Annotated in this window: 56 protein-coding genes (1 of these 56 cut by a window edge); 10 read left to right on the forward strand and 46 right to left on the reverse strand. The window is 67.0% G+C overall.

Annotation, left to right across the window (positions count from 1 at the left end; genetic code table 11):
- Positions 1-165: 165 nt before the first annotated feature.
- The 8 genes from K4G53_RS01625 to K4G53_RS01660 all read right to left on the reverse strand — a co-directional run bounded on the left by K4G53_RS01625 (position 166) and on the right by K4G53_RS01660 (position 6,500).
- Positions 166-1,455: an MFS transporter gene (locus tag K4G53_RS01625; protein WP_221383761.1), complete on the reverse strand. Its 1,290-nt coding sequence runs from the start codon at positions 1,453-1,455 to the stop codon at positions 166-168.
- A gap of 55 nt (positions 1,456-1,510) precedes the next feature.
- Positions 1,511-2,431, reverse strand: coding sequence for an SseB family protein (locus tag K4G53_RS01630; protein WP_221383762.1), 921 nt, complete (start codon positions 2,429-2,431; stop codon positions 1,511-1,513).
- Between the two features lie 22 nt (positions 2,432-2,453).
- Complete coding sequence (gene priA / locus K4G53_RS01635) at positions 2,454-3,200, reverse strand: bifunctional 1-(5-phosphoribosyl)-5-((5-phosphoribosylamino)methylideneamino)imidazole-4-carboxamide isomerase/phosphoribosylanthranilate isomerase PriA (RefSeq protein ID WP_221383763.1); 747 nt, start codon at positions 3,198-3,200, stop codon at positions 2,454-2,456.
- Positions 3,201-3,251: 51 nt separating this feature from the next.
- Positions 3,252-3,410 (reverse strand): hypothetical protein, encoded by a 159-nt coding sequence (locus tag K4G53_RS01640; RefSeq protein ID WP_221383764.1) that lies wholly within the window; start codon positions 3,408-3,410, stop codon positions 3,252-3,254.
- On the reverse strand, positions 3,411-4,175 hold the full coding sequence (gene hisH, locus K4G53_RS01645; RefSeq protein WP_221383765.1) for an imidazole glycerol phosphate synthase subunit HisH: 765 nt from the start codon (positions 4,173-4,175) through the stop codon (positions 3,411-3,413).
- Positions 4,172-4,798: an imidazoleglycerol-phosphate dehydratase HisB gene (gene hisB, locus K4G53_RS01650; RefSeq protein ID WP_221383766.1), complete on the reverse strand. Its 627-nt coding sequence runs from the start codon at positions 4,796-4,798 to the stop codon at positions 4,172-4,174. The genes hisH and hisB overlap by 4 nt, the downstream gene beginning before the upstream one ends.
- A gap of 75 nt (positions 4,799-4,873) precedes the next feature.
- Positions 4,874-5,992, reverse strand: coding sequence for a histidinol-phosphate transaminase (locus K4G53_RS01655; protein ID WP_221383767.1), 1,119 nt, complete (start codon positions 5,990-5,992; stop codon positions 4,874-4,876).
- Between the two features lie 91 nt (positions 5,993-6,083).
- Positions 6,084-6,500, reverse strand: coding sequence for a LysM peptidoglycan-binding domain-containing protein (locus K4G53_RS01660; RefSeq protein ID WP_221383768.1), 417 nt, complete (start codon positions 6,498-6,500; stop codon positions 6,084-6,086).
- Positions 6,501-6,891: 391 nt separating this feature from the next.
- On the opposite strand from K4G53_RS01660, the gene lexA reads away from it, so the two are divergent.
- The gene (gene lexA / locus K4G53_RS01665) at positions 6,892-7,626 is read left to right on the forward strand and encodes a transcriptional repressor LexA (RefSeq protein ID WP_221383769.1); all 735 of its coding nucleotides are present in this window, start codon (positions 6,892-6,894) and stop codon (positions 7,624-7,626) included.
- A 66-nt stretch (positions 7,627-7,692) separates the two neighbouring features.
- Here lexA and K4G53_RS01670 read toward each other — a convergent pair whose 3' ends face one another.
- Together K4G53_RS01670 and hflX are read right to left on the reverse strand one after the other, a co-directional pair.
- Positions 7,693-9,753, reverse strand: coding sequence for an ATP-dependent DNA helicase (locus K4G53_RS01670; RefSeq protein WP_221383770.1), 2,061 nt, complete (start codon positions 9,751-9,753; stop codon positions 7,693-7,695).
- Positions 9,746-11,326, reverse strand: a complete 1,581-nt coding sequence (gene hflX / locus K4G53_RS01675; RefSeq protein WP_221383771.1) for a GTPase HflX — start codon at positions 11,324-11,326, stop codon at positions 9,746-9,748. Before hflX ends, K4G53_RS01670 begins: the two co-directional genes overlap by 8 nt.
- A 420-nt stretch (positions 11,327-11,746) precedes the next feature.
- On the opposite strand from hflX, the gene K4G53_RS01680 reads away from it, so the two are divergent.
- Positions 11,747-12,370 carry a class I SAM-dependent methyltransferase gene (locus tag K4G53_RS01680; protein WP_221383772.1) on the forward strand — a complete coding sequence of 208 codons (624 nt, stop codon included), beginning with the start codon at positions 11,747-11,749 and terminating at the stop codon, positions 12,368-12,370.
- Here K4G53_RS01680 and dapF read toward each other — a convergent pair.
- The 6 genes from dapF to K4G53_RS01710 all read right to left on the reverse strand — a co-directional run bounded on the left by dapF (position 12,342) and on the right by K4G53_RS01710 (position 18,001).
- On the reverse strand, positions 12,342-13,286 hold the full coding sequence (dapF, locus tag K4G53_RS01685; RefSeq protein ID WP_221383773.1) for a diaminopimelate epimerase: 945 nt from the start codon (positions 13,284-13,286) through the stop codon (positions 12,342-12,344). The two genes, K4G53_RS01680 and dapF, sit on opposite strands and share 29 nt — an antisense overlap.
- 43 nt (positions 13,287-13,329) lie before the next feature.
- Complete coding sequence (gene miaA, locus K4G53_RS01690) at positions 13,330-14,226, reverse strand: tRNA (adenosine(37)-N6)-dimethylallyltransferase MiaA (RefSeq protein ID WP_221383774.1); 897 nt, start codon at positions 14,224-14,226, stop codon at positions 13,330-13,332.
- Between the two features lie 3 nt (positions 14,227-14,229).
- A complete protein-coding gene (gene miaB / locus K4G53_RS01695; RefSeq protein WP_221383775.1) occupies positions 14,230-15,786 on the reverse strand; it encodes a tRNA (N6-isopentenyl adenosine(37)-C2)-methylthiotransferase MiaB in 1,557 nt (518 codons plus the stop codon).
- 3 nt (positions 15,787-15,789) lie between these two features.
- Entirely contained in the window at positions 15,790-16,314 is a 525-nt protein-coding gene (locus K4G53_RS01700; RefSeq protein ID WP_221383776.1) for a regulatory protein RecX, read from the reverse strand.
- 162 nt (positions 16,315-16,476) lie between these two features.
- A complete protein-coding gene (recA, locus tag K4G53_RS01705) occupies positions 16,477-17,532 on the reverse strand; it encodes a recombinase RecA (protein ID WP_221384047.1) in 1,056 nt (351 codons plus the stop codon).
- A gap of 241 nt (positions 17,533-17,773) precedes the next feature.
- Positions 17,774-18,001, reverse strand: coding sequence for a DUF3046 domain-containing protein (locus K4G53_RS01710; protein ID WP_221383777.1), 228 nt, complete (start codon positions 17,999-18,001; stop codon positions 17,774-17,776).
- A gap of 41 nt (positions 18,002-18,042) precedes the next feature.
- Here K4G53_RS01710 and K4G53_RS01715 point away from each other — a divergent pair, with 41 nt between their 5' ends.
- On the forward strand, positions 18,043-18,588 hold the full coding sequence (locus K4G53_RS01715) for a MarR family winged helix-turn-helix transcriptional regulator (protein ID WP_221383778.1): 546 nt from the start codon (positions 18,043-18,045) through the stop codon (positions 18,586-18,588).
- Positions 18,589-18,681: 93 nt separating this feature from the next.
- Here the strand turns inward: K4G53_RS01715 and K4G53_RS01720 are convergent, their stop codons facing one another.
- The 7 genes from K4G53_RS01720 to K4G53_RS01750 form a co-directional block, all read right to left on the reverse strand.
- Positions 18,682-19,134, reverse strand: a complete 453-nt coding sequence (locus K4G53_RS01720) for a helix-turn-helix domain-containing protein (RefSeq protein WP_260323035.1) — start codon at positions 19,132-19,134, stop codon at positions 18,682-18,684.
- A 166-nt stretch (positions 19,135-19,300) separates the two neighbouring features.
- A complete protein-coding gene (locus K4G53_RS01725) occupies positions 19,301-19,780 on the reverse strand; it encodes a CinA family protein (protein ID WP_221383779.1) in 480 nt (159 codons plus the stop codon).
- Positions 19,777-20,436, reverse strand: a complete 660-nt coding sequence (pgsA, locus tag K4G53_RS01730; RefSeq protein ID WP_221383780.1) for a CDP-diacylglycerol--glycerol-3-phosphate 3-phosphatidyltransferase — start codon at positions 20,434-20,436, stop codon at positions 19,777-19,779. The genes K4G53_RS01725 and pgsA overlap by 4 nt, the downstream gene beginning before the upstream one ends.
- Positions 20,437-20,453: 17 nt before the next feature.
- Positions 20,454-23,345, reverse strand: coding sequence for a DNA translocase FtsK (locus K4G53_RS01735; protein WP_221383781.1), 2,892 nt, complete (start codon positions 23,343-23,345; stop codon positions 20,454-20,456).
- A gap of 140 nt (positions 23,346-23,485) precedes the next feature.
- Positions 23,486-25,177, reverse strand: a complete 1,692-nt coding sequence (locus K4G53_RS01740; RefSeq protein ID WP_221383782.1) for a ribonuclease J — start codon at positions 25,175-25,177, stop codon at positions 23,486-23,488.
- A 40-nt stretch (positions 25,178-25,217) separates the two neighbouring features.
- The gene (dapA, locus tag K4G53_RS01745; RefSeq protein WP_221383783.1) at positions 25,218-26,126 is read right to left on the reverse strand and encodes a 4-hydroxy-tetrahydrodipicolinate synthase; all 909 of its coding nucleotides are present in this window, start codon (positions 26,124-26,126) and stop codon (positions 25,218-25,220) included.
- Positions 26,127-26,360: 234 nt separating this feature from the next.
- Complete coding sequence (locus K4G53_RS01750; protein WP_221383784.1) at positions 26,361-26,645, reverse strand: hypothetical protein; 285 nt, start codon at positions 26,643-26,645, stop codon at positions 26,361-26,363.
- Positions 26,646-27,235: 590 nt separating this feature from the next.
- Between K4G53_RS01750 and K4G53_RS01755 the strand changes: the two genes are divergently transcribed.
- A complete protein-coding gene (locus K4G53_RS01755) occupies positions 27,236-28,471 on the forward strand; it encodes a heparan-alpha-glucosaminide N-acetyltransferase domain-containing protein (protein WP_221383785.1) in 1,236 nt (411 codons plus the stop codon).
- Positions 28,472-28,528: 57 nt separating this feature from the next.
- Here K4G53_RS01755 and K4G53_RS01760 read toward each other — a convergent pair whose 3' ends face one another.
- The 8 genes from K4G53_RS01760 to K4G53_RS01795 all read right to left on the reverse strand — a co-directional run bounded on the left by K4G53_RS01760 (position 28,529) and on the right by K4G53_RS01795 (position 35,541).
- Entirely contained in the window at positions 28,529-29,548 is a 1,020-nt protein-coding gene (locus tag K4G53_RS01760) for a TM2 domain-containing protein (protein ID WP_260323036.1), read from the reverse strand.
- Positions 29,549-29,879: 331 nt separating this feature from the next.
- Positions 29,880-30,359, reverse strand: a complete 480-nt coding sequence (locus K4G53_RS01765) for a hypothetical protein (protein ID WP_221383786.1) — start codon at positions 30,357-30,359, stop codon at positions 29,880-29,882.
- Positions 30,360-30,362: 3 nt separating this feature from the next.
- Positions 30,363-31,133 (reverse strand): 4-hydroxy-tetrahydrodipicolinate reductase, encoded by a 771-nt coding sequence (dapB, locus tag K4G53_RS01770; protein ID WP_221383787.1) that lies wholly within the window; start codon positions 31,131-31,133, stop codon positions 30,363-30,365.
- A 111-nt stretch (positions 31,134-31,244) separates the two neighbouring features.
- Entirely contained in the window at positions 31,245-31,721 is a 477-nt protein-coding gene (locus tag K4G53_RS01775) for a molybdenum cofactor biosynthesis protein MoaE (RefSeq protein WP_221383788.1), read from the reverse strand.
- A complete protein-coding gene (locus tag K4G53_RS01780; RefSeq protein ID WP_308287797.1) occupies positions 31,711-32,241 on the reverse strand; it encodes a MogA/MoaB family molybdenum cofactor biosynthesis protein in 531 nt (176 codons plus the stop codon). The genes K4G53_RS01775 and K4G53_RS01780 overlap by 11 nt, the downstream gene beginning before the upstream one ends.
- On the reverse strand, positions 32,238-32,732 hold the full coding sequence (gene moaC, locus K4G53_RS01785) for a cyclic pyranopterin monophosphate synthase MoaC (protein WP_221383789.1): 495 nt from the start codon (positions 32,730-32,732) through the stop codon (positions 32,238-32,240). The genes K4G53_RS01780 and moaC overlap by 4 nt, the downstream gene beginning before the upstream one ends.
- Positions 32,720-33,970: a gephyrin-like molybdotransferase Glp gene (gene glp / locus K4G53_RS01790; RefSeq protein WP_221383790.1), complete on the reverse strand. Its 1,251-nt coding sequence runs from the start codon at positions 33,968-33,970 to the stop codon at positions 32,720-32,722. Before glp ends, moaC begins: the two co-directional genes overlap by 13 nt.
- A 23-nt stretch (positions 33,971-33,993) precedes the next feature.
- Positions 33,994-35,541, reverse strand: a complete 1,548-nt coding sequence (locus K4G53_RS01795) for a molybdopterin-dependent oxidoreductase (RefSeq protein WP_221383791.1) — start codon at positions 35,539-35,541, stop codon at positions 33,994-33,996.
- Between the two features lie 180 nt (positions 35,542-35,721).
- Here K4G53_RS01795 and moaA point away from each other — a divergent pair, with 180 nt between their 5' ends.
- The 3 genes from moaA (at position 35,722) to K4G53_RS01810 (ending at position 38,755) form a co-directional block, all read left to right on the forward strand.
- A complete protein-coding gene (gene moaA, locus K4G53_RS01800) occupies positions 35,722-36,849 on the forward strand; it encodes a GTP 3',8-cyclase MoaA (RefSeq protein ID WP_221383792.1) in 1,128 nt (375 codons plus the stop codon).
- 7 nt (positions 36,850-36,856) lie between these two features.
- Positions 36,857-37,123 (forward strand): MoaD/ThiS family protein, encoded by a 267-nt coding sequence (locus K4G53_RS01805; RefSeq protein ID WP_221383793.1) that lies wholly within the window; start codon positions 36,857-36,859, stop codon positions 37,121-37,123.
- Between the two features lie 63 nt (positions 37,124-37,186).
- The gene (locus K4G53_RS01810; RefSeq protein WP_260323038.1) at positions 37,187-38,755 is read left to right on the forward strand and encodes an HNH endonuclease signature motif containing protein; all 1,569 of its coding nucleotides are present in this window, start codon (positions 37,187-37,189) and stop codon (positions 38,753-38,755) included.
- A gap of 111 nt (positions 38,756-38,866) precedes the next feature.
- On the opposite strand, the gene K4G53_RS01815 is transcribed toward K4G53_RS01810, so the two are convergent.
- Complete coding sequence (locus K4G53_RS01815; protein WP_221383794.1) at positions 38,867-39,991, reverse strand: helix-turn-helix transcriptional regulator; 1,125 nt, start codon at positions 39,989-39,991, stop codon at positions 38,867-38,869.
- Between the two features lie 166 nt (positions 39,992-40,157).
- Between K4G53_RS01815 and K4G53_RS01820 the strand changes: the two genes are divergently transcribed.
- Positions 40,158-40,436 (forward strand): hypothetical protein, encoded by a 279-nt coding sequence (locus K4G53_RS01820; RefSeq protein ID WP_221383795.1) that lies wholly within the window; start codon positions 40,158-40,160, stop codon positions 40,434-40,436.
- Between the two features lie 10 nt (positions 40,437-40,446).
- On the opposite strand, the gene K4G53_RS01825 is transcribed toward K4G53_RS01820, so the two are convergent.
- The 10 genes from K4G53_RS01825 to truB form a co-directional block, all read right to left on the reverse strand.
- Positions 40,447-40,992 (reverse strand): DUF1579 family protein, encoded by a 546-nt coding sequence (locus K4G53_RS01825; RefSeq protein WP_221383796.1) that lies wholly within the window; start codon positions 40,990-40,992, stop codon positions 40,447-40,449.
- A 96-nt stretch (positions 40,993-41,088) separates the two neighbouring features.
- Positions 41,089-42,450: a pitrilysin family protein gene (locus tag K4G53_RS01830; protein WP_221383797.1), complete on the reverse strand. Its 1,362-nt coding sequence runs from the start codon at positions 42,448-42,450 to the stop codon at positions 41,089-41,091.
- Positions 42,451-42,564: 114 nt separating this feature from the next.
- Positions 42,565-44,823 carry a polyribonucleotide nucleotidyltransferase gene (locus K4G53_RS01835; protein WP_221384051.1) on the reverse strand — a complete coding sequence of 753 codons (2,259 nt, stop codon included), beginning with the start codon at positions 44,821-44,823 and terminating at the stop codon, positions 42,565-42,567.
- Between the two features lie 243 nt (positions 44,824-45,066).
- The gene (rpsO, locus tag K4G53_RS01840) at positions 45,067-45,336 is read right to left on the reverse strand and encodes a 30S ribosomal protein S15 (RefSeq protein ID WP_221383798.1); all 270 of its coding nucleotides are present in this window, start codon (positions 45,334-45,336) and stop codon (positions 45,067-45,069) included.
- Positions 45,337-45,519: 183 nt separating this feature from the next.
- Positions 45,520-46,776 carry a kynureninase gene (gene kynU / locus K4G53_RS01845; RefSeq protein ID WP_221383799.1) on the reverse strand — a complete coding sequence of 419 codons (1,257 nt, stop codon included), beginning with the start codon at positions 46,774-46,776 and terminating at the stop codon, positions 45,520-45,522.
- The gene (gene kynA / locus K4G53_RS01850; protein ID WP_221383800.1) at positions 46,773-47,627 is read right to left on the reverse strand and encodes a tryptophan 2,3-dioxygenase; all 855 of its coding nucleotides are present in this window, start codon (positions 47,625-47,627) and stop codon (positions 46,773-46,775) included. The genes kynU and kynA overlap by 4 nt, the downstream gene beginning before the upstream one ends.
- Before the next feature lie 36 nt (positions 47,628-47,663).
- Positions 47,664-48,647: a bifunctional riboflavin kinase/FAD synthetase gene (locus K4G53_RS01855; protein WP_221383801.1), complete on the reverse strand. Its 984-nt coding sequence runs from the start codon at positions 48,645-48,647 to the stop codon at positions 47,664-47,666.
- Positions 48,648-48,726: 79 nt separating this feature from the next.
- Complete coding sequence (locus K4G53_RS01860) at positions 48,727-49,203, reverse strand: hypothetical protein (protein WP_221383802.1); 477 nt, start codon at positions 49,201-49,203, stop codon at positions 48,727-48,729.
- 19 nt (positions 49,204-49,222) lie between these two features.
- Positions 49,223-49,576: a hypothetical protein gene (locus K4G53_RS01865; protein WP_221383803.1), complete on the reverse strand. Its 354-nt coding sequence runs from the start codon at positions 49,574-49,576 to the stop codon at positions 49,223-49,225.
- Between the two features lie 2 nt (positions 49,577-49,578).
- Complete coding sequence (gene truB, locus K4G53_RS01870; protein WP_221383804.1) at positions 49,579-50,514, reverse strand: tRNA pseudouridine(55) synthase TruB; 936 nt, start codon at positions 50,512-50,514, stop codon at positions 49,579-49,581.
- 64 nt (positions 50,515-50,578) lie between these two features.
- Here truB and K4G53_RS01875 point away from each other — a divergent pair, with 64 nt between their 5' ends.
- The gene (locus K4G53_RS01875; protein ID WP_221383805.1) at positions 50,579-51,751 is read left to right on the forward strand and encodes a pyridoxal phosphate-dependent aminotransferase; all 1,173 of its coding nucleotides are present in this window, start codon (positions 50,579-50,581) and stop codon (positions 51,749-51,751) included.
- On the opposite strand, the gene trxA is transcribed toward K4G53_RS01875, so the two are convergent.
- Positions 51,748-52,185 (reverse strand): thioredoxin, encoded by a 438-nt coding sequence (gene trxA, locus K4G53_RS01880; protein ID WP_221383806.1) that lies wholly within the window; start codon positions 52,183-52,185, stop codon positions 51,748-51,750. The two genes, K4G53_RS01875 and trxA, sit on opposite strands and share 4 nt — an antisense overlap.
- 2 nt (positions 52,186-52,187) lie before the next feature.
- Complete coding sequence (locus tag K4G53_RS01885) at positions 52,188-52,673, reverse strand: nucleoside deaminase (protein ID WP_221383807.1); 486 nt, start codon at positions 52,671-52,673, stop codon at positions 52,188-52,190.
- 174 nt (positions 52,674-52,847) lie between these two features.
- Between K4G53_RS01885 and K4G53_RS01890 the strand changes: the two genes are divergently transcribed.
- Positions 52,848-53,975, forward strand: a complete 1,128-nt coding sequence (locus tag K4G53_RS01890) for a ScyD/ScyE family protein (RefSeq protein ID WP_221383808.1) — start codon at positions 52,848-52,850, stop codon at positions 53,973-53,975.
- A gap of 77 nt (positions 53,976-54,052) precedes the next feature.
- Here K4G53_RS01890 and rbfA read toward each other — a convergent pair whose 3' ends face one another.
- On the reverse strand, positions 54,053-54,562 hold the full coding sequence (rbfA, locus tag K4G53_RS01895; protein WP_221383809.1) for a 30S ribosome-binding factor RbfA: 510 nt from the start codon (positions 54,560-54,562) through the stop codon (positions 54,053-54,055).
- Between the two features lie 253 nt (positions 54,563-54,815).
- Positions 54,816-56,047: the final stretch of a translation initiation factor IF-2 gene (gene infB, locus K4G53_RS01900; protein ID WP_221383810.1), read on the reverse strand. It continues 1,675 nt past the right edge of the window; the window shows 1,232 of its 2,907 coding nt (coding positions 1,676-2,907); its start codon lies off the right edge, out of view — the gene reads right to left on this strand; the stop codon is at positions 54,816-54,818.

The raw sequence follows: 56,047 nt of genomic DNA on the forward strand, positions 1-56,047 counted from the left end.
GGACAGCCTCAACAACCGGCCACGCCCCACCCTCGGCCTCGCAACCCCCAAGCAGAAATTCAACGAACTCCTCCTCGCCGCAGCAGCCTAACCGTTGCAACCACCACTTGACTTTCCAGGGGCCAAAAGGGCAGTTACGGAGCAATCGATGACCGGGGGAATGGCTCAGGCGGCGGCTCTGCGCCGGCGCTGCTGGAGAACCAGCCCAACGAGGCACAGCGCCACCCCGGCAGCACCCACGGAGACAAACCCGCCGGACGGTCCCATCACGTCGATGAAGACGCCCGCCAGCGGCGAACCGAGTGCCACCCCCGCAGTCAGGGCCGAACCGTACCAGCCCATTGCCTCCCCGCGGCGTTCCTCAGGCACCAGGTCTGCGACCTTTTCGGACGCGGCGGAGAGCACGGGGGCGCACAGGATGCCGGGCAGCAGGGAGACCAGGGCAAGGCTCCACGTGTCCTGGGCGAACGCCATGGGCACCGTCAGCGCGGACATGCCCAGGAGCAGGATGATGGGCGGGACGGGCCGGTGCATGGCGCCATAAATGAGCCCGCCCGCCACCGATGCCGCACACCAAAACAGAAACACGACGCCGATTTCGCGCTGGTGCCCGCCGGTCTCCAGTGCCGCAACAATTCCCACGTCCGTCCCGCTGAGGACCATCCCGGCGCCGGCTGCCACGGCGAACACGGCGGCCACCGTGGACGTGAACCAGGCGAAGTTGCCGGCCACCTTCGCCCGCAGGCCGGATGAATCCGCGGTTCCGGCAGGCACCAGCCCGGCGGCAGCTTCCTGCACGTGGGCCGGGGCGGCGGATACGACAGCGGCTTCCGCTGCACGGCGCTGGTCCTTCGCGCTCTCCAGCGTTTCCTCCCGGCTGCGGGTGGGCGGGTTGAACCACATCAGGAACAGCCCGGCGAGGGACGTGGAGACGCCCACCACGGTCAGGCCGGCAGTGGTAAAGCCGCTGGTGGCCACCACGGCGCCGGCGGCAGGCCCGATCATGAACACGACTTCGGTACTGATCGCATCCAGGGCAAACGCGGTGCGGCGCTGCCCGCCGTCGGCCAGGACCCCCAGCGACTGGCGCACCACGCTGAAGATGGGCAGCGTCAACAGGCCGCCAACGAAAACAAGGGGAAGCAGCCACTGGTAGGACACATGCGGCACTACGGACCAAATGACGGTTTCCGAGACCACGGAAGGAATCAGCGCAGTACGCAGGCCGGCAGTGTCAACACGGCGCCCGCGCCAGGGAGCGCCCACGGCAATACCGATGGTCATCACGGCTGCGGCTGCACCGGCCGCCGCATAGCCTTCGCCCAGGGTGAGGACGATGTGCAGGGTGAGCAGCACGCCGGCCGCGGAATGCGGAATGCGGGCAACCATGCCCACCAGCAGCAGACGCCGGATGGGCCGTACGGCAAGCAACTCCCGGTAGAGAGTGAAATTCACGAAGCGATCCTCCAGGTATGCCGCAGACCGCCCGGGGATCACCCGCAGTCTGGAGCTAGTGGGAAGCGCGCCTCAGCTTGATTTCCAGCGAGTCCACGCGCTCTCCAAACAATACATTCCGGGACCACTCCCCCTGGAGCCCGGCCACCAGGGCCTGCACTGCGGGGGCATCGAGGCCGTCCTCGAGGTACAGCACCACCTGCAGCTCCGGCCCGGCGCCGCCGCCAGGAACCAGTGAGCCGTCGGCCGCGAGGGCCTGTACTCCCCCGCCGGGCTTGAGCTCGATGCTGCGGACTGCAGGAAAAGCCTGGGCTCCGCGGCCCATCCCGGCGGCCAGTTCCGGGTCGAGGTAGGACGGGATCCACTCCTGCTGCTTGGCCAGCGCCCAGACGGCGGGCCGGCGCACCACGAACGTCAGGTCCGCTCCCGGGTCCAGGACCACGAGTTCGGCGCCTTCTGCCACTGCGGAGAGCGCCGCCCGCGCGGCATACACCGCCACCGGCCGTGCCTCAGGATGCCAGGCGGCCAGGGCTGCTGCGGAGGTGAAGGCGGGAAGGGCAGTCCGCCCGTCGGCCGCCCGGAGGGTGACCAGCGCCATGTCCGCCTGCTTATCGGCGTGCAGGCCGTGCCCGGTTTCCGCTTCCTCGGCAAGCTGGGCCACGATGGGGATGAAGACCCTTGCTGTTGCCAGTGCGGCGACCACGTCCGCCTCGCCGCCCGCCCCCTTCCGGAGCGCGGCAACGGCGGCGAGGTAGCCGGCATCGGCCGTTCCGTCGTCGTCCTCGAAGTTGTGGATCCGGGCGTCTTCCCCGGCCAGGCTGCGCCCGGCCCAGGGCTGTCCCGCTGAATCCGCGCTCCCGCCCGCCCCCGCCAGGGCAGCGGCAATGTGCCCCGGCAACTGGCGCGCGGCCGGGGTGCCCGGCCTGTCGGAGCCGGGCAGGTCGCTGGGGCTGGACTGGCCTTCTGAAGCAGGCATGACGCGGCGGCCCTCCCGGCGCCTAGCGGCGGCCGGCGACGTCGAGTGCTTCGGGAAGCGTGAAGGCCCCGGCATAGAGGGCCTTGCCCACGATGGCGCCTTCCACGCCCAGCGGCACCAGCGAACGCAGCACCTTCAGGTCGTCAAGGCTCGATATGCCACCGGACGCGACAACGGGCTTGCCGGTCTTCTCCACCATCTGGCGCAGGAGTTCAACGTTGGGGCCCTGGAGCGTGCCGTCCTTGGTCACATCTGTGACCACATACCGGGAACACCCGGCTTCCTCAAGGCGGTCCAGGACGTCCCAGAGATCTCCGCCTTCCTTGGTCCAGCCGCGGCCGGCCAGCGTGGTTCCGCGGACATCCAGCCCGACGGCGATTTTGTCTCCGAAACGCTCGATGGCCCGGCGCGTCCACTCCGGGTTTTCCAAGGCAGCAGTACCAAGGTTGACGCGCGCCACGCCCAGGTTGAGGGCCGCTTCCAGCGTTTCGTCGTCGCGGAGGCCACCGGAGAGTTCAACCTTGATGTCCAGCCGGCCCACGACCTCGCGGAGCAGGTCGGCGTTCGAGCCGCGTCCGAAAGCTGCGTCCAGGTCCACCAGGTGCACCCATTCAGCACCCTGCTGCTGCCAGTTCAGCGCCGCTTCGAGGGGGGTGCCGTAGCTCGTCTCGCTGCCCGCCTCGCCCTGGACGAGCCGGACGGCCTGGCCATTGACGACGTCGACGGCGGGCAGCAGTTCAAGTACCGGCAGGTCATATGCGGTGGTCATACTCATCCTTGGTGTTGTTTCTGTCGAGGCAAACGGAAGGCCGGGTGGCGGTCAGCCGGCGGGGAGCGTCAGCAGGTAAGCAGCGAGCAGCGACATCGCGGCCAGGACGCAGAACACAACCTGCGTCCACAACGGCCTGTGCTGCTGCCGGAAAGCGATGGCGCCGCCGATCAGGAGTCCGGCGAGGCCCATCAGCAGGACGGACCACATTCAGGCGTCGCTGCCGGTGCCGGTGGTTTCGCTGGTCCCGGGGTGGCTGGCGGCGGGCTTGCGCAGCCCTTCCACCCAGTTGCGCAGCAGCCGCGCGCCGGCATCGCCGGACTTCTCCGGGTGGAACTGCGTGGCACACAGCGGGCCGTTTTCGACGGCGGCGATGAACGGGCCTCCGTGCTCGGACCACGTGACCAGGGGCGGTGCCATCCGGGGCTGAATGACGTCGAAGTTCCATTCCTGCACGCCGTAGGAGTGCACGAAGTAGAACCGTTCGTTCTCGACGCCGGCAAAGAGTTTGGAGCCTTCCGGAACCTTGACGGTGTTCCAGCCCATGTGCGGAACGACGTCCGCCGGCAGCGCCTCCACCTTGCCGGGCCATTCGCCGATGCCTTCGGCTTCGGTGCCGTGTTCCACGCCTGCTTCGAACAGGACCTGGAGGCCGACGCAAATGCCCAGCACTGGCCGCCCGCCTGCAACGCGCCTGCCGATGAGCCGGATCCCGTCCACTGCCTTGAGTTCGCGCATGACGGTCTCGAAAGCGCCCACTCCGGGCACCACCAAACCGTCGGCATTGAGCACATCCTCCGGCTTGGCGCTGAGGATCACCTCCGCACCGGCGCGCTCCAAGGCACGCACGGCGGACCTGACGTTTCCCGAACCGTAATCGAGCACCGTGACGGTCGGCTTGCCCTCCGGCGAAGGCAGCTTCCGCGAGGCGGAGGGATCGACGATGGCACCGTCCTTGAGGATCTGCCCGCTCACAGCGCGCCCTTGGTGGAAGGGATGCCCTCTACGCGGGGGTCGGGTTCGACGGCGGCGCGCAGGGCGCGGGCAAAGGCCTTGAACTGCGCCTCGACAATGTGGTGCGGGTCGCGGCCGGCAAGCACGTTCATGTGCAGGCAGATACCGGCGTGCAGCGTGATGGCTTCAAACACGTGCCGGGTGAGGGACCCGGTGAAGTGGCCGCCGATCAGGTGGTATTCCTGGCCTGCAGGCTCGCCGCCGTGGACGAGGTAAGGCCGGCCCGAGACGTCGACTACGGCGTGGGCCAGTGCTTCGTCCAGCGGGACGGTGGCTTCGCCGAACCTGCGGATGCCTGCCTTGTTGCCGAGCGCCGAGCGCAGGACCTCGCCGAAGGTGATGGCGACGTCCTCCACTGTGTGGTGGACGTCGATGTGGATATCGCCGGTGGCCTTCACTGTCATGTCGATCAGCGAGTGCTTGCACAGGGCAGTGAGCATGTGGTCGTAGAACGGCACTGAGGTGTCGATGTCCGAGACGCCGGTACCGTCAAGGTTGATTTCCACGAGCACGGACGACTCGCTGGTGGCTCGCTCCATGCGGGCTGTCCTGGCCTCGGCGGCGTTCGATCCGGTGGAAGTCATGGTGAAGGATCCTTTTAGGGAGTGGTTGGTTCAAGGCGTCCAGCGCTGCTGCACCCGGAAGCCGCTGTATCAAGTCTAGGCGGGAAGCGCGGCCTGTCCGGCAAGAATGCGTTCCAGTGACGTGAGGAACGCTGTGGTTTCCGCCTCAGTGCCTGCCGTGACCCGGAGGTGGCCGGGGATTCCGACGTCGCGGATCAGCACGCCCGCGTCCAGGAGTTCCTGCCAGACCTGGTGGGGATTCTCGAGGCCGCCAAAGAAAACGAAGTTGGAATCCGAAGCGGCGGGGGTCAGGCCCATCCGGGTCAGGCCTTCGACGATGCGGTCCCGTTGCTTCTTGATGTCCTCGACCTCCGCCATCAGCGCTTCCCGGTGTTCGAGGGCAGCGAGGGCTGTTGCCTGCGTGATGGCGGAGAGGTGGTACGGCAGCCGCACCAGGCGGAGGGCGTCGGTGACTTCCGGGGCTGCAGCCATGTAGCCGAGGCGGGCGCCGGCCAGCGCGAAGGCCTTGCTCATGGTGCGGGAGACGATCAGCCGCTCCCTGCCGGGCAGCAGGGTCAGGGCGCTGGGCGTACCCTCGTGGGCAAACTCGTGGTACGCCTCATCAACGATCACGATGGTTTGGCTTTCCGCCCCTGCGTCGTAGACGGCCTCCACGACATCCAGGCCGAGTCCGGTCCCGGTGGGGTTGTTCGGGGAACAGAGGAACACGATGTTCGGCTGGAGTTCCCTGACCTGGCGGGCTGCCGATTCTGCGCTGAGGTCGTAGTTCCCCGCGCGTTCGCCGGTGATGTAGCGGGTATCCGTGCCGCTGGCGAGCAGAGGGTACATGGAGTACGTGGGCGGGAAACCAAGGGCGGTGCGGCCGGGGCCGCCAAAGGCCTGGAGGATTTGCTGCAGGACCTCGTTGGACCCGTTGGCTGCCCACAGGTTGGACGCGTCCAAACCGTGTCCAAGGTATTCCGCCAGTGCCCGCCGAAGATCTGTGAACTCCCGGTCCGGGTAGCGGTTCAGTCCCGCAGCGGCCTCGGTCACGGCGGCAGCGATGGCTGCGCGCACATCGGCCGGGACACCGTGGGTGTTCTCGTTGACGTTAAGGAGGATGGGGACATCCAGCTGGGGTGCCCCGTAGGGGGTGAGCCCGCGAAGGTTGCTGCGGAGGGGAAGCCGGTTCAGACGTTCTAGCTGGTCGTTCACCTGAACAGTTTAGTTGCCTCGGCAACGACCGGAAAATGTGACAGCTTCCGTTCGCCCTCGGCGTGGCTCCGCACGGCCGGGCCCGCCCCGGTCAGCGGGTGGGAACGAAAAGCTGTTGGCCGGGCAGGACGGCACCTGCCGCGAGATTGTTGAGCTGCACGATATCCGCAACAACGTCGCGGGCGTCGCGGCCTGGTGCGACTTCACCTGCGATGGCCCAGAGGGACTGGCCGGGCTGGACCGTCACAGTCACGGTGGGCGTCAGCCCAAGGTCAGCTGCGGAATCGGAGGCCTTGGCCGGGGAGTTGAAGAGGCCGGACAAGGACAACAGGAGCACAGCCAGGAGCATGGCCGGGATGCCGATCAGGACGAGCCTGCCGCGGCGGGTCAGTCGAATCCGGCCGGACGCCGCCTGGCGGACGCGGCGTGCTGGTTCGCGGCGGGACAGCAGTTGCTGCACCGGGAACTGCCGCGGACGGGAAACCTGGGGAAGAGATAAAGCTGACATGAACTTAGCCCTCCTGGACCAATACTGTGCTGCAACCAAACCGGCCGGGCACCGGCGGAGGTACCCGCCTTCCGCACCCGCCGCGGCCATCCCTCCCGAAGATCACCCCGGATCTGGTTTTCCGGTGCCATCTTCGAACGGGAAGACGCGGACTAGAACACATGTTCGAACTTTGCTGGTTCAGTTTTAGCACTTATCAACGAACAATGTCGAGACTCGCTAGAACAAATGTTTGAAAAAGCGATGTGGCTGGCCTAGCTTTGAGAACAAAGAACAACCACCAGGAAAGTTGACCAGCAGGGTCTGACAATGACGGTGGGGATCCTTCCGGCGGCGCTGTTGGACAGCACGGTGCGGGAGGTCCGGTGGCAACCGAAAGGCATTGGCGTTTATGGCAGCAGCAGCCGCCGGAGGCAGGACGGCCCCGCAGCACAAGAGGAGCGCCAAGGGCCTGACACCACGGCAGAAGAAGATCCTCGAAACGATCCAGCGCTCAGTCAATGAGAACGGATATCCGCCCTCAATGCGCGAGATCGGGGATACGGTCGGCCTCGCAAGCCTTTCCAGTGTGACCCACCAGCTTTCACAGCTGGAAAAGCTCGGCTACCTCCGCAGGGACCCGAAACGGCCCCGCGCCATGGAAGTGCTGATGCCCCTCACCCTGGACCGTGGCGCAGCCAAGGCCGAGGGTACGCCGTCGCCGCACGCACCCGGTGCAGGAGCCACCGTAACGGAGCTGCCCACAGCGCTGGATACTGCCATGGTTCCGCTGGTGGGCCGCATTGCGGCCGGCGGTCCCATCCTGGCGGACCAGGTGATTGAAGATGTCATGCCGCTCCCCCGCCAGCTCGTCGGCCAGGGTGAGCTCTTCATGCTCAAGGTGGCCGGTGATTCAATGGTGGATGCGGCCATTTGCGACGGCGACTGGGTGGTGGTCCGGCGCCAGGCTGACGCCGCCAACGGTGACATCGTCGCTGCGCTGCTGGACGACGAGGCCACGGTCAAGACGTTCCGGCAGCGCGATGGCCACACCTGGCTGCTCCCGCAGAACACGCAGTACGAGCCCATCCTGGGCGACCACGCCACCATCATGGGCAAAGTGGTCTCTGTCCTGCGCTCACTGTGATCCGCCGTACCCGCTGATCCGCCGTACCCGCTGATCCGCCGTACCCGCTGATCCGCTGTACCCGTCCTAGGCGGAGGCTTCGGCCCCCAGCCGGCTGAGGGCCGCCAAAGCCTTGCTGCGGTCCGTCGTGGACCAGAACGGCGGCAGGGCAGCCCGCAGGAATCCGGCATAGCGCTCGGTGGCGAGGCGGGAATCCAGGACAGCCACCACGCCTTTGTCCCCCGTTGACCTGATGAGCCGGCCGGCCCCCTGGGCGAGGCGGATCGCTGCATGGGTTGCAGAAACGGACATGAAACCGTTGCCCCCGGCCTGTGCCACGGCCCGTGAACGTGCCGTCATCAGGGGGTCATCCGGGCGCGGGAACGGAATCCGGTCGATCACCACCAGCCGGCACGACCCGCCGGGAACATCCACCCCCTGCCACAGCGACATGGTTCCGAACAGGCAGGTGTCAGGCTCGTCCGCGAACTGCTTGACCAGCGCGGTCATGGTGGACTCACCCTGGCAGAGGATCTTCACGCCGACCTTGGCGCGGAGGGCATCGGCGGCCTCCTCCGCCGCGCGGCGGGACGAAAACAGGCACAGCGCTCCCCCGCCGGAGGCCTTGATGAGTGCTTCCAGTTCGGCCAGCGCTTCGGCGGAAACACCGCGCCCGGGTTTGGGCAGGTGCCCGGCCACATAGAGGATCCCCTGCCGCGGGTAGTCGAAGGGCGAGCCAACATCCACCCCGGTCCAGCTGGGTGCGCCCTCGCCAATCAGGCCCAGGCCGCCCGCGGCCGGTTCAAACGCGGAACCGATGGCCAACGTAGCGGACGTCAGCACGACCGTGTGCCCGGCGAAGAGCCCTTCGCGCAGCCTTCCGGCGACGGAGAGCGGGGCGATGTTGATCAGTACCGGCGCGCTCTCGTCCGGCTGGGAATACCCCTGGCCGGGATCGAATGTGCTGGCGCGGGAGAACCAGACCACCTCGCGGTTCTCCCGGGCGGCGATCAGCCGCTCGCAGAGTTCCAGGATGAGCATGAGCCGTGACCTGGCAAGCTGCCTGCCGCCGTCGGCCGTGGTGTTGCTGTCCCCCTTCGAATCTGACAACGCGGCACGGCAGGCTTCCCGCAACTGGTCCACGCAGTCCAGCTGCTCGTCGTTCAGGCCGTTGGGCAGCAGGCCGCCCGGGGCGCCCGCCAGGGCGAGCTCCAGGTTGGCAGCGGCGGCATTGAGGGCGTCGACGGTGATGGCGGTGTGCTTCCGTGCGCCTGCGGCGGCCGCGTGCACCATGGCCACGGACAGCTGCCCGGTGACGGCCCCGGTGACCCGGTCCTGCAGTTCGTGGGCTTCGTCCACCACCACGACATCGTACTCAGGCAGGACCGCCAGCCCCTCAAAGGCACTGACGGCGAGCATGGCGTGGTTGGTGACCACGACGTCGGCCTCGGCAGCGTCCTGCCGCGCGAGTTCGCTGAAGCATTCGGCGGCCATGGGGCACTTTTGTGCCCCGAGGCATTCCATGGAAGTCACGGAGACCTGCCGCCAGGCCCTGTCGGTAACACCGGGCAGCAACTCGTCCCGGTCACCTGTAGCCGTCTTCTCTGCCCATTCGCGCAGGCGCACCACTTCCTTGCCCAGCTGGGAGGCCGGGCCTCCCACCGCGGCAGCGAAGTGCGGGACGCTCGTGTCCTCGCCGAGGGAGAAAAGCTGGCCTTCGGCAGGTTCTTCCGACGGGAAGCCGCCTTCGAGCTTATGCCGGCAGACGTAGTTGGACCTGCCCTTGACCAGCGCCACCTTGACGGGGCGCTCCAGCGCCGGGCCGATGTTCTTCAGGAGCCTGGGCAGGTCCCTGCCCACAATCTGCGTCTGCAGTGCCAGGGTGGCTGTCGAGACCAGCGCGGGTTTGTCGCTTTCGAGCGCATGGGCAATGAGCGGCACAAGGTAGGCCAGCGATTTGCCGGTGCCGGTGCCGGCCTGGACCAGCAGGTGGTTGCCCGTTTCGATCGCCTGCGCCACCTGCCGCGCCATTTCGTGCTGGCCCGCGCGGCTTTGACCGCCCATGCCCGCAACGGCCCGGTCGAGCAGTTCGAGGACGAACTGCCCGCCGGCCGTCTCCGTGGCTTTTCCGGCCGCGGGGTCAGTCATTGCTGGCGAATGGTTCCAGTTCGGACGCGAGGCCTTCCCGCACCATCACGACGGCCTTGGTGCCCGTCTCCCCGTGGTCCAGGCTGATGATTTCCGCGTCCGACTCGTGGAGCTTGCTGACCAGGTCACCGCGGTCATACGGGATCAGCAGTTCGAGCTTGACGCTGGGCCGCGGAATGGAGTCGCTGATGGCCTTCAGCAGCTCTGCAATACCCTCGCCGGTGCGGGCCGACACCACCACGTGCCGCGGCTCGCGCTGCTTGAGCCGCTCCACCACGAAAGGATCCGCGGCGTCGGCCTTGTTCAGCACGATGATCTCGGGCACCTTGCGCGCATCGACTTCACTGAAGACCTTGCGGACGGCGGCGATCTGCCCTTCCGGGTCCGGGTGGGAGGCGTCGACGACGTGCAGGATCAGGTCAGCGTCCGCCACCTCTTCAAGGGTGGAGCGGAATGCTTCCACGAGCTGGGTGGGCAGGGATCGGACGAACCCGACGGTGTCGGCCAGGGTGTACCCCAGGCCGTCAGCCGTCTCAGCTTTGCGGACGGTGGGATCGAGCGTGGCGAACAGTGCGTTCTCCACGAGGACGCCGGCGTCCGTGAGGCGGTTGAGCAGCGAAGATTTTCCGGCGTTGGTGTACCCGGCGATGGCCACCGAGGGGACTTCATTACGACGGCGATTGGCGCGCTTGGTCTCGCGGGCAGGCTTCATCGCGGCGATTTCCCGCCGCAGCTTGGCCATGCGCGTACGGATCCGCCGGCGGTCCAGTTCGATCTTGGTCTCACCGGGGCCACGGGAGCCCATGCCGGCAGCTGCGCCACCCACCTGGCCACCAGCCTGGCGGGACATCGATTCACCCCAGCCTCGAAGGCGTGGAAGCAGGTATTCGAGCTGGGCCAGCTCAACCTGGGCCTTGCCCTCGCGGCTCTTGGCATGCTGGGCGAAGATGTCCAGGATCAGGGCCGTGCGGTCGATGACCTTGACCTTGACGATGTCCTCAAGGCCACGCCGCTGGGATGGCGCCAGTTCGGCGTCGACCACCACGGTGTCCGCGCCGGTGGCCATGACGATGTCCTTGAGTTCCTGGGCTTTACCGGATCCAAGGAACGTGCCGGGATCCGGCTTGTCCCTGCGCTGAACGAGGCCGTCGAGTACTTCCGAGCCGGCCGTCTCGGCGAGGGCGGCCAACTCGCGCAGCGAGTTTTCGGCGTCTGCGAGGGTTCCCTCGGACCAGAGGCCGGCCAGGACCACCCGCTCCAGGCGGAGCTGGCGGTATTCGACCTCGGTGACGTCCTCGAGTTCGGTGGACAGGCCTGCCGTCCGGCGCAGGGCGCGGCGTTCCTCGAGGTCCTGTTGGTCGCCGTCGAACGCGCTGTGTTCCTCATCAAGGCGGGAAATCGCCTGCGCCGTGCCGAGGACCTTTTTTCCATTGCCGCTGCCTTCACCGGCGGGCGTGCTGACGTTCTTGGCCGGTACGTCCTTGGCGAGGATCCGGTCGATGACAGCTTGGATCTCCTCAGGGCTCATGTCCTGGGCGGCTGGATCGGAACCGGTGTTGGGGTGGCTGGTCATGGTCTCCTTTGAAGATTCGGCAGTTCCAGAATAGTGCCGATCGGTGGAATGTGCTGAAGAATTCGCGGTGGGCTGACGACCTGCGGTCACATGTTCTCCTGGTTGCTGGCGCCGCCGGCCTTCTTGGCGGGCAGCGGACGGTGCCGCGTCACAAAGGCGGCAGGAAAGGCCGGAGAAATGGCGGGAAGTGCAGCGAAAAGACTGACTTCGAGTATTGTCCGGCGGCCGGAGCAGACGCTTGGCGACTGGTCCGGTGCACAAGCGGAAGGCGATGTTCGCCTGCGTCGCTGTGGGACGTTGCTGCGGAGCGGGCTAAGCCCGGGCCGGCTACTCGAAGATCAGGAACATGCGTTAAACCGTAGCAGAGGCCTGCGGCCGCGGTTTCCCATTACGCTGCAAGGGGAACTACTCTGGCCAGTTATGGAGTCCGCACACTATTTCAGCGCCACCCCCGCCGGCCCCTTTACCCGCAAACCGCTCACGGTTGAACTGGCAGGCCAGACGCGAAAGCTGCAGACGTCCACCGGCATCTTCAGCCCGGACGGAATCGACAAGGGAACCGCCGTCCTCCTGGCCGAAGTCCCGCCACCACATCCCGCCGGGAATCTGCTGGACATCGGGTGCGGCTGGGGTCCGGTCGCCCTCACCATGGCGTTGCTCGCCCCGGAGTCCAAGGTCTACGCGGTGGACGTCAACGAACGCTGCATCGCGTTGACCAATGAGAACGCGGCATCACTGGGCCTGTCCAATGTGGTCGCGGGAACGCCTGAGTCCGTGGACCCCGAAGTGCGCTTCGACACGATCTGGTCGAATCCGCCCATCCGCATCGGCAAGGATCAGCTGCATGCGCTGCTCAAGCTGTGGCTTCCGCGGCTGGCCGACGGCGGCACCGCGTGGCTGGTGGTGCAGAAGAACCTGGGCTCGGACTCGCTGCAGCGCTGGCTGGCAGCCGAATTGGACGAATCCTTCACGGTGTCGCGCGCATCGACGTCCAAGTCCTTCCGCATCCTCACGGTCAGGAAAGAGTCCCGCTCGCCACAATGACGGCGGGGCCGCTGAGCTCAACGTGCTCGTGGCCGCCGGGGCCGGCAAAGAACTTCACGCCCACCACGCCTCCGGGAACGTGGACACGCCAGGTGTCAGGCGCCTCGGCGCCGGCCCAGTGCCGGATGGCGACGGCGGCCGCACACGCTCCGGTGCCACAGGACTGGGTCTCCCCCACGCCGCGTTCGTGCACGCGCATGGTGACTGAGCCGACGCCGTCGTGCACCAGCGGTTCCGCGGGCACCACGAACTCGACGTTGGTTCCGTTGGGGGGAACCGGATCCACCTTCGGCGCGGTGAAGAGCCGGGTGCCGGCCAGCTCGGACAGTTCGGCAAGGGCCACCACGGTGTGCGGGTTGCCCATGCTCACCGAGAGTGCCGGCCTGGCAACTTCCAGCCCGTCAGCGGTGACCAGGGAATCCATGGCCTTGGCGCTGGCTTCGCCGGGGAAGATGAACTCCCAGGGCCCCATGTCCACCGCGTAGCCATCCCCGGCGCGGACCACGGTCTTGACCCCGCCCCGGGTGCCGATGGCGAGCGATCCGCCGTCGGGCAAATTGACCAGGCCCTCGGTGCGCAGGAAGTGGACGAAGACCCTTACCCCGTTGCCGCACATTTCGGACAGTGAGCCGTCGGCGTTGCGGTAGTCCATGAACCATTCCGCGTCGGGATTTTCGGAGAGCAGTTCGCGGCCTTCGGGAAGGAAACGTGACGGCACGGCCCTGATCAGCCCGTCGGCGCCGATGCCGCGGTGCCGGTCACAGAGCGCCGCGGCCTGACCGGCGTCGATGGCCTGCGTCCCGTCAGGGTCGGCTGTCAGGACGAAGTCGTTGCCGGTCCCGTGCCCCTTGGAAAAGCGGAGCCCGCCCAGGGTGCGGAAGGCGGAGTCGGAAGTTTCTGTGGAGGTGGCATCCATGGTGTCAAGCGTAGCGGCGGATGCTGCCGGTGCTGAAACGCGGCTACCTGGACAGCTCTGCGGCCTTGCTGTTGAGGTCAGGATCCTGCCAGTCCAGCCAGCTGATGCGGGGGTCGGCGCGGAACCACGTGAGCTGCCGGCGGGCAAACTGCCGGGTGGCCACAATAGTTTCCTCCGCTGCCTCCCTGACAGTGGAAAGACCGTCGAGAACCCGGAGGAACTGCGAATACCCGAGGGCGCGGGAGGCGGTTTTGCCGCTGCGCAGGCCTTGGGCGTCTAGGCGTTGGACCTCGGCGAGCAGCCCGGCATCCACCATCCGGTGCACGCGGGCGGCCAGTCGCTCCCGCAGGACCTCGCGGTCCACGCTGAGCCCCACCTGGATGGCCGGCTGGTAGTACTCGCGGCGCGGCATGAAGGAGCTGAAGGGCCGGCCGGTGAGCTCATGGACTTCCAGTGCGCGGATGATCCTCCGGTCATCGGACAGCCGTTCCGCCGAGACTGGGTCCACGGCATGCAGCCTGGCCAGCATTGCGGGCGTCCCCTGGTCCGCCAGTTCCGCCTCGAGCCGTTTCCGAAGCCGTGGGTCCGTCCCGGGAAACTCCAGCACGTCCAGGGCAGCCCGCACGTAGAGCCCGGAGCCCCCGGCCAGGATGGCGCGTTTACCGCGTGCGTGGATGTCAGCAATGGCATCGCGCGCCTGCTGCTGGAAGTCGGAGACGCTCGCTTCCTGCGTTACGTCGAGGATGTCCAGCAGGTGGTGCGGCACTCCCCTGCGTTCGGCCACGGTCATCTTGGCCGTGCCGATATCCATGCCGCGGTAGAACTGCATGGCGTCGGCGTTGACGACCTCGCCGTCAAGTTCGAGGGCAAGGTTGACGGCGAGGTCGGACTTACCGGAGCCGGTAGGGCCGACGACGGCGATGACGGGCGGAGCGTCCACCTGTCAGCGGGTGCGCAGCGGCAGCGAGGGCATGCCGAGGGAGACGCCCTTCTGGCCCGCACCGGCACCCGGGGCCGGAGCCCCGCAGGAGTCTGCTTGGGACCTGTCCCAGGCGTCGCCGGCCCGTGACCGTCGCAGGTGGTAGTCCTCAGGCTTGGGATCGGCGATGAGATGGAACGCGGCGGCTTCGGTGACGGTCACGGTCACGAGGTCCCCGGGCCTGGGCGCAGGCGCACCGTCCGGGACGGAGAAGTGGACCAGCCGCTGGTCCTGCGAACGTCCCGAGAGGCGGTGCGTTTCCTCGGCCTTGCGGCCGGACTGGGCGGTGACCATGACTTCCACCCGGCGGCCGAGCTGCTTCCGGTTCTCCTCTGCGGCGATCCGGTCCTGCAGCGCGGTGAGCCGCTCGAAGCGTTCCTGGACCACCGCCTTGGGCAGCTGGTCGGGCAGGTCGGCGGCGGGCGTCCCGGGGCGCTTGGAGTACTGGAACGTGAAGGCGGTGGCGAAGCGCGACTGTTCCACCACGTCCAGCGTGGCCTGGAAGTCTTCCTCTGTTTCGCCGGGGAAACCGACGATGATGTCGGTGGAGATCGCGGCATTCGGGATCTTTTCCCGGACCTTGTCCAGGATGCCCAGGAACTTCGTGGAGCGGTACGAGCGCTTCATGGCCCGGAGGATGCTGTCGGAGCCGGACTGCAGCGGCATGTGCAGCTGCGGCATGACATTGGGCGTTTCGGCCATGGCGTCGATGACGTCATCGGTGAAGGCGGCAGGGTGGGGGCTGGTGAAGCGAACCCGTTCCAGTCCCTCGATTTCGCCGCAGGCCCGCAACAGCTTGGAGAAGGCCTGGCGGTCGCCGAATTCGACGCCATAGGAGTTCACGTTCTGGCCGAGCAGCGTAACCTCGATGGCGCCGTCGTCGACAAGCGCCTGGATCTCGGCGAGGATTTCCCCCGGCCGGCGGTCCTTTTCCTTCCCGCGGAGGGAGGGCACGATGCAGAAGGTGCAGGTGTTGTTGCAGCCGACGGAGATGGATACCCAGCCGGAGTACACAGAGTCCCGCTTGGTGGGAAGGGTGGACGGGAAGACGTCCAGGGATTCCAGGATCTCCAGCTGTGCTTCGTTGTTGTGCCGGGCCCGGTCAAGGAGGGCGGGCAGCGCACCCACGTTATGGGTGCCGAAGACCGCATCAACCCACGGAGCCTTCTTCAGGATGGTTTCCCGGTCCTTCTGCGCCAGGCAGCCGCCAACGGCGATCTGCATTCCGGGGTTGGCTGCTTTGACCGGGGCCAGGATGCCGAGGTTGCCGTAGAGCTTGTTGTCGGCGTTTTCACGGACCGCGCAGGTGTTGAACACCACAACGTCGGCCTGTTCGCCCTCCGCCGGCACGTAGCCGGCATCTTCAAGCATTCCGGCCATCCGCTCCGAGTCGTGAACGTTCATCTGGCACCCGAAGGTGCGCACCTGGTACGTACGCGGGCGGCTGCCGGCATCCTGCGGGGTGGCTTCTGCCGCAGGGGTGGGGGCGCTGGAAGGGGAGGAAGGGATGGTCAAACTCACCCGTTAAGGGTACCGGTTCCCCAGCGGATCGCTGTCGGGATCCTGGGAATCGAGGACCTCGTTGACGATCCGGAACGCCTGCGACGGCTGATAGCCCTTTCGCGCCAGCATCGACGCCAGCCGCCGGACAGCTTTCTCCCGCTCTGCCTGGCCGGAAAGGTCTGTTCCAGGACGCAGCTTACGCTGCACCAGGGTTCTCGCCGCAGCTTCTTCGTCCGCGTCCGTCAGCTGTTCCAGGGCTGCACTGGCGGTTTCCTGGTCGATGCCCTTGTCGGCCAGCTCACGCCGGAGGGCACCCTTCGCGAGCTTGCGCGACTGTGCACGGCTCCTGACCCACATGTCGGCGAATTCGGCGTCGTTGATCAGCCGCGCTTCCTCGAACCTGTCCAGCACCGATTCCGCAACGTCCTCCGGGATGTTCCGTTCGGCGAGCTTCCGTGCCAGCTGCAGCCTGCTCTTGGCGGACGCCGTCAGCTGCCGGTAGACAATGGCCTGGGCGACGGAAACCGGATCCGGCTCAGCATCCACGGCCCGGGGATCGTCCGGAACGGCGAACCCGCCCGGGTGCCCTGCAGAAGGGCTTCCGGAACGGTTCCGCCGGGCCCGCCCCTTCGGGGACCGGCTGTCCCTAGCGCCCGTTCCCTGAACGGGCGCTTCAGGACGCTGCGCTTCAGACGACCAGCTCAACGGCTAGAACCCGTCGACGGCTTTCAGCTTCGGCGAATCCTTGGGCTCCTCTTCGGCCGCCTTTACCCCGACGCCGAGCTTCTCCTTGATCAGGCGCTCCAGTTCGGCGGCGAGCTCGGGATTGTCGCGGAGGAAGCGGCGGGAGTTCTCCATGCCCTGGCCCAGCTGGTCCCCGTCATAGGTAAACCACGAGCCCGACTTCTTGATGATGCCGTGCTCCACGCCCATGTCGATGATGCCGCCCTCGCGGGAGATGCCCTGGCCGTAGATGATATCGAACTCGGCGACCTTGAAGGGCGGGGCCATCTTGTTTTTGACGATCTTGGCCTTGGTGCGGTTGCCGACAGAATCGGCGCCTTCCTTGAGCGTCTGGATGCGGCGGACGTCGATGCGGACCGACGCGTAGAACTTCAGGGCCTTACCACCGGTGGTGGTTTCGGGGGAACCGAAGAACACGCCAATCTTTTCGCGGAGCTGGTTGATGAAGATCGCCGTGGTCTTCGTCTGGCTCAGGCGGCCGGTGATCTTACGGAGGGCCTGGCTCATGAGCCGGGCCTGCAGGCCCACGTGGCTGTCGCCCATGTCGCCTTCGATTTCAGCGCGGGGCACCAGGGCGGCAACGGAGTCGATAACGATGACGTCCAGCGAGCCGGAGCCCACCAGCATGTCCATGATCTCCAGGGCCTGCTCGCCGGTATCCGGCTGGGACACCAGGAGGGCGTCCGTGTCGACGCCCAGCTTTGCGGCATAGTCCGGGTCCAGCGCGTGCTCGGCGTCGATGAAGGCGGCGATGCCGCCCGCGCGCTGTGCATTCGCCACGGCGTGCAGGGCCACGGTGGTCTTACCCGAGGATTCCGGGCCGTAGATTTCGATGACGCGGCCGCGGGGAAGGCCGCCGATGCCGAGGGCCACGTCCAGTGCGATGGAGCCGGTGGGAATGACTTCGATGGGGGCACGGACTTCGTCGCCCAGGCGCATCACCGAACCCTTGCCGAACTGCTTGTCAATCTGGGCCAGCGCTGCTTCCAGCGCCTTGGCACGATCCGGGGCTGCCGCCATGGTTGACACCTCTAATGCTTTCTCGATGGTGGCCTTCGCGGCCGTTTTCTTGGTCATCTCTGACGCTAAGGGGACCCACTGACATTCCGGCCTGAGGACGACGGCTATGTGGATAAACCCAATAGGAAAAGCATAGCTTTATCCGAACAGGTATTCGAAGAGCCGGCGCCGTGCGGCGTGTCAGCAGTAGTTGGTGCCCGGAAGGCCGTTGCCCCGCTGGTCCTGGAAAGCCGTGGCCAGGTCAGTGGTCCCTGCGCGGGGGGATGTCCCGTCCCAGCCGCCGTTCGGCCGGCACGTCCTGGACGTCGCAGACTGCCAGCCACACCCTGCGCGGCTCCACCCCGGCTGCCAGGGCCTGGTCCGCGGTGCGGCCGCCCACCCCGGAAAGGACCAGGGTGCTGCTCAGGACGCGGGAGTAGCCCGCGCCGAACTCGTCGTCCATGAGCCGCCAGTACTCGCTGATTCGCATCGATAAATCCTCTCATGAGTGTGGACCCTAGAATTGTTGCCATGAGCAACTCCCCCGATGCCCCGTCCGAGTCCGGCGCAGGCGAAGCTGCCGCCGATGAGGCCCTGCAAAACGTCGAACACCAGATCAGTCTTTTTTGGCGGCGGGCCCGGGCCATCTCCAACCAGCTCTCGCGGGAAGTGCACCCGGACATGGAACCCGCAGCCTACGGGCTGCTGACCGTCATCCGCCGCGAGGGGCCCATCCGCCTTACCGAACTCGCCATGAACATCGGGGTGGGCAAGCCGTCGGTCAGCCGCCAGATCGCGTTCCTGGAAAGCCTGGGGCTGGTGTCGAAGGAGGCGGACCCGCTGGACCGGCGCGCGCAGTCCATCCGGCTCACGCCCAAGGGTGAGGAGAAGATGCACCAGGTACAGGACGCGCGGCGACAGGTGTTCCAGGAGCGGCTGCGTGAATGGCCGGTGGAGGACCTGCAGGAGCTGGCGCGCTACATGGCCAAGCTCAACTCCACCTACGAGCGGGACGGGTTCCCCAGGGAGCCCCAGGACGGGGATACCCCGTCCGCGCCGCGGGCACAGGAAGACTGAACAGGAGTTGCAGAACAGAAGGAAGCCTCCGGCATGGCCGGAGGCTTCCTTCTGTATAAGGCCGTGCTTTAGGTGGCCTGGTCCGGACTGCCCTTACCGGGCGCCGGAGAGAAGGCCATTGGAAAGCTCGTCGTTCAGTTCAGTGTTGAGGTCGCGCTCAAGGTCGCGGCCGTAACGCTGAGAGAATTCCTGCGGGACGGTGTCCGGAACTGCTACGCCCTCAGCCACTGCCACGCGGTCACTGACCTCGCGGAGCATGCTGGACAGCGGAACATCCAGTGCCGAGCAGATCGAGGACAAAAGCTCAGATGATGCTTCCTTCTGGCCGCGCTCCACTTCGCTGAGGTATCCCAGGGAGACACGGGCACTGTGCGAAACTTCACGGAGCGTACGTCCCTGCCGCTGGCGGACATCGCGCAGGACATCACCGATTTCGTGACGAAGTACTACCATCTTGCGCTCCTTCTGTTCGCTCTTAGCCTGTTCGGCGAGGCCCACATCCTTCCAGCGGACAACGCCGTTTACGGATACGGGCTGCTTTACCATCTGTATCGCCTTGCTCCCTCATTGGTCAGGCCCGCCGTGGAGCGGACCGTCATGGTCATTTCATCCTAGGCGCCTCCGCTATCCGGAAGCGACACAATGTAATAACTAATCGGTACCGGCTTTTGTTCCCCACAACTTTACGCCCGGTAACTTGGCGGCGGAAACCTCAGGAGGACAAGGCTTCGAGGAGCCGCTCCAGGGCTGCCGCGCAGGCGCCGGCGCGGATGTCGGGCCGGCTGCCGGTAAAGGAGTACTCGAATCCTGTGGCCCCTGCGGCTGTTGCGATGCCGATGTATACGCGGCCCACGGGCTTTCCGTCATGCGCGTCCGGTCCGGCCACCCCGGTGGTGGCCACCCCGACGTCGGCACCAAGGGCGGTCCGCGCACCCGCGGCCATGGCGCTGGCCACGTCCGGGTCGACCGACCCTGCGCGTGCCAGCAGTTCGGCGGGGACGTGCAGGACGTTTTCCTTCACGGAGTTCTGGTAGGCTACTACCCCGCCCTGCAGCATGCCGGATGCGCCGGGAGTGTCAGCCAGCACGGCCGAGACCATCCCCGCCGTCAGGGATTCCGCGGTGGCCACTGTCAGCCGCGACTCCAGGGCCATCCGGACAGCCTGTGCTGCAAGATGGTGGAGGTTGCTCATGCCTGCTCCTGCCCTTTATCCGATCGTCCCGCGGCCGGTCCGGCCTGCCGTTTCCCCCTGGCGCGCAGCCGGAGCGCCTCAATGACGTATTCGACGCCGGTCCACAGCGTAATTGCCACCGCCGCCATCATCACGGCGAACGCGATCCAGGCCATCCACGGCGCGAACGCCCCCAAAGGCAGCAGGTACAGGAAGATCGCGGCAGTCTGCACAACGGTTTTGAGCTTGCCGCCCCGGGAAGCCGGGATGACGCCGTAACGGATCACGAAGAACCGCAAGGCCGTAATGCCCCACTCGCGGACCAGGATCACCAGGGTGGCCCACCATGGCAGCTCCCCCAGCAGGGAGAGCATCACCAGGGCGGAACCGATGAGGAGCTTGTCTGCGATGGGATCGGCGATCTTGCCGAAATCGGTGACGAGGTTGCGGCTCCTGGCGATGTCGCCGTCGAGCTTGTCCGTGTAGATGGCGACGGCGAACGCCAGCACCGCTGCCCAACGCCACGGGCCCGAGACGCTGTGCAGCCCGGGGGCATCGGCCACGAGGAACCATACGAAGAATGGAACCAGCGCGATGCGGATCATGGTCAGGACATTGGGAAGGTTCCAGACCCCGGCACGGCCCTGGCCGGCGGCGGTTGCATCGGTGCTAGTCACGGTTCTAGGCTACCGGGCTAGCGCCCGGTGAGGGACCAGGCGTCCTCGGAGCCGTCGTCGTCATCGCCATACCCGCCCGGAGCGGAATCAGAGCCGTCGTAATATTCGACGTTCTGCTTCCGCTTGTCGAGGTCTGCCGCCACGAGGTCCTCGGCGTAGCCGCCCTGGGCGATGTTCGCGTTGGCATTGTCGCTGAGCGCCGCTGTCTGGGAGTCCGGCGCCGCGGGGGCCTCCTGTCCCTTCATGGCGGCCAGGACGGCGGCGAGGTCGTCCGGCTTGACCAGTACGTCGCGGGCCTTGGAGCCCTCGGAGGGTCCCACCACGCCGCGCGACTCGAGCAGGTCCATGAGCCGGCCGGCCTTCGCGAACCCGACGCGGAGCTTGCGCTGCAGCATCGAAGTTGACCCGAACTGGGTGGTCACCACCAGCTCCGTAGCCTGCAGCAGCACCTCGAGGTCGTCGCCGATGTCGTCGTCGATCTGCTTCTTCTCCGCCTCGGGGGCGACGTCGTCGCGATAGACGGCCTGCAGCTGCCCCTTGACGTGCTCCACCACCTTGTGGATCTCGGACTCCGAGACCCAGGCGCCCTGGACGCGCATTGCCTTGGACGCACCCATTGGGAGGAAGAGCGCATCACCCTGGCCGATGAGCTTTTCGGCGCCGGGCTGGTCCAGGACAACACGGGAGTCCGTGACGGAGGACGTGGCGAAGGCCATGCGGGACGGCACGTTGGCCTTGATGAGGCCGGTGACCACGTCCACGGACGGTCGCTGGGTGGCAAGGACCAGGTGGATGCCGGCAGCACGGGCCAGCTGGGTGATGCGGACGATGGAATCTTCGACGTCGCGGGGGGCCACCATCATGAGGTCAGCGAGTTCGTCGACGATCACCAGCAGGTAGGGGTAGGGGCGGATCACCCGCTTGGAGTCCGGCGGCGGCTGGACCTTGCCCGCGCGGACTGCCTTGTTGAAGTCGTCGATGTGCTTGAAGCCGTAGTTGGCGAGGTCGTCATAGCGGGCGTCCATCTCGCGGACCACCCACTGCAGCGCCTCGGCAGCCTTCTTCGGGTTGGTGATGATCGGCGTGATCAGGTGCGGCACGCCTTCGTAGGCGGTGAGCTCCACCCGCTTGGGGTCCACCATGACCATGCGCACCTCGTCCGGGGTGGCGCGCATGAGGATGGAAGTGATCATGGAGTTCACGAAGGACGACTTACCGGCACCGGTGGCACCGGCCACCAGCAGGTGGGGCATCTTGGCCAGGTTGGCCACCACGTAGCCGCCTTCAACGTCCTTGCCCACGCCCATCACCATCGGATGGTCGGTGCGGCGTGCGTTCTGGCTGCGAAGCACATCGCCCAGGGAAACGGTCTCACGGTCCGTGTTGGGGATTTCGATGCCGATGGCAGATTTGCCGGGGATGGGGCTGAGGATCCGGACGTCACTGGATGCCACGGCGTAGGAAATGTTCTTGGACAGCGCCGTGACGCGCTCCACCTTGGTGCCGGGCGAGAGCTCGATCTCGTACCGGGTCACCGTGGGGCCGCGGCTGAAGCCGGTGACGGTGGCGTCGACGTTGAACTGCTGGAGGGTGTCAGTCAGGGCAGCGACGACTGCGTCGTTGGCTTCCGTGCGCTCCTTCGGGATGGACCCCGGGGTCAGGTAGTCCGAGGCGGGGAGGGTGTAGGTGACATCCCCCGCGAGGGACAACTGTTCGGTGCGCTGCGGGATGGGGACGGGCGGCGGTGCAGGCGCCACAGGGTTGGACGGAACGGTGGGAGCGGGGCCGGCGGGGCGTGCAGGAGCTGCAGCGCCGGGAATGACCAGAGGGATGGCCTCGGTTGCGTTCTCCGGAGACGGCTCCGCCTTGCCCAGGCCCTGGGCGGCCTTGATCTTTTCGACGGCGATCTCCGCCTGGGTGGGACGCCGGACGCCGGGGGCTGGCCGGGCAGGCTCGCGCTCGTCGTCGTCAATAACGGCGTGCTCAAAGGCTTCATCGCCCACGTAGCCGTCCAGGCCGGCGTCGGGCTCCTCGTCCTTGCCGAAGAGCTTGCGCTTCTTCTTCTTCGGCGCGGCCGGCTGGGTCCGCTCCAGGTAGCTGCGGTCATGGACATCACCGGGCTGGTCCTGCTCCATCAGGTCGATGCCCATAAGGTGCTCGTACGCACCGCGAAGCCGGCGCGGGATTGCGGTAAACGGGGTTGCCGTGATGATGAGCAGCGACACGAAGGCGAGCAGCGCGTACAGCACCACCGGCACGGCCGGGTGGATGGCGGCAAGCGGCGTGGCGGCGAGGAAGCCGAGCATGCCGCCGGCCTGCCGGAGCCCGTCGAAGCCCTGCGCAACGGTCGGCTGCCCGCCGAGGACATGGGCCAGGCCGCACCCGGCGAAGGTCATGATCAGGAAGCCAATGCCCACCCTGTTGTTGCCCCTGCCATCCTCGGGCCGGCGGAAGAGCCGGAAGGCGCAGACGAAGAGCATGAGCGGAAGCAGGAGGGAGATCCAGCCGAAAGTGCCGTTCACAACCGCGTACACGGCGTCCGGGAACCATCCGGTCAGGCCCCACCAGGCGAAGGTGGCAATGAAGGTCCCCAGCGCAAGGTTGAACAGGGCTGCACCGTCGCGGCGCTCTTCCGGGGGCAGGTCGCTGACGTCATGGCCAATGCGGCGCACTCCCCCGCCCACCAGGTGTCCCAGTCCCAGCCACGCTCCGCCCACCACGCGGAGCAGCCAGGGCTGGTGGTGTTCGACGGCGGGGAGCTGGCGGGTGCGTGCGGTGCTGGACGAGCCGCTGCCTCGTCCGGACCTGCCGGAGGTGGAGCCGGTTCCGCGGCCTGTGGAGCTGCCGGACTTGGTGCCCGAACCGCCCCTGCCGGTACCTTTGGGCGCGGAAGTAGTGCGTGTGGCCATGGTTCCACGCTACCGGAACAAGGCTCCCATTCCCGGGATATCGGAGTTCCCCGGCCAGCCCGCGGGGATGCGCGAAGGGCCCGGCTCCTGGGAACCGGGCCCTTCGAAGGACAGCATGCCAACGGTGGCGGGAATGCCCGTCAGGCTTCGAGGACCACCGGGATGATCATGGGCTTGCGGCGGAGCTTCCGGTTGACCCAGGTGCCTACGACCCGGCGGACCACCTGCTGGAGCTGGTGGCTGGTGTGGTCGGCGTGGTTCTGGACTGCTTCCTCCAGGGCCGCGTTGATCTTGGGGATGATGTCATCGAAGACCGAATCGTCCTCGGCGACGCCGCGGGCGTGGATTTCCGGACCGGACACCACCTTGCCGGTGGCGCGGTGGATGACCGTGATGATGGAGATGAAGCCTTCGTCGCCCAGGATGCGGCGGTCCTTGAGGTCGGCATCGGTGATCTCGCCCACGCTTGAGCCGTCCACGTAGACGAAGCCCACCTCCACCTGGCCCACGATGTCTGCCTGGTGGTCGCGAAGGTCGATGACGGTGCCGTTGTCCGCGAGGATGACACTGGCTTCCGGCACGCCGGACTCGATGGCAATCTTGCCGTTGGCAATCAGGTGGCGGGTTTCGCCGTGCACGGGCATGGCGTTGAGGGGCTCGAGGATGTTGTAGCAGTAGAGCAGTTCCCCGGCGGCCGCGTGGCCGGAAACGTGGACCTTGGCGTTGCCCTTGTGGATGACGTCGGCACCGAGCTTGAGGAGGCCGTTAATGATCCGGAACACCGCGTTCTCGTTGCCCGGGATGAGGCTGGAGGCCAGGATGACGGTGTCACCGTCGCCCACCACCACACGGTGGTCGCCGTTCGCCATCCGGGAGAGGGCTGCCATCGGCTCACCCTGGGAGCCGGTGGACATGAGCACCACGCGGTTGTCGGGGAGGTTGTCGATGTTCTTGATGTCGACGATGAGTCCGGCCGGGACGTCAAGGTAGCCCAGTTTTTCCGCGATCGCCATGTTGCGGACCATGGACCGGCCCACGAAGGCCACCTTGCGGTTGTGCTTGGCGGCGGCATCCAGGACCTGCTGGACGCGGTGCACGTGCGAGGAGAAGGACGCCACAATGATGCGTTTGGTGGCCTGCCCGAACAGCCTCTCGAGGGTGGGGCCGATTTCCTTTTCCGCCGTGGTGAAGCCGGGAACGTCCGCATTGGTGGAGTCGGACATGAACAGGTCCACGCCCTCTTCCCCCAGCTTCGCGAAGTGCCGCAGGTCGGTGATCCGGCCATCCAGCGGGAGCTGGTCCATCTTGAAGTCGCCCGTGTGCAGGACCGTGCCGCCTGCGGTGCGGATGAATACGGCCAGGGCATCGGGAATGGAGTGGTTGACGGCAACGAACTCGCATTCGAAGGGGCCGAACTTCTCCACCTGGCCCTCTTCCACGGTCAGCGTGTAGGGCCGGATGCGGTGCTCCTGCAGCTTCGCCTCGATCAGGGCAAGGGTCAGCTGCGAGCCCACCAGCGGGATGTCGTTGCGCAGGCGCAAAAGGTACGGCACAGCGCCGATGTGGTCCTCGTGGCCGTGGGTCAGGACCACGGCCACGACGTCGTCCAGCCGGTTCTCGATGTAGGAGAAGTCCGGAAGGATCAGGTCAACGCCGGGCTGGGTTTCCTCGGGAAAGAGGACGCCGCAGTCCACGATCAGCAGTTTGCCGTCGATTTCGAACACGGCCATGTTCCGGCCGATCTCCCCCAGCCCGCCGAGCGGGACAATCCGAAGCGTGCCCTGCGGCAGGCGTGGAGGGGTGACAAGGCCGGTGAGGGCAGTTTGGGTCATATTGCACTACTTTCCAGGCGGAAGGGCGCCGGTCTTAGCCTCAGGAGAAGACCAGCCCCGCCTCCGCCAAATCCCCGCGGATGGTTTCGATCTCGGTTTCGTCCGGCTCCACGAGGGGCAAACGGACAATCGAGTTGGGCAGGACTCCCTGCCATTTAAGTATCTGCTTTGCCGCCACGGCACCCTGGACCCGGGTCATGGTCGCGCGGACCACCGGCTGGAGCTCGAAGTTGATCTTGCGCGCGGTACCGAGGTCGTTGGCATTGACGGCGTCGATGAGTTCGCGGAAGCGGCGGGTGGCCACGTGCGTGGTGACGCCCACCAGGCCGACGGCGCCCAGCGCCATCCAGGGCAGGGTGAGTCCGTCGTCTCCCGAGTAGAAGAGGAGGTCGGTTTCGGCCATGACGCGGGTGGCGGCGGTGAGGTCGGCCTTGGCGTCCTTGACGGCAACGATGTTGGGGTGCTGGGCCAGCCGGATCATGGTGTCGGGTTCGATCGGAATGGAGGACCGGCCGGGGATGTCGTACAGCATGACGGGGACGTCCACGGCGGAGGCGATGGTCTCGAAGTGGGCGCGGACGCCGGCCTGGCTGGGCTTGTTGTAGTAAGGGGTCACCAGGAGGAGACCGTCGACGCCGAGGGCTGCGGCCTGCCGGGACAGGTGGACCGAGTGCGCGGTGTCATTGGTGCCGGTGCCGGCGATGATGGCGGCGCGTCCGCCGACGGCGTCCTTGACCGCGCGGAACATACCGAGGTTCTCTTCATCCGTCAGGGTGGACGTTTCGCCGGTGGTGCCGGTGACCACCAGGCCGTCGCAGCCGTCGTCGACCAGCTTGGTGGCCAGCGCCGCCGCCTGGTCGTAATCCACCGCGCCGTCCTTGGTGAACGGCGTAACCATGGCGGTCAGGAGGGTACCGAGGGCAGGGATGTGCGCGGAAGAGTCAGCCATGGAAAAAACGTTACCCTGTCTCCCGCTGGTTAGGACAATGCCACGGGCGTGACGAGCGTCAAATCCTGCTCTTCCGGCCGCCGGCGCCGCCGTGGCCGCCGCGGGTTTTCCCACGGGCCGCGACAGGCATGGCCGCGTTTGCCCCGCCTGCCTGTGGGCCGCCGCCACCGGGATCCTGCCGCCCTTGCAGGGCTTCGTAGTGGAACACCCGGACCGCCGGAGGCGATGCCTGCGCTAAGGGCTTTCCGTCCGCGGCTCGGCCCCCGAATGGCAGTAACGGCCGACGGCAGCCTGCCGCAGGTCCTCAGCCCAGGAAACGAGGCGCTGGGCCGCCCTGACGTAGTGGAACAGCTCCACGGGAGTCAAAGCTTCGATGTCCGTCTCCGACAGGCGGCGGGCCAGCTCGGCTCCCTCAGGCTGGGCATCGAGGCTAATGCCTTCGTTTTCCCACTGGACGTCCGCCGCTGCCCGCCCGGCCACGAGCTGCCGGAACAGGTAGTCCACCACTCCGGGGCTCATGGCCTTGAGCAGACCACTGTCCCGGGCGCTCTCCGGAGCACGGTCCGGTGCACTGTCCTGAGCACCGTGCCAGGCACCGCTCCCCCGGTTTCCGGCCGCTGCTCCCACGGCGCCGGCGGAGGATTGGCCACCTGGGGTGCTTCCTGGGGGATGGCTTCCCGGCAGCCGGCCGCCCGCCTGCCGGGCCCCTGGCTGCCGGGCCCCTGCACCCCAGGCTTCCGGTTGCCCCGCGTCTAAGGCCCGGGCTTCCCTTTGCCGCGCTTCCATTCGCTGGGCTTCCATTCGCTGGGCTCCCGACTGCGCGGCTCCTCCGCGCGCGGGGCCTGCTTCCGCGTGCTCTGTTTCCGCGTGCTCTGCTTCCGCGTGTCCTGCTTGCCGGTCTCCCGGCCGTCGCTTGTCGGGTTGCATCGGGGCTGCGTGCGATGGCGTGAGCATGACGCCATCTTATTCGAACATATATTCGAATACAAGGCTTGGCGCCGGAGGCCGTGACCGCGGCAGTTCATGTGCCCAATGTTCCGGCGGCTGCGTGCGCTGCTGCACACTCCCCTTGACAGCAGGCGGCAAGCACGGTGTGAGACGATCTGCTCATGACGTCCCGCATCCCGGCCACCAGGTCCCGGAAGACCCCAGGCCGGCAGAAGCCGGGCCGCCTTCGAGGCATCGACGCTGCCCGCGGCCTCGCCCTGCTGGGCATGATGGCCACGCACCTGCTGCCCACGTTCGAGTCCAACCCCAGCCTCACCCCAACGTGGGTGGGCCTCGTCTTTTCCGGCCGCTCGGCCGCCCTGTTCGCGGTGCTGGCCGGTGTGGGACTGGCGCTGTCCACGGGGAAGCACGAGCCAGTGGAGGGCCGGGAACTCTCCGGCGCCCGACGCGGCGTGGCGCTGCGGGCCCTGGTGATCGCCGCCGTCGGACTTTCCCTGGGGGCATTGGAAGTCAACGTGGCCATCATCCTGGTCCACTATGCGGTGCTGTTCCTGTGCATCCTTCCGTTCCTGGGGCTGGGCGTGAAGCGCCTCTGTCTTTGGGCTGCCGGCTGGATCCTGGCGTCGCCGGTGCTGGCATACCTGCTGCGGCCATGGCTCCTTGCTTCCGAACCGCCGCTGAAGCTGGGCCATAATCCCTCCTGGGAAGACTTGTCCGTCCCATCGCAGCTGCTGGCAGACCTGTTCCTCACGGGCTACTACCCGGTGCTCCAGTGGCTGTCCTATCTGCTGGTGGGACTGGTGATCGGCCGCCTGGCGCTCACCAAGGCACTGGTCCCGGTCTTCCTTCTCGTGGCCGGGACAGTGGTGGCGATAGCGGCCAAGGCCCTGGGCGTCGCCGCGATGGAAAGCTGGGGCGGCCGCGGGGCGCTGGAGAAGGTCCTCAACTCACCGGGCTACCCGCTGGACAGCGTGCTGCAGGTGAACCTGACAGGACTGTCACAGGAGGGGTCGTGGTGGTGGCTGGCTTCCGCGGCACCGCATTCGGGCACCTCCCTTGACCTGCTGCATACCTCGGCCGTGGCAGCGGCCGTCATTGGTGCCTGCCTGCTCCTGGAGCGGCTTGCGGATTGGGTGGACCTGGACCTGCTGCTGCCGTTGAGGGGCGCCGGGGCAATGACGCTGACCCTGTACACCGTCCACGTCTGGGTGCTCTCGGGCTTCTACCTGAAGCCGCTGCCTGCCGGCTGGACGGAGGATGGGATGTACTTCGCCCAGGCCGCCGCTGCGATCCTTCTCGGCGTGGTATTCACCCGGCTGTCGTGGCGAGGCCCCCTGGAATGGGTGGGCCATGCGGCGAACCGGCTGGGCCGCGGCGGGGTCACGGCCCTGCGTTAGGTAACGACAGAACCCCGCGGGCCACCAGACAGCGCCGCGGGGTTCCGTCCTGACCGGTTACTGCGGAGTCAGGGTGAAGGCCGATGCTTCGTCGCCAAAGTCGTCGTTCACGACGACCTTGACAGGGCCCTTCTTGACGTCGAACGCAATGATTCCCTGGCGTGCGTCGCCGGCATTGACCTCTTCTGTGGGCAGGGCCCCCATGCCTTCGTCCAGGTAGATAAGTTCGCCCTCTTTGCCGTCCGCATCGTAGACGACGAAGTTCGACGGGGAGGACAGGCTGGTGCCGGTCACCGCCTCCCACGAAACCTTGATGGCCAGGAAGCCGCCGTTCTTTGGCTCCAAGTAGGACATCTCAGGAATCTCGGCCGTGTAGATGGAGTCCAGGACCCCTACCTTTACCGTGTTGCCTTCGGACACCGTGACCAGCAAGGAATTGGCGTCCGTGGCGGTTCCCGATGACGGCGCGGCTGCCTGTGAGGCAGATGGAACAGACGCAGGACCGGGGACATTCCGTCCCTCGAGGGCCTTGGCAGTGATGGTAAGGGTCAGGACAATGCTCAGGATTCCCACGATGATGCTGAGGAGCCACAGCACCCCGGTGATGATCCAAGCCTTCTTCTTGTTCTCCGGGTAGCCCTCCAGCGGGCGGCCGTCCTTGTCCCGGGTGTTTCCGGTCAAGGTCATGATGAGATCCACGATGGCCCAGATGCCTGCGCCGCCGGCCGTCAGCAGCTTGGCGACAGCGGAGCCGGTCTTGCCGAGGTAGAACCGGTCCGCCCCAAACGTACCCAGCAGAAGGGACAGGATCCAGGTGGTGACGAAGGACTTCCCCGGCCCGTCAGCATAGGGCATGTGCCCATAGGGACCGGGCTGGTATCCGCCCTGCTGTCCTTCCGGGAACTGCCCGCCAGAGCTGGACGGTGCAGGGTAGCCGGACGGTGCTGGGTAGCCAGACGGTGCAGGGTAGCCGGACGGTGCACCGGAGCCCGACGGTCCCGGATAAACCAACGGGGCAGGCGGAATCGGCGGAGCTGACGGGCCGTCCTGGGGCAGGTGCGGACTGGGGTGGCTCATGGATCTTCCTTTTGTGGATGTGTGAGGGTGGCAACTCAAGGAACGGGACGCGGCATGCGGCCGCGGCCCGCTACAAGGCGCGCCGGAGGTGGGAAGCGTGGAGCGGAGGCAGGGGTGGCTGACCGGAGGCTGGTGCAGAGTCAACACAGCCGGGCCACGTCCGTGGCGTGGAAGTTTCCAGTCCCATGCTTGCCCCCAAAGCTGGAAAGTATTTGTCCAACGACCTTACTATCCGGGATACAGAACTGCGATGGGCAGAAATACCCATCGCAGTTGGACAGTTGATGACCCGGCCGGCAACCCGGCCGGCCTGGCAGACAGCCGGGCCAGGTTACAGCTGGGAGGCCGTGGTGAAGAGCCGGACGGCGTCGCGCATGGACGCGCGGGCACGCTTGCGGTCACCGGCGGCGTCATAGGCGCAGCTCAACCGGAACCAGGACCGCCAGTCATCTGGAGCGGCCTCGGCTTCGGCACGGTACTTTTCGAATTCCGCGTCCGCGGCTGCCCGCACGATACGGCCACCGGGTGTGCGCGGCAGTTCGTCCACGGGCAGCCCGCCTTCGGCTTCGAGGACCTTGGCCATCTGTTCGGTCCGGGCGCCGAACAAGAGCTCGCGGATCAGGGCCCACGCGCCGATGACGGGCAGCACCAGGTAGGCGGCGCCGATGGCCTTGGCCGTCAGGTTGCTGTCACCCAGCAGCAGGACCGAGCGCTGGAAGGACACCACCAGGTAGAAGACCAGCAGCAGCGTCACTGCGCCCACCCAGATCTTGGTGCGGTTCCTCCGGAAACCGGAGAGGAGCGAGTCCACGGCCTAGAGCCCCAGGTCCAGGTAGCCGTCGAGGCCGACGGTGAGCCCGGGATGTGCCGCGACGTTGCGCACCCCCAGGAGCACGCCGGGCATGAAGGAAGCGCGGTCAAAGGAATCGTGGCGCAGGGTCAGCTGTTCCCCGGGACCGCCCAGCAGGACTTCCTGGTGGGCCACGAGGCCGCGGAGCCGCACGCTGTGGACGCGCACGCCGTCCACTTCGCAGCCGCGGGCTCCGGCGATTTCGCTGGTGGTGGCGTCCGGGCTGGGCGGCAGCGCTGCCGCAGCCCGCTCCGCCGCAATGAGCTGGGCAGTGCGCACGGCGGTGCCGGAGGGGGCGTCCACCTTGTCCGGGTGGTGCAGTTCGATGATTTCCACCGATTCGAAGTACTTGGATGCCTTGGCAGCGAAGGCCGAGGCCAACACCGAGCCCAGAGCGAAGTTGGGGGCAATCAGCACCCCCGTCTGCGGGTGCTGTGCGAGCAGGGATTCGAGCGCGGACAGCCTGCCCGCGTCCCAGCCGGTGGTGCCCACCACGGCGTGAATCCCGTGCTCGACGGCGAAGCGGACGTTTTCTTCGGTGCTTTCGGGCACCGTCAGGTCCACCACGTACTGGGCGCCGGCGGCTGCCACCTGGTCCAGCGAGTCACCCCGCCCCAAGGCTGCGACGAGCTTCATGTCGGGCGCGGCGTCGACGGCCTTGACGGCCTCGGCGCCCATGCGTCCATTGGCGCCCAGGACGGCCACCAGTTTGGGTGCGGAGTGTTGTTCGGTCATGCCGTTAAGCCTACCGGCGAGGCCGCCCCGTGCAGGAACCGGGCCGCGTGCGTTACCTCGCAGGAAGCAGCCGGATAACCTACGGATATCCGTACGTTTTACGGCGAGCCCTCAGCCGCCTGCGCCGACCCATTCCACGGTCCCGTCGGAGAAGAACTGTTCCTTCCAGATGGGGACCTGCTCCTTGATCCGGTCCACCAGCTCGGAGCAGACAGCGAAGGCCTGGCCCCGGTGCGCGGCAGAAACAGCGCACACAAGCGCGGGATCACCGATTTCCAGCACCCCGATCCTGTGCGCCGCCCAGATCCGGACCGGCTGCTGCACGGCATCCCCGCCGTTGTCCCCGGCAGCGTTCTGCTCGGCAACAAGCCGCGCGACGACGTCGGCCATCACCTGGTGCGCCGTGGGGTGCGCACTGTAACTGAGCCGCTGAACTGCCTTGCCGCCGTCGTGGTTGCGGACCACGCCGCTGAAGCTGACCACCGCGCCGGCGGTATCGCTCTCCACGGCGGCGATCGCCTGGTCAACGGAGATGGGCTCCGCGCTCAGGACGGCGGATACCACCTCGAATGCTGCTTCAGTGCCCATGTCCGCCTTCCAGCTGGTCGCAGAGGTGCCCGATCACCGGGTCCAGGACAGTCAGTCCGTCCATGACCCCTTTCGGTGAACCGGGCAGATTCACTATAAAGGTTTGTCCGGCTGCGCCTGCAAAGCCCCGGCTCAGTGCTGCCAGGGGCGTCTTGGCGGCGCCGGCGCGCCGGATGGCTTCCATGATCCCCGGGATTTCCCGGTCGAGGAAGGGAAGGGTGACGTCCGGGGTCCGGTCATCGGGGCTCAGGCCCGTGCCTCCGCTGGTGATGACGACGGCGGGACGCTGGGTCAGGAGCGCCCGGATGGCGCCTGCCACGGGCTCCCCGTCGGGAACCACCATCGGCGGGAAGACGTCGAAGCCGTGCTCGGTCAGCCAGTCGGCGATGACGGGGCCGGTCTCGTCGTCGTAGATCCCCGCCGCGGCGCGGGTGGAGGCGATCACGATGCCGGCCTTGCGCCCCTGCACGTCGCCGTGCCGGTGCGGTTCCGGGACATCCAGGATTCCAGGGTTGGTCACAGTGCCCAGTCCCCGCTCTTGCCGCCGCTCTTGGCCAGCACCAGGATGTCCGTTACGACCGCGTGCTTGTCCACGGCCTTGATCATGTCATAGACGCTCAGAGCCGCCACCGAGGCGGCGGTCAGGGCTTCCATCTCAACGCCTGTGACCCCCCGTGTCTTGACGCTGGCCTTGATGGTGACCGCGGACGGGCCGAGGTCAAAGTCGACGGTGACTTTCGAGATGGGCAGCGGGTGGCAGAGCGGGATCAGTTCCGGAGTCTTCTTGGCGGCCATGATGCCGGCCACGCGGGCAACTGCCAGGGCATCACCCTTGGGAAGGCCGCCGGTACCAAGGAGTTCCATCACCTCGGCGGTGGTGTGGACGGTGGCGGTGGCTGTGGCTTCCCGCGTTGTCTCTGCCTTGGCGGAGACGTCCACCATCTGGGCGCTGCCGTCCTGGCGCAGGTGCGTCAAGGCTGCCGGTGTCTGTTCTGAATTCACAGCATCCATACTTCCACCTCATCCCCTGCGGCGAGCGCAGAGACGCCTTCGGGGACGTGGACCAGGACGTTCGAGCCTGCGAGCGCGTGCATCAGGTGCGAGCTTTCGCCGCCTTCCAGGTGCACGGTGCCGTCCGCGCGCAGGCTGCCGCGGCGGACCTGGTGCTTCTGCCCTGGCGAGGTGAGTGCCTGGCCCAGGCGGGCGCGGAGCGGCAGCCTGGGCGCCGGTGCCCCCAGCAGTGTTGCCAGGGCCGGCCGGAGGAACATTTCGAAGGACACCAGGCAGCTGACCGGGTTGCCTGGAAAGCCCAGGAAAGGGACGCCGTCAAACGTTCCCATCCCCTGCGGTCCGCCCGGCTGCATGGCCACGTGCAGGAATTCCACGGCCTGGTCCGCCATCGCCTGGCGCACCACCTCGTAGGCGCCTTTGCTGACTCCGCCCGTGGTGACGATCAGGTCGACTCCCTGGCCTTTGGAACGCAGCAGGTTCCGCAGTTCGTCCGGGTTGTCCGTGGAGATCCCGGCGCGCCTCACAGCCAGGCCTGCCTGCCGCATGGCCGCTTCCAGCAGGGTGCCGTTGGCGTCGTAGATCCTGCCCGGCTCCAACGTATGTCCAGGTTCCACCACCTCGTCCCCGGTGGCCACGAGCAGGACGGCCGGGGCCCGGTATACCTCGACGTCCGGGATGCCGAGCGCGGCGAGCAGCCCCAGCTGCGCCGGGCCCAGGAACGTCCCGGCGGCCAGCGCCCGCTCCCCCAAGGGGATGTCGCTGCCGTCGGCGCGCACGTAGGTTCCGGCCTGCACGGCGGGCAGCTTCACGGAGGCTCCGTACCCCGCGTCCACAAAGTGGTCCGGCGCGGCGCGTTCAATGGGTACGACGGCGTCGGCCCCCGCCGGGATCATGGCACCGGTCATGATGGGAGCGGCCGTCCCGGGCTCCAGGGGCTGCGGACGCGACCCTGCAGGAACCGGGGGCATGATGCGAAGGTCCGCGCCGCCGTCGGGAATGTCCCCGGAACGGACGGCATAGCCGTCCATCTGGGAGTTGGCGAAGGGCGGCAGGCTGACCGGCGCGGTTATGTCCCGCACCAGGCCCCGGCCCAGTGCCTGGCTCAGCGGAAGTGTTTCGGTGCGGTCCGCAGCCCGGACCGCGTGGAGGAGGTCCACGACGGCGGCGGCATGATCCGCAACGGAGCGTGCATGCCCTGCTGCGGGCTGGGCATGGCCGTGCTGGGGATGGCTGGTCATGGGTACGCCTTCGGTCGCTGCCTTCAGGATTTCACGTCCACTCTAACCGTGTGGAATCCAGTGGCCCCGTCAGGGGCCGGCGGCCGTTGCGTTTCATCCTGGACGATGCCCCGCAGGTCGGTGGCCCGGACCTGGACCTCGTACTGCCCCGGGGTGAGGTCTGCGCCCAGCTTCCACTGGTACCAGGTGTCATGTGAAATGCCGGGGGCCAGCTCCGCCGCGCGCCACGGTCCCCGGTTGATCCGCAGTTCCACTTTCCCTATGCCCGTGTGCTGTGCCCAGGCCACGCCGGCGAAAACAACGGTTCCGGCGCTGACCGGGCGTCCGCTGCGGGGCACGTCGATCCGCGACGAGGTCTTGACGGGGCCGCGCTCGGACCAGCCGCGGGGAGTCCAGTAGCCCGCGTCGTCGGCGAACCTGGTGACCTTGAGCTCCGTGACCCATTTGGTGGCCGACACGTACCCGTACAGGCCCGGGACCACCAAGCGGACAGGGAACCCGTGCTCAAGCGGCAGCGGTTCGCCGTTCATGCCGACGGCGAGCAGGGCGTCCCGGCCTTCGTCCGCCAGGACGTCCAGCGGTGTGCCGGCGGTCCAGCCGTCGGCGCTGCCGGAGAGCACCATGTCCGCCCCTTCACGCGGACGGGCCTGGGCGAGCAGTCCGCGGACCGGCCAGCCCAGCCAGCGGGCGTTCCCGATCAGATCCCCGCCCACGGCGTTGGAGACGCAGGCGATGGTGATGTGCCGCTCCACCAGTGGTTTGGCCAGGAGTTCGGCGAGGTTCAGTTCCACCTCCCGGTCCACCATCCCGGTCACCTTCAGTGTCCATTGGTCCGGGTTGACCGAGGGAACGGACAAGGCTGTGTCGATCCGGTAGAAATCCCGGTTCGGGGTGACCAGTGGCTGCGTTCCGGGTACGCCCGCTTCTGCACCTGTTGGGATGTCCGGCGCCGGTGACGCGGCGGCGGGCAGTCTGAGGCGGGCCCTGGCTTCGCTGACGGCGACCGCGGCACCGCGCCATATCAGGGCGGCTGCCCCGCCCAGGGCGGATGCGGCACACGTCACGGCAAGGGCCTGCAGGAAGCTGCGGCGCGGCTGGCTCCCCGGGACGGGCTCCGCCTCGCGCGCCTGCAGCCTACGGATCAGGAACCGCAGCAGGAAGGCGGCGACGAGCGCGGCCACCACCGGGAGCGTCAAGGCGGCCGGGGTTGCCTGGGCGCGGGTCAGAACGGCGGCAGCACCGGCGAGGCCGAACAGCCCTGACAGTGCCACGCCGGCAAACCGGCGGCGATCCTCCAGCATGCCGGCCAGCCCGGCCAGCGCGGCGATGACCAGCGCCATGCCGGCCAGGAGCGCTGCCTTGTCAGCAGTGCCGAAAAGCGAAATGGCCCAGTCCTTGAGGCCCGGCGGGACGGCGTCGATGACGGCACCGCCAACGGCTGTCAGTGGCGACAGTGAGGGGCTGGCAAAACCGGCCAGCAGCTCCCCTGCCACCACGCCGCCGGCAATGGCTGCGATGCCGGCGGCGGCTGCCAGGCCTCCATGCCTCGTTGGCGCTGCCTCTTGCCGCATGCGACTGTCCGTTCGCTCCCCAAGGCCCGCTCCGCCGTCGTGCGTTGCGCTGGCCGGGGACTCCACCTCCAGCTTAGTTTGGCCGGCAGTCCCATGCGCCGTCCCTTTCCCAGCGGTCCACCGGCGACTCGGAAGGGTCACGACTGTGATGCGTGGCTCATCGTGGCGTAGCCTGAATTCATGAGTGTCCAGCTAGGCATGCCGCAGCCAAGGCAGGAGGCAGCGCCGACGCTGCCCGCCGTTCCCCCCAGCCGGCCTGCGGACGCGCCTGCCGGACTGACGGACCGGTACGGCCGCCGCGCCACGGACATGCGCCTGTCGCTGACGGACAAATGCAATCTCCGCTGCACGTACTGCATGCCCGCGGAGGGCCTTGAGTGGCTCGCAAAGCAGGCCGTCATGTCGGCAGAAGAAATCATGCGGATTGTCCGTGTGGGCGTGGAGCAGTTGGGGGTCCGTGAACTCCGGCTCACCGGCGGCGAGCCGCTGGTCAGGCACGACCTGGTGGATATCATCGCCGCCCTGCGCCGGAACCACCCGGACCTGCCGATTTCGATGACTACCAACGGGGTTGGTTTGGCCAAGAAGGCCGCGGCGCTCAAGGCGGCCGGCCTGACCCGGATCAACGTGTCGCTGGACTCCCTGCACGAGGAAACGTTCACCAAACTGACCCGGCGGCCCTTCCTGGACCAGGTCCTGGCCGGCGTGGACGCCGCATGGGCAGCAGGGCTGGGCCCCGTGAAGCTCAATGCGGTGCTGATGCGCGGCATCAACGACGCCGAGTCGCCGCAGCTGCTGGCATGGGCCCTGGAACGCGGCTACGAACTCCGCTTCATCGAACAGATGCCGCTGGATGCCGACCACGGCTGGACCCGCCGGAACATGATCACCGCGGCCGAGATCCGCGAACTGCTCTCCCGGGACTTCGTCCTGAGTCCCGACCGCCGGGCCCGTGACGGCGCACCCGCGGAACGTTTTGAAGTACGACGGCGGCCGGCGGGTTCTGCGGAGCCGGACGGTCCCGTGCTGGGAACCGTGGGGATTATTGCCTCAGTCACCGAGCCGTTTTGCTCGGACTGCCGCCGCACCAGGATCACTGCCGAGGGCAAGATCATGAGCTGCCTGTTTTCCCGGGAGGAATTCGACCTGCTGGGCCTGCTGCGTTCAGGGGCCGGGGACGACGAACTGGCCCGGCGGTGGCAGGATGCCATGTGGATCAAACCAAAAGCCCACGGCATGGACCACGTGGGCCTTGACGCTCCGGACTTCGTCCAGCCGGACCGCAGCATGAGCGCCATCGGGGGCTGACAAGACAATGCAAGTACGTTACTTCGCTGCCGCACGCGCCGCCGCCGGTTTCGAGGAAGAGAAGTTCGACCTGCCCGAAGGGGCCACCGTGGCCGACCTCCTGCAGGCAGTACTTGCCGTGGAGCGGCCGGAGCCGCCGGCCGGCACCCCGCCCCTGGCGAGGATCCTCGCCCGCAGCAGCTTCCTGTTGAATGAAGTGGCCGTCCGCGATCACGCGACCGTGCTGGGTGCCGACGACGTGGTGGATGTGCTGCCTCCGTTCGCCGGCGGGTAGGACTTTCCCGCCTCGGGGAGCCGCCCCGCTTTGAATGTCAGTGCCTCGTTGGATGATGTTCGTATGGGAATCAGCAGCGGCGCAGTGAGCGGTTCAGGGGCGGGAATGGAGGGTGTTCATGCCTCTGTTGCTGCCCTTGACGCGCTGTTCCTGGAGGAGGCTGCGCTTGCTTCCGCTGGCGCTGCTGATGGTCACGGTGCTGGCTCCGGTGTGGATGTGTTGCAGCGGCAGTACGGGATCCGGCTGGAGCGGCTGGCCGGGTATTCGAAGCTGGAGTCAATGATTGCCGCCGCTAAAGCGCAGGACGCGGCCGACTGCATCGCGATCCAGCAGGCCATGACCCCGCCGGAGGCGTCCATGCAGGAGCGCACCTACGCTGAGATGTCCGTGGTGGAGGAGATCGCCGGGGTCCTGACCATCAGCTCCGCCTCGGCCGGCGCTTTCATCCACCAGGCGCAGCAGGTCTGCTCGCTGCCGCCCGTCATGAACGCACTGGCCGCCGGGGCCATCTCGTGGCAGCACGCGAAGGTGATCGTGGATGAAACCGAAGGCCTCAGCCCTGCCGGGGCAGCCTTGTTGGTGGCGCACTTCTTCGACCCCCACGCCCCGAACCCTGCCCGCGGCGCCGCACCCGGCGAACTCGTCCCGTCCCGGTTCCGGGCCAAGGCCCGTACCTGGCGGGAACGCCACCACCCCGAATCGATCGAGACCCGCCACACCAAAGGAGCCGCCGACCGGCGGATGGAATACCGGCCCGACCGGGACGGCATGGCCCGGGTGACGCTCTACCTCCCCGGCGACACCGCCTCCGCGATCTGGAACCGCACGACGGCCACCGCCCGCGGCCTGCAGGGCCCCGACGAACCGAGGACTATCTCCCAGCTCCGCCCCGACATCGCCGCCGGCCTGCTCCTCGGCGCCGGAAGCTCTCCCCACTCGGGCAACACAGACCCCGGCAAGGTCCCCGTCCCGCGGGCGGATGTGCTGGTGATGGTTCCGGTGTTATCCCTCCTTGGCGTCACCGACGAACCCGCCATCCTCGACGGCCACGGACCGATCCCCGCCTCGATGGCACGGCGGCTGGTCGCAGACGGGGCGGAGTCGTTCTACCGCGTCCTGGTCGACCCCCGCGACGGCGCACCCCTGGAGATCGGGCGCAGAAGCTACCGGCTCCCCGAGACAATCAAACGCTGGATCAGGATGCGGGACGGCAAGTGCACCTTCCCCGGCTGCACCAACCGCACCCCCGACAACGACACCGACCACCTCACCGCCTGGCACAACGGCGGCGAAACCGGCGCTTCCAACCTGGGACAACTCTGCCCGAAACACCACCGCCTCAAACACCACAGCGGCTGGACCCCCACCCCCGCCACCAACAACAAACCACCAGGCTGGACCTCACCCACCAGCCGCCACTACAACCCCGAACAACCCGACCCCGAACCAACCCACTGGCCTCATGGTGCACTGCCCCTTAACATCAATCCGCCACCCGAAGAACCACCCGGCGGCAACTTGCTCGACCCCGATGACCTCTGCCCCGCAGACCCGCTCTGGGACGATTTTTATGCAAAGCCCTTTGTCCTGCCGCCCGACCCCCAGACGGACTGGCGCCTGCTGCTGACGTAAAGGCCTTGGCAGCAGCAGGTTAAGACCGGAGTTGCCGCGCGGAGTCCGTGGGGAGTCGCAGCGGTGGCTTGCAGTGCGTGGAGGGCCGGTGCCATTGGCAGAAGCACCCGGCTATTGCGTCCTGGGACGAGTCCCCAGGGCCATGGCAAGCAGGGCTGCGCGGCTGTGGACTCCGCAGGTCTGGAAAATTTGCTTGAACTGGTCCTGCACCGTGTACACCGTCACGTTATGGGCCTCGGCCATGGCCGCCGTGTCCACCCCTGCCGCGGCCAGCCGAAGAAGCTCCCCTTGCCGGGGCGTGAGGCCATATGCCCGGGCAAAGAGGTCGAGCCGTTCAGGAGCGGAACAGGCCTGGATGGTCACTGCCAGGGGTGGGGTCGAACCAGGCATCCCGGACGCCATGCGACTCGCCCGGAGGGACGCCCAGTGCCCCGCCCCGACATGGACCCGGCACTCCGCAAAGTGGGTATCAACGCCGGCCTCCCTGGCCATCAGTTGGGCAGCCACGTTCAGAACTTCAGCAGGAACATGCTGATGCGGGAACGGTCCGGGCTGCAGCAACTGCAGCCATTCGTCCACGGATGCGGTTTGGCCTGCTATCGCCAGTTCTTCGTCCAGGGTCAGGACGGCCTGCTCTGGAAGGTCCGGCCGCACGGCTGCAGGCTCCGAATTCGGTCCGGGTGCCGGCAAATTGCGGAACTCCCTGGCAGCTGCGCCGCGCAGCGCGGGCGTTAGTGCCTCTGCGACCCGGCCAAGATAGCCAATCTCGTGGTCGGAAAAAGCGCCGGTGACACGGCCCGAGGCGCCTGTCCGCCACAGATCGAGCCATGCCCAGCAACCGTATTTGTCCGCGAACACGGCTGACAGCACGTCGCGGACGCCGTAGCGCTGCAGTAATCCATTCCAGACGGGGCTCTGTGAAGGGTCTCCTTGTGCCGCCCGCATAAGGGTGGTTGCCGGAGGCGAAGCATGCATCAGGGAGGTCCACCGGCCCGGTCCGGAAAGGTACTTGAGGCGGATAAGGCGCGGCAGCTCCTGCGGGCAGGGAATCCTGGCCCGCGGCGCCATCCCGACAGCCGTCCGTGGATCGCAGAGGGGCCACACAAAGGCATCGAAGGCCAGCATCCTGCCAAGTTCGGCGAGCACTGCTCCGCGCAGAACCTTGTGGTCCAGGTCCGAGCCTGCAAGGAGCCGGATGCGCTCCAGGCTTCGATCTTCAGCCCAGCCCTTGGTCATGTCCCCAGTATGCTCCCGCACCGGTCTCCAACCGCAGGATCATCACTGCAAAGGCAAGCAACCCAGATTTCTGGGATACCGGCCGCAGGCGCAGCGGTCTACCTTGGCAGCGTGGGAAGTCCCAGGGCTGGGGCAACCCGGGAAGAGAAAGCGAGGAGGAGCGGGCATGTACACCCTGCAGATAGAACACAGCATCACGGACTTCGACACCTGGAAGGCGGCCTTCGACCGGGATCCGGTTGGCAGGGCAGCTTCCGGCGTGCTCACGCACCGGATTGGCCGTCCGGTGGGCGAGCCACACTACATCGTGGTGGAACTGGACTTCGCACACCTCGCCCAGGCGGAGCGGTTGTTGATGAACCTGCGGACCAAGGTTTGGCGTTCCCCCGCGAATGCTCCCGCCCTCGCTGGCACACCGACCACCCGCATCATTGAAACGCAGTGAGCCCAAACCGTCAGGCGCGGCGGAAGACTGACCGCATGAACGGCCTGTAGGCCGGGTACTTTCCGTCGGCATCCGCACGTGGCCCGGCATCGGCGTCGGACGTGCCCGCTGAGCGCAGCTCAGTCACGTGCTGCAGGACGCCGCCCTCAACGCTGATGGCATGGCGGGTCCAGCCTGCGCCGCTTTGCCGCTCGACCCGGATGACGCCGCCGTGCCAGGTGCACCGCGCGGCGGCAGCGGGAGATGCGTCTGTGCTGTCGACGTAGTACCAGAGCACGTCCTTGCGGACGGGGTCGATGCTGAAGATGCCATGTCCTTCAAAGTGCCTGCCGTCGGCCTCCACGTGCCGGTAGCTCTGCACCACCCCGAAGCCGCCAGCCAGGGGGCTGTAGGACACCTCAGCGTCCACGCTGCGCTCCGGCCCCCACGGACCGGCCGCCAGGAGGGTGGTCCCGCGCCAGTGACCGATCAATTCTGTCAAGGCGGGATGGCCGGCGGCAGGCGCGCCAACGTCGTCGTGAACCTCCCAGCCGCCTCCCGGTGCGGATCCCTGCACGGTACTCCCCTCACCCCGGCACGCTGGAAACAGCGCCGGATGGGGTTATCTTAAACCCGCGGTACCGCCCGTGTCCGGGGAACCACAGTGCTGCGGCTACACGGGTACCCGGGCTGGGAACCCGAAGGTTTCCGACTCCTCGAACGGGCCTACGACAGTGACGGTGCGCGGCGCGGCGGCAAGCTCGGCCGCGAGCTCCTGCACCTGCTCTGCGGTGACCGCCTTGATGAGGCGCAGGGTCTCGTCGATGTCCTGGTACTCGCCTGAGACGAGCTCGGCACGGCCCAGCCGGGACATCCGGGACCCGGTGTCCTCAAGCGCCAGTACGATCCCGCCGCCGAGCTGGCCCACCGCCTTGCGGAGTTCGTCCTCGGATATGCCGTGCTCTGCCAGTTTGTCCAGCTCGACCGCCAGCAGGTCCAGCACCTGCCGCACCTTGGACGGCGTGCAGCCGGCGTACATGCCGAAGTAGCCGGCGTCGGCGTAGGAGGATGCGAAGGAGTAGGTGGAGTACACCAGGCCACGCTTCTCGCGGATCTCCTGGAACAGCCTGGAAGACATGCCGCCGCCCAGGACCGCATTCAGGACACTCATCACGTAGCGCCGTTCGTCCGTGGCCACGATGGTGGGGCATCCCATGATGATGTTCGCCTGCTCCACGGCACGCTTGACCACGTGAAGGCCCGCCGTTCCTGTGATCAGCGCACGTTCGGTGGAGCGGCGCTTCACCGGGGCAGCGTCGGCTTCAAGCGACCACCCGGCGGACTCAAGGGCATCAACCACAAGCCCGCAGACGACGTCGTGGTCCAGCCCGCCAGCCGCGGTGATGACCAGTTCCTCCGGTTTGTAGTACCGGCGGTAGTGCTCCCACACCGAGTCGCGGGCCACGGCCTTGATCGCGGCGGGAGTACCGCCGATGGGCCGGCCCAGGGGGTGGCTGCCCAGGACAGCGGCAACAAAATGCTCGTGGGCGACGTCCGTGGGGTCATCGCTGTCCATGGCGATTTCCTCGAGGATGACGTCGCGCTCCTGCTCCATCTCGTCCGGATCCAGCACGGCGCCGGTGATCATGTCCGCGATGACATCGATGGCCATGGGCAGGTCGGTGTCCAGGACGCGGGCAAAGTAGCAGGTGCTTTCCTTGGCCGTGGCGGCGTTGGATTCTCCACCCACTTCGTCAAATGCGGAGGCGATCTCCAGCGCCGTACGCCGCTTGGTCCCCTTGAACAGGAGGTGCTCCAGGAAGTGGGTGGAACCGTGCTGGCCGGGGGCCTCGTCGCGGGACCCCACGCCAACCCAGAACCCGATCGTGGCCGACCGCTGGCCCGGCATCGCCTCGGTCAGTACCCGCACTCCCCCGGGCAGCACGGACCGGCGCACCTCGGACCCTCCGTCGGAGCCGTGGACCAGGGTGTCACCGGCGTGGTTCTGCTCAAGCGGCAGGGGTACAACAGTCATGAAGGCCTTTCAAAGGGGGCAGCCGGATCTGGCTGCCATCGTAACAGCGGCGGGGCCGGTGGATCATCCACCGGCCCCGCCGATTCAGTGCTATGCAGGAAGTCCGGAAACTGCCTAGGCCTCGGAGCCTTCAGCGGGCTCCGAAGCGTGGGCACGCTCGGTGTCGCCGGCGGCCTCGTCCTCGGCTACCACCGGGGCGAGGGAGAGCTTGCCGCGGTCATCGATCTTGGTGATTTCCACCTGGATCTTCTGGCCGACCGAGACGACGTCATCGACGTTGTCCACGCGCTTGCCGTTGGCGAGCTTCCGCAGTTCGGAGATGTGCAGGAGGCCGTCCTTGCCCGGGGTCAGCGACACGAAGGCACCGAAGGTGGTGGTCTTGACGACCGTACCCAGGTAGCGCTCGCCGATTTCCGGGACCTGCGGGTTCGCGATGGCGTTGATGGCGGAGCGTGCTGCTTCTGCAGACGGACCGTTGGTAGCGCCAATGTAGACCGTGCCGTCGTCCTCGATGGAGATGTCGGCGCCGGTGTCTTCCTGGATCTGGTTGATCATCTTGCCCTTGGGGCCGATGACCTCGCCGATCTTGTCCACGGGGATCTTCACGGCGATGACGCGCGGAGCGAACTCGGAGAGCTCGTCCGGGGTGTCGATGGCCGAGTTGATGACCTCGAGGATGTGCAGGCGGGCTTCGCGGGCCTGCTTCAGGGCTGCCGCCAGGACCGAGGCGGGGATGCCGTCCAGCTTGGTGTCCAGCTGGATGGCGGTGACGAACTCGGAGGTACCGGCAACCTTGAAGTCCATGTCACCGAAGGCATCTTCGGCGCCGAGGATGTCGGTCAGTGCCGCGTAGCGGGTCTGGCCGTCAACCTGGTCGGAGACCAGGCCCATGGCGATGCCGGCGACGGCGGCCTTCAGGGGCACACCGGCGTTCAGCATGGACAGGGTGGAGGCGCAGACGGAACCCATCGACGTCGAACCGTTGGAACCGAGGGCCTCGGATACCTGGCGGATGGCGTAGGGGAATTCCTCGCGGGACGGCAGGACCGGCACCAGAGCGCGCTCGGCCAGGGCGCCGTGGCCGATTTCGCGGCGCTTGGGCGAGCCCACGCGGCCGGTTTCACCGGTGGAGTACGGCGGGAAGTTGTAGTTGTGCATGTAGCGCTTGGTCTTCACCGGCGACAGCGAGTCGATCTGCTGTTCCATCTTCAGCATGTTCAGCGTGGTGACACCCATGATCTGGGTCTCGCCGCGCTCGAAGATGGCGGAGCCGTGGACGCGGGGAAGGACCTCGACCTCGGCGGTGAGCTGGCGGATATCCGTCAGGCCACGGCCGTCGATGCGGACCTGGTCCTTGAGGATGCGCTGGCGCACCACGTGCTTGGTGACCGAGCGGAACGCTGCGGACAGCTCCTTCTCGCGGCCTTCGAACTGGCCGGCAAGGTCGGCGAGGACCTCGTCCTTCAGGGCGTCAGAGGCGTTGTCGCGTTCCTGCTTGTCGGCGATTTGGAAGACAGCAGCCAGTTTCTCCGCGGCAGCGGACTCGACGGCGGCGTAAGCGTCGTCCTCGTAGTCCAGGAAGACCGGGAATTCGACGGTGGGCTTGGCCGCACGGGCAGCCAGGTCAGCCTGGGCGTCGCAGAGTGCCTTGATGAACGGTTTGGCAGCCTCGAGGCCTTCGGCAACGACTTCCTCGGTGGGGGCCGTGGCACCCTGTTCCTTGATGAGGTTCCAGGAGTTGTCGGTTGCTTCGGCTTCGACCATCATGATGGCGACGTCGTCACCGGCCACGCGGCCGGCCACCACCATGTTGAACACCGAGTTCTCCAGCTGGGAGTGCTTGGGGAACGCAACCCACTGGGAGCCGTTTTCGTCGGCGACCAGGGCAACGCGGACGCCACCGATGGGGCCGGAGAACGGCAGCCCGGAGAGCTGGGTGGACATGGAGGAAGCGTTGATGGCTACCACGTCGTAGAGCTCGTCCGGGTTGATGGCCAGGACGGTCACCACGATCTGGACCTCGTTGCGCAGGCCCTTGATGAAGGCGGGGCGCAGCGGACGGTCCATCAGGCGGCAGGCCAGGATGGCTTCGGTGGACGGGCGGCCTTCGCGGCGGAAGAACGAGCCCGGGATGCGGCCGGCGGCGTACATGCGCTCTTCGACGTCGACCGTCAGCGGGAAGAAGTCGAAGCCCTCACGCGGGTGCTTGCCGGCGGTGGTGGCGGACAGCAGGGCGGTGTCATCGTCGATGTACACCATGGCAGCGCCTGCTGCCTGCTTGGCGAGGCGGCCGGTTTCGAAGCGGATGACCCGCTTGCCGAAACGGCCATTGTCAATGACTGCCTCTGAGAACTGGATTTCGGGACCCTCCAAGAGAGTCACCTCCGTTTCTGTTTCACGGAAGTCCAGCCGCATCAACCCAGCCCAGCATCTGTCTACTGGCCCTGCACCCGGTCATCGATCGAGACCCACGGGCCGCCGGCTTCAGTCGCTGAAGCCGTTCCCGGGGATCACTACCGAGGACCGCGAATGCGTGATGCGGTTGATCCTCCTGTTTAGTTTTTCTTTTGGAAAGGGCGGCCCATTCCATGGTGGAAGGGCCGCCCCAAAGCCAGACTAGCGGCGCAGGCCGAGGCGCTCGATGAGCGAACGGTAGCGGGCGATGTCGGTCTTCTTGAGGTAGCTCAGCATACGCTTGCGACGACCAACCATGGCCAGCAGACCGCGCTGGGTGTGGAAGTCGTGCTTGTGCTCCTTCATGTGCTCAGTCAGATCCTTGATCCGCTGGGTCAGAACGGCAACCTGGACCTCGGGCGAACCGGTGTCGCCTTCCCCGGTTGCGTATTCCTTGATGATGGACTGCTTTACAGCGGCGTCAAGTGCCACAATTACTCCTTGGGAATGTGCCGTGCGGGCCCGGTCGGAAACTCACCGCCGGGTCTGCCGCCTGCGTCCAGGACCGGTACACCGGATCTGGCCATGGGCAACAGGACCCAGCCGCCACGGACTGCAGCCGGATCCATCGTCCAGTTTACCGGCCGCGCCCTAACCTTGTCGAAACAGCGCCGATCAGCCGGCCAGCCTGTCACGGATGGCTGCCATGCCCTGCAGGACTTCCCCGAAGCTGGTGCTCAGCGGCGACAGGCCCACGCGGATGCCGCGCGGTGCCCGGAAGTCGGGGATCACGTCCTGGTCCCACAGCGCCTCCACGGTGGCCTTGGTGAAGTCCGGGTGGTCCACCGTGATGTGGCTTCCGCGCAGGGCGGGGTCGCGCGGCGAGGCCAGTTCAGCGCCCAGCGGTGCCAGCCACGCGTCGAACAGCTCCACGGCGAAGGCTGTCAGCTTCTCGGATTTGGCCCGGACAGCGGCCATGGAGGCTTCCTCGATGAGGTCCAGGCTGCCCTGCATGGCCAGCATCCCGAAGATGGCGGGGGTGCCGCTGAGGAACCCGCGGATACCCTCGGCGGGTTGGTAGCCGGCCCCCATTTCGAAGGCGTCCTTGCGGCCCATCCATCCCCAGATGGGCTGGTTCAGCGAGTCCAGGTGCCGGACGTTGACATACGCGAACGCTGGGGAGCCCGGGCCGCCGTTGAGGTATTTGTAGGTGCAGCCCGCAGCGAAGTCCACGGCTGCGCCGTCGAGGTCGATCTCCACCGACCCCGCTGAATGGCACAGGTCCCACACCACCAGGGCGCCGGCGTCGTGCACCGCCGCGGTGATTGCCGGGAGGTCCGCCAGGTGCCCGGAGCGGTAGGCGATGTGGCTGAGGAGTACGACGGCGGTGCGCGGCCCTGCTGCTTCGCGCACCTGTTCAACGGTCACCCCGGCTGCGGGATCGGGAGTGATCCAGCGCAGCGTCAGGCCTTCCTCAAGGGCGATACCTTCCACGAGGTAGCGGTCGGTGGGAAAGTTTTCGGTGTCCAGCACCAACTCATTGCGGTCCGGGTCCTGCACTGCGGCCAGGGCCGCCCGGATCAGCTTGTACAGCACCACGGTGGTGGAATCGGCGATGATGGTCTGGCCCGGGGCGGCCCCAAGTACCGCCCGGCCCAGCTGGTCCCCGATCGCGTGGGGCAGGTTGAGCCAGCGTTCGTCCCAGCCGCGGATGAGCCGGCCGCCCCATTCCTCATTGATGAAGGCGGCGATGTCCTCCGCTGTCCGCTTCAGGGGCCGGCCCAAAGAGTTGCCGTCCAGGTAGGACAGGGCGGTGTCGGTACCGACGAAGTGGCCGCGGTACTGGGCCAGCGGATCCTGGCGGTCAAGCTCCGCGGCGCGCTGCTCCAATGCCCCGGCGGCTGCTGGAATGTCTTGCAGGTGTTGGCTCATTGTCCGATCTCCGTCCTGACAGCGAATAGTTCCGGGAAGAACGTCAGTTCCAGGGCCTTCTGCAGGAAGGTCACGCCGCTGGATCCGCCGGTGCCCGTCTTCATGCCGATGGTCCGTTGGACGGTGCGCAGGTGCCGGAAGCGCCAGAGCTGGAAGTTGTCCTCCAGGTCCACCAGTTCCTCGCATGCCTCGTAGGCGGCCCAGTTGTCCGCGGCATGTTCATAGATGTGCTTGAAGAGCGGCACCAGGTCCGGGGCAAACTCGTGTGCCCGGGTGACGTCCCGGTCCAGGACCGCACGCGGCACCGCAAACCCCTGCCGCGAAAGGTAGGCCAGGAATTCGTCGTAGATGCTCGGGGCAGTAAGGAGCTCCTCCAGCATGGCGTAAGCCTGGGGATCGGATTCGAAGACCGGCAGCATCTTGCGGTTCTTGTTTCCCAGGATGAATTCCACGGCGCGGTACTGGGCGGACTGGAAGCCCGAGGAGTTCCCCAGGAAGCCACGGAACTGGGAGTACTCCGTTGGCGTCAGGGTGGCCAGCACGGACCACTGCTCCGTGAGCGTCTTCTGGATGTGCTTGACCCGGGCAATGCCCTTGAGCGCCGAGCCCAGGTCGTCGGAGCGCAGCCATGCGGCAGCGCTGCGCAGTTCATGCAGGACCAGCTTCAGCCACAGCTCCGTGGTCTGGTGCTGGATGATGAACAGCATCTCGTCGTGGTGCTCGGGCTGGCTGACGGGCTGCTGGGCGCTCAGCAGGGTGGGCAGCTGCAGGTAGGAGGCGTAGCTCATCCGCGAGCTGAAGTCGCGGACGATCCCCTTGTCCAGCTTGCGGGTGTTCTTTTCGACGGACACGTGCTGCCTTTCGTTATGGTCCACCCGGCGGATGCGTCAGTGGCCGGCCAGGAGCTGGTGCGCCTGGACCACGTCAAGCTGCATCTGTTCCACCAGGGCCTCAGGCCCACGGTAGGCCACCATGCCTCGGAGCCGCTCGACGAATTCCACGATTACTGTCTGGCCGTACAGATCGAAGTCCTCCACGGCCTCCTTGGGCCGGTCGATCACGTGTGCCTCCACTTGGCGGCTGACGCCGTCGAACGTGGGGTTGGAACCCACGGAGATGGCGGCCGGCCAGCGCTTACCGGCCTGGTCCACGAGCCATCCCGCGTAAATCCCGTCCGCAGGGATCAGCCCGGAGGCACTGGATGAAAGGTTCGCGGTGGGGAAACCGAGCGCCCTGCCCCTGGCTGCGCCGTGGACAACTTCACCGCGCATCCGGTGCGGGCGCCCCAGCACGGCGGCCGCGGTGACGACGTCACCCTCCTGCAAGGCTTCACGCACCCAGGTGGACGAACAGCGGCGGTCCTTGCCGTCGTCCTCGTGAAGCGGGTAGCCCTCGGAGCCGAACTCGCTGATGACCTGGACGTCGAAACCGAACTTGTCGCCCAGCGCTTTCATGGTGTCCAGGTCGCCGGAGTTGCCCCTGCCGAAGCGGGCGTCGTGGCCGATCACCACCTGGCTGGCGTGCAGGCAGTCCACGAGGTACTGCTCCACGAACTCTTCGGCCGTCAGGCTGGCAAGGTCCAGTGAATACTTGACCACCAGGATGGCGTCGAGGCCGAGTTCGCCCAGTGCTTCCAGTTTGTCGTCCAGGCCCATGATCAGTTCGGGCGCGGCTTCCGGCCGGTGGACCTGGGCGGGATGCGGGTCGAAGGTTACTGCCACGGCCTTTGCCTGGCTGCGGCGTGCCGAGCGGATCAGCTGGGAGAGCACCTGCTGGTGCCCGCGGTGAACGCCGTCGAAGTTCCCGAAGGTGACGACGGATGGGCCGAAGTCCGCCGGGACCTCGGACGGATCGTTCCAGATGTAGACCATCACCCTCGCCTTAGCTGACTGCACACATTCGATGTTCCGGCACCTTGCCGGCCGCGGAACTCTTCAAGGGTACCCGGATTCACTGCCGTGCCCCGGCCTGCGGCGCTGTGGCCCGGGAGGGGCGGCGCCGGTACAGCCACACGAGGCCGAGCACCGGAAGCAGAAGGGGGATGAAACCATAGCCGCGGCCAAAAAGGGACCACACGGTCTCGTGCGGGAACTGCACGGAATCGAACACGCTCAGGGCCCCCACCACCAGGACCCCCACCAGTTCAACCAGCACCGCGGCAACGGACACCTTGAACCAGGTGGTGCCGGACTTGGCCAGGGATACGGTGGCAACGACGTACACCAGGGCGGCGAACGCGGAGAGCAGGTACGCTACCGGGGCTTCGGAGAACTTGGTGAGGATCTGGTACCCGGCACGTGCCGTGGCGGAAATGGCAAACACCCCGTACACCGCGATCAGCAGCCGTCCGGGGCCCGTGTTGCGGGTGTTGCGGCTGTCCTGCAGGGGCGCGCCGTCTGCGGCGGTACGGGGCTGCTGGTCTTTCATGCTGCGTGCTTCTTCCACTTCAGTACCAGATCTGGTTCATTCGGGCGGCCATCACCAGCGCGGTGACGCCGACGGCGGCCAGGACAAAGTTGCTCCACCGCGTGCGTTCCAGGATGGACCAGTAGACGGCGGCCGGAGGCAGGAGCATGGCGGTGGCCATGTAGCCCCAAAACTCCCAGGCCTCGCCGGCGATTGCCTCCCCGGCGATCACGCGCACAATGGAGCCGACAAGATACACGACCAGGGCCACTTCCACCGCGACGACGGACAGGATGGTGACGTCGTTCGGTGCCTTCCGAAGGATTCCGGCGCCCAGGCAGAGCACCGTGGACACCAGGCCGACGACCAGGATGATGTAAAAGAAAGCGTCCACGCCTAGGCCTCCGCGGGGGCGCCGACGGGCGAGCCGCTGCCGGGGGCGAACACGAGCACGGGTTTGGCGTAGTTTCCGGCGTCGGCGAGGAGCGCCACCAGGCTGCCGTCCGGGGCAAACGCGGCCGCGGGATGCTCGGCGGTGGCCGCTGACGGGCTCCCCGGTGCGGCGCCGGCGGCGATGCGCCGCCCGAACGAGATCTCGGTGGTTTCCTCGGCGCTCAGTTCCCGGTTGGGCATGAGTGCGCGGGCGGCGTCGGACATGTCCAGCACGTTGAGCTCTTCGGCGAGCTGCTCCAGGGTGCGGGCCTGGTCCAGGGAATACGGGCCCACATGCGTGCGGCGCAGGGCGGTGAGGTGGCCCCCGACGCCCAGCGCGTTGCCGAGGTCCCGGGCCAGCGCCCGGATGTAGGTTCCCGAGGAGCATTCCACGGTGACGTCCAGGTCGATGACGTCCGCCACCGGGTCGCGCCTGATGCCGTGGATCTCGAACCGGTGGATGGTGACAGGGCGCGGGGCCAGTTTGACGTCTTCGCCGGAGCGGACACGCGCGTAGGCGCGTTCGCCGTTGACCTTGATGGCGCTGACGCTGCTGGGCACCTGCTGGATGTCGCCTGTCAGGGCGGCGACGCCGTCGTGGATTGCCTGCTCGTGGACGGCGGCGGTGCCGGCCGTGGCAACCACGTCCCCTTCGGCGTCGTCCGTCACGGTGGACTGGCCCAGCCGGATGGTGGCCGTGTAGGTCTTGGACGTCCCCACGATGTAGGTGAGCAGCCGGGTGGCCTTGTTGATTCCTACAACCAGCACCCCTGTTGCCATGGGATCCAGGGTGCCTGCATGGCCCACTTTCCGGGTACCCGCGAGGCGCCGCATCCGGCCAACCACGTCATGGCTGGTCCATCCCTGCGGCTTGTCCACTATCACCAGTCCAGAAAGCACGCCTACCAGTATATCGGCGCTGGTTGGCGCCCCGGCGCAGCGGGACGCAGCTAGGATGGCTGGCATGCCTGAGCTTGCCGCCCATGTCCGCGACGTGCCCGTCAACCAGATCCGCGAAATCACGGAAGCCGCCTGGCGTACCCCGGATGCCCTGGTGCTGAGCATCGGCGAGCCGGGTTTCCCCCTCCCCCGCCACGTCCTCGACGCCGGCATTGCCTGCCTTGACCGGGACGAAACCAATTACACCCCGAACGCGGGAATCCCCGCCCTGCGTGAAGCCTTCGCCGCGAGGTTCCGGGCTGAGCAAGGCGTCGAGGTCGGCGCGGACCGGGTCTACGTGGTGTCCGGGGCGCAGCAAGGACTCCACTTCGCCATGAGCCTGCTGCTCTCCCCCGGCGACGAAATCCTGATTCCGAACCCGGGCTACCCCACCTTCGCGATGACCGCCCGGCTGCTCAACGCCATGCCCGTGGCGTATCCGCTGCGCCCGGACCACGGCTTCCAGCCGCGGGTGGACGACGTGGCGGCCCTGATCACCGCGCGCACCCGGGTGCTGGTCCTGAATTCCCCCTCGAACCCCCTCGGCGCGGTGCTCGGAGAGGACGTGATCCGGGAACTGATGGACCTGGCCCGCCGCCATGACCTGTGGGTCATCTCCGACGAGTGCTACGAGGCTTTCACCTACGACGTGCCGCACATCAGTCCGGCGAGGTTCGACGGCGGCACCGCCGGCGACGCGCGCGTCTTCACGTCCCTGACGCTGTCCAAGACGTATGGCCTGACGGGGCTGCGGATCGGGGCCCTGATTTGCCCGCCCGGGCTTGAACAAAAGATGGACAACGTCATGGAGTCGATCGTCTCCTGTGTGGCGTCACCGCCGCAGTACGCGGCGCTTGCCGCCCTCACCGGCCCCCAGGACTACGTGCGGCACGCGCACGGGCATTACCGGACCAACCGGGACGCCGCATCCGCCGTGCTCGACGCCAAGGGCATCCCCTACCTGAGGGCTGATGGCGCTTTCTACCTCTGGGCGGACATGTCCCACGTCACCGGCGGTGACGTACGCACGTGGGTGCGGCGCTTCCTCGCCGAATCAGGGGTGGCGCTGGCACCGGGAACGGCGTTCGGGTCCATTGGCGAGGGGTGGGTGCGCATCGCCCTGTGCGGCCGGAAGCAGGACCTGCTTGAGGGGTTGTCGCGGCTTCCTGCCAGGGACGGCAGCCGTTCCGCGGACTAGTTACGCGCGCCGGCGACGGCGTTGTCCAGCCAGGAGCGGAGGACGTTCGCCGGGGCGGCGCCTGCCTGGCGGGCAGCCACTTTGCCGTCGACTATCACCATCAGCGTGGGGATGGCCTGCACCTCGAAGCGCTGCGACAGCCGTGGCGATTTGTCCACGTCCACTTTCACCAGCTTGATCCTTCCGGGGCGTTCCCGGGCGAGCTTGTCCAGCACCGGGCTGACCATGCGGCAGGGCCCGCACCACGCGGCCCAGAAGTCCACCAGTACGGGAACCTGCGAGTTTTCCGCGACCGCGGTGAAGTCGGTATCGTCCGCGGACACGATCCACGGCAGGTCGGCCTTGCAGTTGCCGCACCGGGGATGGCCCGCTGCCGAGGCGGGCACGCGGTTGGTTTTTCCGCAGGCGGGGCAGCTGATGAGCACCGGTTCCATTGCTAGTATTCCGTCCTGCCCTCGAAGGCGCGCCAGGTCTGGAAAGGGATGTCCGACGTCGGGATGTCATCCCGGGTGACCGGCATCAGTTCGGGCTTGCTGCCGCTGAAGTAGTCGTAGAAGAGGGCGTCGTCGAAGCCCGCCGCCGCTGCCCCGTGGCGGTCGGCGGCGAAGTAGACGTGGCCGATCCTTGCCCACAATGCGGAAGCCAGGCACAGCGGGCACGGCTCGCAGCTGGCGTAGAGGACCGAGCCGCCGAGGTCGAAGTTCGCCGTCGCCGCGGCCGCTGCCCGGATGGCGACCACTTCGGCATGGGCCGTGGGGTCGTTGTCCCGGGTCACCCGGTTAACGCCTTCATGGACTGTCCCGTCCGGCGTCACCACCACCGCGCCGAAGGGGCCGCCGCCCTGGCTGACGTTCCAGGTGGCCAATTGCACGGCCTGTTCAAGGTACTGGAAGGGGCCGTTCCCCCGGTCTTCGGACGTCATAGCACGATCCTAGCCACAGCGCAGCGTTAGGGGACGGAAAAGGGGGAAATTGGGGGGCATGCCAGCAGTACATACCCGCTGGTAGAGGCCTACTCTTACGCCGGGGGTTCCATATTCCGCCTCTGCGGAGGCTCCTTAACCGGATCAACAAGGGCTTCCAGCCCGGGGTACCCAATGAAGAAGAGACTCACCCTTTTGGCCTCCATGGCGGCCACTGCTGCTTTCATAGCCTCCGCGGGCCCTGCCGTCGCCGGCGACTCCACACAGGACTACGACGTGCTGGCCAGCGGATTCGTTTCACCGCTGCACCTGAGCGCCGGGCCCGGCAAATCGGTCCTCGTCTCGCAGGACTTCCTCGGCGTATTGACGCGCGTCAACCGTGATGGCTCCACGGATAACCTGGCCACGGAGACGCCCAAAGGCTGGGAGGTCGCGGGCTCGGACACGCGCGGCAGCACCACCTTCTTCCTGGAGAGCGTGGGCGCAGGGCAGGGCGATCCGGCAGCACTGCACGGATACCTGAAGTCCATTGACGCCAAGGGCGATGTGGACACCATCGCCAACTTCGCCGACTACGAACGGCGCAAGAATCCCGACGGAAAGCAGCGCTATGGGTTTGGCGATGACGTGAGCGCCAAGTGCCTCGCCGACTGGCCGGCCTTCCCGCCCGCCAAGTACAAGGGCCTGGTGGACTCCCATCCCTACGCCCTGGCAGTGAAGGACGACACCGCGTATGTTGCCGATGCCGGCATGAACGCCGTCCTCAAGGTCAACCTGAAGGACGGTGATATCGACACCCTTGCGGTCCTGCCACCACGGCCGGCGGTCATTCCCAAGGGATTCGTGGTTCCCACCGACATGCACGGTGGAACCTTCAAGGTGCCGGACTGCGTGGCAGGGCATAAGTACGCGTTTGAGCCCGTTCCCACCGACGTCGCGCTGGGTCCGGACGGCATGCTGTATGTGACGTCATTGCCGGGCGGCACGGAGGGTCCGGAGCTGGGTGAGCGCGGGGCGATCTTCAAGATCAATCCCTCCAACGGCGACGTTGACCTGTGGGCGGACCACATCCTGACCCCCACCGGACTTGCCGTCACCGATGAAGGCGACATCTACGTTGCTTCGCTGTTCGGCGGCGAGATCGTGAAGTTCACCTGCTCGGGCCACCGGTCGCAGTTCCTCAAGGTCAACCTGCCGGCCGACGTCGAGGTCAAGGGCCACAACCTCTACGCCACGATCGACGCCCTCGGCGACCCGTCACAACCACCGGCGGGGAAGGTCATCAAGGCCGACCTCCGGTAGGCAACCAGCAATCAAGCCGGCAGCCTTCATAAAAACGGCCAGGGCCCGGGATCAGCTCCCGGGCCCTGGCGTGCGTCCTACTTGCTGCCATCCTCGTCGAGGTCTTCGTCGCCGCTGAGGTCCAGGTCCTCTTCGTCGAAGTCGTCCTCGTCGATGTCAACATCGGCTGGCGCATCGGACTTGTACGGGTCGGCGTCGCCTGCGTGGCGGGCGTTCGCGGCAAGGGCAGCCACCTCGGCGTCCCGCTTCCGGGCCTCCCGCAGCAGTTCCTCCAGGTTGGAGGCGTTGACTGGAATCTGGTCCGCGACAAATTCGAGGGTGGGGGTCAGGCGGGCGGTGATGTTCCGGCCAACCTCCTGCCGGAGCACACCCTTGGCCTTCTCAAGCCCCTTGGCAGCATCAGCCTGGACAGCCTGGTCACCGAAGACGGTGTAGTAAACAGTGGCGTGCTGCAGGTCATTGGTCACCCGGGCATCGGTAACAGTAACGCCTTCCACCCGAGGATCCTTGATCCTCCGGCCCAAGGCCTCAGCAACAACAACCTTAATCCGCTGCGCCAACTTGGCAGCACGTGCCGGATCAGCCATGAACAAACTCCTATAAGAAGAAAAAAATTAGGGACGTACGACGGCGGCAACAGGGCAGCCAACGGACGCTTCAGTTATGTGCCACGCAAGAAAGGCGGGCCAACGACGATGCCGGAGAGTTTTGGGGGCGCCCGGGAGTGGCATCGGGCCTACCGGAGCTGGGCGGCAAAGGATCGCTAGATCCTTTGCCGCCCAGCGTAGGGGCGGGGCGCCCCCAAAACTCGGAGGCGCCCAGCCAGGTGAAGCACCGAGGCTAGACGCGCGGCTTTTCGCGCATCTCGAAGGTCTCGATGATGTCACCTTCGACGATGTCGTTGTACGACCCAAGACCGATACCACACTCGAAGTCCGTGCGGACCTCGGTGGCGTCGTCCTTGAAGCGCTTGAGCGACTCGACGGTGAGGTTGTCACCGATGATCTTGCCGTCGCGGCTGACGCGTGCCTTGCTGTTGCGGCGGATGATGCCCGAGCGGACGATCGAGCCAGCGATGTTTCCGAACTTGGAGGAGCGGAAGACTTCGCGGACTTCGGCGGTACCGAGCTGGACCTCTTCGTATTCCGGCTTGAGCATGCCCTTGAGCGCCATCTCGATGTCGTCGATCGCAGCGTAGATGACGGAGTAGAACCGCATGTCCACGCCTTCGCGGTCGGCCAGTTCGGCGACCCGCTCGGCCGGCTTGACGTTGAAGCCGATGATGACGGCGGAGTCGACCGTTGCCAGGTTGACGTCGTTCTGCGTGATGGCACCCACGCCGCGGTGGATGACGCGCAGCTGCACGCCTTCGCCGACGTCGATCTTGAGCAGCGCGTCCTCGAGGGCTTCGACGGCACCGGACACGTCACCCTTGAGGATGAGGTTGAGGGTGTCGATCTTGCCTTCGGCGACGGCCTGGTCGAAGTCTTCAAGGCTGATGCGCTTGCGGCGCTTGGCCAGGGCGGCGTTGCGGTCGGCGGCTTCGCGCTTCTCGGCGATCTGGCGGGCGGTGCGCTCGTCAGCGGTCACGAAGAAGGTGTCACCTGCACGCGGGACGTTGGACAGGCCCAGCACCTGGACGGGGCGGGACGGGCCGGCCTCGGTCAGGGCGCTGCCGTCGTCGTCGAACATCGCACGGACGCGGCCGTGGGCCGTGCCTGCAACGATGGTGTCGCCGACGCGCAGCGTGCCGGACTGCACCAGGACGGTGGCAACCGCACCGCGGCCCTTGTCCAGGTTCGCTTCGATGGCGATACCGCGGGCGTCCTTGTTCGGGTTGGCGCGCATGTCCAGGGCTGCGTCCGCGGTAAGCAGGACAGCCTCGAGCAGTTCGTCGATGTGCAGGTTCTGGCGGGCAGAGACCTCCACGAACATGGTGTCGCCACCGTATTCCTCGGGAACCAGGCCGTACTCGGTCAGCTGGCCGCGGACCTTGTCCGGGTTGGCGCCTTCCTTGTCGATCTTGTTCACTGCCACGACGATCGGCACGTTGGCCGCCTGGGCGTGGTTGA

This window comes from Arthrobacter sp. MAHUQ-56 (assembly GCF_019710585.1).
In the GTDB taxonomy this organism is placed as follows: domain Bacteria; phylum Actinomycetota; class Actinomycetes; order Actinomycetales; family Micrococcaceae; genus Arthrobacter.

Coding starts and splice junctions, on each gene's coding strand:
- K4G53_RS01630 (WP_221383762.1), bottom strand. CDS start 2,431: ATGCCTGCTTCAGAAGGCCAGTCCAGCCCCAGCGACCTGCCCGGCTCC.
- priA (WP_221383763.1), bottom strand. CDS start 3,200: ATGACCACCGCATATGACCTGCCGGTACTTGAACTGCTGCCCGCCGTC.
- K4G53_RS01640 (WP_221383764.1), bottom strand. CDS start 3,410: ATGTGGTCCGTCCTGCTGATGGGCCTCGCCGGACTCCTGATCGGCGGC.
- hisB (WP_221383766.1), bottom strand. CDS start 4,798: ATGACTTCCACCGGATCGAACGCCGCCGAGGCCAGGACAGCCCGCATG.
- K4G53_RS01660 (WP_221383768.1), bottom strand. CDS start 6,500: ATGTCAGCTTTATCTCTTCCCCAGGTTTCCCGTCCGCGGCAGTTCCCG.
- lexA (WP_221383769.1), top strand. CDS start 6,892: ATGGCAGCAGCAGCCGCCGGAGGCAGGACGGCCCCGCAGCACAAGAGG.
- K4G53_RS01670 (WP_221383770.1), bottom strand. CDS start 9,753: ATGACTGACCCCGCGGCCGGAAAAGCCACGGAGACGGCCGGCGGGCAG.
- hflX (WP_221383771.1), bottom strand. CDS start 11,326: ATGACCAGCCACCCCAACACCGGTTCCGATCCAGCCGCCCAGGACATG.
- K4G53_RS01680 (WP_221383772.1), top strand. CDS start 11,747: ATGGAGTCCGCACACTATTTCAGCGCCACCCCCGCCGGCCCCTTTACC.
- dapF (WP_221383773.1), bottom strand. CDS start 13,286: ATGGATGCCACCTCCACAGAAACTTCCGACTCCGCCTTCCGCACCCTG.
- recA (WP_221384047.1), bottom strand. CDS start 17,532: ATGGCGGCAGCCCCGGATCGTGCCAAGGCGCTGGAAGCAGCGCTGGCC.
- K4G53_RS01710 (WP_221383777.1), bottom strand. CDS start 18,001: ATGCGAATCAGCGAGTACTGGCGGCTCATGGACGACGAGTTCGGCGCG.
- K4G53_RS01715 (WP_221383778.1), top strand. CDS start 18,043: ATGAGCAACTCCCCCGATGCCCCGTCCGAGTCCGGCGCAGGCGAAGCT.
- K4G53_RS01720 (WP_260323035.1), bottom strand. CDS start 19,134: ATGGTAAAGCAGCCCGTATCCGTAAACGGCGTTGTCCGCTGGAAGGAT.
- K4G53_RS01725 (WP_221383779.1), bottom strand. CDS start 19,780: ATGAGCAACCTCCACCATCTTGCAGCACAGGCTGTCCGGATGGCCCTG.
- K4G53_RS01735 (WP_221383781.1), bottom strand. CDS start 23,345: ATGGCCACACGCACTACTTCCGCGCCCAAAGGTACCGGCAGGGGCGGT.
- K4G53_RS01740 (WP_221383782.1), bottom strand. CDS start 25,177: ATGACCCAAACTGCCCTCACCGGCCTTGTCACCCCTCCACGCCTGCCG.
- dapA (WP_221383783.1), bottom strand. CDS start 26,126: ATGGCTGACTCTTCCGCGCACATCCCTGCCCTCGGTACCCTCCTGACC.
- K4G53_RS01750 (WP_221383784.1), bottom strand. CDS start 26,645: ATGAGCCCCGGAGTGGTGGACTACCTGTTCCGGCAGCTCGTGGCCGGG.
- K4G53_RS01755 (WP_221383785.1), top strand. CDS start 27,236: ATGACGTCCCGCATCCCGGCCACCAGGTCCCGGAAGACCCCAGGCCGG.
- K4G53_RS01760 (WP_260323036.1), bottom strand. CDS start 29,548: ATGAGCCACCCCAGTCCGCACCTGCCCCAGGACGGCCCGTCAGCTCCG.
- dapB (WP_221383787.1), bottom strand. CDS start 31,133: ATGACCGAACAACACTCCGCACCCAAACTGGTGGCCGTCCTGGGCGCC.
- K4G53_RS01775 (WP_221383788.1), bottom strand. CDS start 31,721: ATGGGCACTGAAGCAGCATTCGAGGTGGTATCCGCCGTCCTGAGCGCG.
- moaC (WP_221383789.1), bottom strand. CDS start 32,732: ATGGATGCTGTGAATTCAGAACAGACACCGGCAGCCTTGACGCACCTG.
- glp (WP_221383790.1), bottom strand. CDS start 33,970: ATGACCAGCCATCCCCAGCACGGCCATGCCCAGCCCGCAGCAGGGCAT.
- K4G53_RS01795 (WP_221383791.1), bottom strand. CDS start 35,541: ATGCGGCAAGAGGCAGCGCCAACGAGGCATGGAGGCCTGGCAGCCGCC.
- moaA (WP_221383792.1), top strand. CDS start 35,722: ATGAGTGTCCAGCTAGGCATGCCGCAGCCAAGGCAGGAGGCAGCGCCG.
- K4G53_RS01805 (WP_221383793.1), top strand. CDS start 36,857: ATGCAAGTACGTTACTTCGCTGCCGCACGCGCCGCCGCCGGTTTCGAG.
- K4G53_RS01810 (WP_260323038.1), top strand. CDS start 37,187: ATGGGAATCAGCAGCGGCGCAGTGAGCGGTTCAGGGGCGGGAATGGAG.
- K4G53_RS01815 (WP_221383794.1), bottom strand. CDS start 39,991: ATGACCAAGGGCTGGGCTGAAGATCGAAGCCTGGAGCGCATCCGGCTC.
- K4G53_RS01820 (WP_221383795.1), top strand. CDS start 40,158: ATGTACACCCTGCAGATAGAACACAGCATCACGGACTTCGACACCTGG.
- K4G53_RS01830 (WP_221383797.1), bottom strand. CDS start 42,450: ATGACTGTTGTACCCCTGCCGCTTGAGCAGAACCACGCCGGTGACACC.
- kynU (WP_221383799.1), bottom strand. CDS start 46,776: ATGAGCCAACACCTGCAAGACATTCCAGCAGCCGCCGGGGCATTGGAG.
- K4G53_RS01855 (WP_221383801.1), bottom strand. CDS start 48,647: ATGGTCTACATCTGGAACGATCCGTCCGAGGTCCCGGCGGACTTCGGC.
- K4G53_RS01860 (WP_221383802.1), bottom strand. CDS start 49,203: ATGAAAGACCAGCAGCCCCGTACCGCCGCAGACGGCGCGCCCCTGCAG.
- K4G53_RS01875 (WP_221383805.1), top strand. CDS start 50,579: ATGCCTGAGCTTGCCGCCCATGTCCGCGACGTGCCCGTCAACCAGATC.
- trxA (WP_221383806.1), bottom strand. CDS start 52,185: ATGGAACCGGTGCTCATCAGCTGCCCCGCCTGCGGAAAAACCAACCGC.
- K4G53_RS01885 (WP_221383807.1), bottom strand. CDS start 52,673: ATGACGTCCGAAGACCGGGGGAACGGCCCCTTCCAGTACCTTGAACAG.
- K4G53_RS01890 (WP_221383808.1), top strand. CDS start 52,848: ATGAAGAAGAGACTCACCCTTTTGGCCTCCATGGCGGCCACTGCTGCT.
- rbfA (WP_221383809.1), bottom strand. CDS start 54,562: ATGGCTGATCCGGCACGTGCTGCCAAGTTGGCGCAGCGGATTAAGGTT.